The organism is Allobosea sp. 05T433 (assembly GCF_056396065.1).
The window spans coordinates 63,208-118,973 of the sequence record NZ_JBFTKS010000023.1 but is presented as its reverse complement, the minus strand read 5'-3'; the positions used below and the strand labels follow the sequence as shown (position 1 = coordinate 118,973).

Annotated in this window: 55 protein-coding genes and 1 riboswitch (2 of these 56 only partly in view); of the genes, 33 read left to right on the top strand and 22 right to left on the bottom strand. The window is 66.5% G+C overall.

The features are described 5' to 3' along the window. Positions 1-1,993: the 3' portion of a type I secretion system permease/ATPase gene (locus tag AC1DGP_RS26165; RefSeq protein WP_476832658.1), read on the top strand. The gene continues 77 nt to the left of window position 1, outside the view; 1,993 of the gene's 2,070 nt are visible here — the last part of the coding sequence; its start codon lies beyond the left edge, outside the window; it ends in the stop codon at positions 1,991-1,993. A 68-nt stretch (positions 1,994-2,061) separates the two neighbouring features. Then, a complete protein-coding gene (locus AC1DGP_RS26160; protein WP_441507531.1) occupies positions 2,062-3,402 on the top strand; it encodes an HlyD family type I secretion periplasmic adaptor subunit in 1,341 nt (446 codons plus the stop codon). A gap of 49 nt (positions 3,403-3,451) precedes the next feature. Here AC1DGP_RS26160 and cueR read toward each other — a convergent pair whose 3' ends face one another. Beyond that, complete coding sequence (cueR, locus tag AC1DGP_RS26155; protein WP_069877841.1) at positions 3,452-3,898, bottom strand: Cu(I)-responsive transcriptional regulator; 447 nt, start codon at positions 3,896-3,898, stop codon at positions 3,452-3,454. 22 nt (positions 3,899-3,920) lie between these two features. Then, the gene (locus AC1DGP_RS26150; RefSeq protein ID WP_441507540.1) at positions 3,921-6,446 is read right to left on the bottom strand and encodes a heavy metal translocating P-type ATPase; all 2,526 of its coding nucleotides are present in this window, start codon (positions 6,444-6,446) and stop codon (positions 3,921-3,923) included. A 201-nt stretch (positions 6,447-6,647) separates the two neighbouring features. Between AC1DGP_RS26150 and AC1DGP_RS26145 the strand changes: the two genes are divergently transcribed. Continuing rightward, on the top strand, positions 6,648-6,920 hold the full coding sequence (locus tag AC1DGP_RS26145) for a heavy-metal-associated domain-containing protein (RefSeq protein ID WP_441507530.1): 273 nt from the start codon (positions 6,648-6,650) through the stop codon (positions 6,918-6,920). Between the two features lie 19 nt (positions 6,921-6,939). Here the strand turns inward: AC1DGP_RS26145 and AC1DGP_RS26140 are convergent, their stop codons facing one another. Further along, positions 6,940-7,725 (bottom strand): IclR family transcriptional regulator, encoded by a 786-nt coding sequence (locus AC1DGP_RS26140; RefSeq protein WP_441507529.1) that lies wholly within the window; start codon positions 7,723-7,725, stop codon positions 6,940-6,942. Between the two features lie 153 nt (positions 7,726-7,878). Between AC1DGP_RS26140 and AC1DGP_RS26135 the strand changes: the two genes are divergently transcribed. The 5 genes from AC1DGP_RS26135 (at position 7,879) to AC1DGP_RS26115 (ending at position 11,883) form a co-directional block, all read left to right on the top strand. After that, positions 7,879-8,541 carry an amino acid ABC transporter permease gene (locus tag AC1DGP_RS26135; RefSeq protein ID WP_476832657.1) on the top strand — a complete coding sequence of 221 codons (663 nt, stop codon included), beginning with the start codon at positions 7,879-7,881 and terminating at the stop codon, positions 8,539-8,541. Continuing rightward, a complete protein-coding gene (locus AC1DGP_RS26130; RefSeq protein ID WP_069877846.1) occupies positions 8,538-9,188 on the top strand; it encodes an amino acid ABC transporter permease in 651 nt (216 codons plus the stop codon). The genes AC1DGP_RS26135 and AC1DGP_RS26130 overlap by 4 nt, the downstream gene beginning before the upstream one ends. After that, positions 9,175-9,906: an amino acid ABC transporter ATP-binding protein gene (locus AC1DGP_RS26125; protein WP_113519325.1), complete on the top strand. Its 732-nt coding sequence runs from the start codon at positions 9,175-9,177 to the stop codon at positions 9,904-9,906. The genes AC1DGP_RS26130 and AC1DGP_RS26125 overlap by 14 nt, the downstream gene beginning before the upstream one ends. A gap of 43 nt (positions 9,907-9,949) precedes the next feature. After that, positions 9,950-10,732, top strand: a complete 783-nt coding sequence (locus AC1DGP_RS26120) for a transporter substrate-binding domain-containing protein (protein ID WP_441507528.1) — start codon at positions 9,950-9,952, stop codon at positions 10,730-10,732. Positions 10,733-10,842: 110 nt separating this feature from the next. Next, on the top strand, positions 10,843-11,883 hold the full coding sequence (locus tag AC1DGP_RS26115; RefSeq protein WP_441507527.1) for a succinylglutamate desuccinylase/aspartoacylase family protein: 1,041 nt from the start codon (positions 10,843-10,845) through the stop codon (positions 11,881-11,883). Positions 11,884-11,892: 9 nt separating this feature from the next. Here AC1DGP_RS26115 and AC1DGP_RS26110 read toward each other — a convergent pair whose 3' ends face one another. The 10 genes from AC1DGP_RS26110 to AC1DGP_RS26065 all read right to left on the bottom strand — a co-directional run bounded on the left by AC1DGP_RS26110 (position 11,893) and on the right by AC1DGP_RS26065 (position 21,854). Continuing rightward, positions 11,893-12,357, bottom strand: coding sequence for an NUDIX hydrolase (locus AC1DGP_RS26110; protein WP_441507526.1), 465 nt, complete (start codon positions 12,355-12,357; stop codon positions 11,893-11,895). Continuing rightward, complete coding sequence (locus tag AC1DGP_RS26105; RefSeq protein ID WP_441507525.1) at positions 12,358-12,741, bottom strand: nuclear transport factor 2 family protein; 384 nt, start codon at positions 12,739-12,741, stop codon at positions 12,358-12,360. It lies immediately after the preceding gene. An 81-nt stretch (positions 12,742-12,822) separates the two neighbouring features. Next, positions 12,823-13,971, bottom strand: a complete 1,149-nt coding sequence (gene argE, locus AC1DGP_RS26100) for an acetylornithine deacetylase (RefSeq protein ID WP_476832656.1) — start codon at positions 13,969-13,971, stop codon at positions 12,823-12,825. A 224-nt stretch (positions 13,972-14,195) separates the two neighbouring features. Beyond that, positions 14,196-15,779: an ABC transporter substrate-binding protein gene (locus AC1DGP_RS26095; protein ID WP_476832655.1), complete on the bottom strand. Its 1,584-nt coding sequence runs from the start codon at positions 15,777-15,779 to the stop codon at positions 14,196-14,198. Further along, the gene (locus AC1DGP_RS26090; protein WP_441507522.1) at positions 15,776-17,308 is read right to left on the bottom strand and encodes a serine hydrolase domain-containing protein; all 1,533 of its coding nucleotides are present in this window, start codon (positions 17,306-17,308) and stop codon (positions 15,776-15,778) included. The genes AC1DGP_RS26095 and AC1DGP_RS26090 overlap by 4 nt, the downstream gene beginning before the upstream one ends. Positions 17,309-17,438: 130 nt before the next feature. Further along, complete coding sequence (locus tag AC1DGP_RS26085; protein WP_441507521.1) at positions 17,439-18,191, bottom strand: amino acid ABC transporter ATP-binding protein; 753 nt, start codon at positions 18,189-18,191, stop codon at positions 17,439-17,441. Positions 18,192-18,194: 3 nt separating this feature from the next. Beyond that, positions 18,195-19,049 (bottom strand): amino acid ABC transporter permease, encoded by an 855-nt coding sequence (locus AC1DGP_RS26080; RefSeq protein ID WP_441507520.1) that lies wholly within the window; start codon positions 19,047-19,049, stop codon positions 18,195-18,197. Beyond that, entirely contained in the window at positions 19,046-19,786 is a 741-nt protein-coding gene (locus tag AC1DGP_RS26075; RefSeq protein ID WP_441507519.1) for an amino acid ABC transporter permease, read from the bottom strand. The genes AC1DGP_RS26080 and AC1DGP_RS26075 overlap by 4 nt, the downstream gene beginning before the upstream one ends. Before the next feature lie 169 nt (positions 19,787-19,955). Then, positions 19,956-20,777, bottom strand: a complete 822-nt coding sequence (locus AC1DGP_RS26070) for a transporter substrate-binding domain-containing protein (protein ID WP_441490331.1) — start codon at positions 20,775-20,777, stop codon at positions 19,956-19,958. 93 nt (positions 20,778-20,870) lie between these two features. After that, positions 20,871-21,854: a GlxA family transcriptional regulator gene (locus tag AC1DGP_RS26065; protein WP_476832654.1), complete on the bottom strand. Its 984-nt coding sequence runs from the start codon at positions 21,852-21,854 to the stop codon at positions 20,871-20,873. A 103-nt stretch (positions 21,855-21,957) separates the two neighbouring features. Here AC1DGP_RS26065 and AC1DGP_RS26060 point away from each other — a divergent pair, with 103 nt between their 5' ends. The 6 genes from AC1DGP_RS26060 to AC1DGP_RS26035 all read left to right on the top strand — a co-directional run bounded on the left by AC1DGP_RS26060 (position 21,958) and on the right by AC1DGP_RS26035 (position 28,749). After that, a complete protein-coding gene (locus tag AC1DGP_RS26060) occupies positions 21,958-23,208 on the top strand; it encodes a sarcosine oxidase subunit beta family protein (protein WP_441507517.1) in 1,251 nt (416 codons plus the stop codon). Positions 23,209-23,230: 22 nt separating this feature from the next. Next, positions 23,231-23,506 (top strand): sarcosine oxidase subunit delta, encoded by a 276-nt coding sequence (locus AC1DGP_RS26055; protein WP_441507516.1) that lies wholly within the window; start codon positions 23,231-23,233, stop codon positions 23,504-23,506. After that, positions 23,503-26,490 carry a sarcosine oxidase subunit alpha family protein gene (locus tag AC1DGP_RS26050; protein WP_441507515.1) on the top strand — a complete coding sequence of 996 codons (2,988 nt, stop codon included), beginning with the start codon at positions 23,503-23,505 and terminating at the stop codon, positions 26,488-26,490. Before AC1DGP_RS26055 ends, AC1DGP_RS26050 begins: the two co-directional genes overlap by 4 nt. Further along, positions 26,483-27,115: a sarcosine oxidase subunit gamma gene (locus AC1DGP_RS26045; RefSeq protein WP_441507514.1), complete on the top strand. Its 633-nt coding sequence runs from the start codon at positions 26,483-26,485 to the stop codon at positions 27,113-27,115. Before AC1DGP_RS26050 ends, AC1DGP_RS26045 begins: the two co-directional genes overlap by 8 nt. An 83-nt stretch (positions 27,116-27,198) precedes the next feature. Next, entirely contained in the window at positions 27,199-28,062 is an 864-nt protein-coding gene (gene purU, locus AC1DGP_RS26040) for a formyltetrahydrofolate deformylase (protein WP_441507513.1), read from the top strand. Positions 28,063-28,230: 168 nt separating this feature from the next. Continuing rightward, complete coding sequence (locus AC1DGP_RS26035) at positions 28,231-28,749, top strand: hypothetical protein (protein ID WP_441507512.1); 519 nt, start codon at positions 28,231-28,233, stop codon at positions 28,747-28,749. A gap of 10 nt (positions 28,750-28,759) precedes the next feature. On the opposite strand, the gene AC1DGP_RS26030 is transcribed toward AC1DGP_RS26035, so the two are convergent. Then, a complete protein-coding gene (locus AC1DGP_RS26030) occupies positions 28,760-29,983 on the bottom strand; it encodes an MFS transporter (RefSeq protein WP_441507511.1) in 1,224 nt (407 codons plus the stop codon). Between the two features lie 376 nt (positions 29,984-30,359). Here AC1DGP_RS26030 and exbB point away from each other — a divergent pair, with 376 nt between their 5' ends. The 4 genes from exbB to AC1DGP_RS26010 all read left to right on the top strand — a co-directional run bounded on the left by exbB (position 30,360) and on the right by AC1DGP_RS26010 (position 34,632). After that, positions 30,360-31,403 carry a tonB-system energizer ExbB gene (gene exbB, locus AC1DGP_RS26025; protein WP_476776619.1) on the top strand — a complete coding sequence of 348 codons (1,044 nt, stop codon included), beginning with the start codon at positions 30,360-30,362 and terminating at the stop codon, positions 31,401-31,403. Between the two features lie 3 nt (positions 31,404-31,406). Beyond that, positions 31,407-31,862 (top strand): TonB system transport protein ExbD, encoded by a 456-nt coding sequence (exbD, locus tag AC1DGP_RS26020; protein ID WP_441490341.1) that lies wholly within the window; start codon positions 31,407-31,409, stop codon positions 31,860-31,862. Further along, positions 31,859-32,743 (top strand): energy transducer TonB family protein, encoded by an 885-nt coding sequence (locus AC1DGP_RS26015; protein WP_441507509.1) that lies wholly within the window; start codon positions 31,859-31,861, stop codon positions 32,741-32,743. The genes exbD and AC1DGP_RS26015 overlap by 4 nt, the downstream gene beginning before the upstream one ends. A gap of 185 nt (positions 32,744-32,928) precedes the next feature. Beyond that, on the top strand, positions 32,929-34,632 hold the full coding sequence (locus AC1DGP_RS26010; RefSeq protein ID WP_441507508.1) for an ABC transporter ATP-binding protein: 1,704 nt from the start codon (positions 32,929-32,931) through the stop codon (positions 34,630-34,632). A gap of 92 nt (positions 34,633-34,724) precedes the next feature. On the opposite strand, the gene AC1DGP_RS26005 is transcribed toward AC1DGP_RS26010, so the two are convergent. Further along, entirely contained in the window at positions 34,725-35,696 is a 972-nt protein-coding gene (locus AC1DGP_RS26005; protein ID WP_441507507.1) for a D-2-hydroxyacid dehydrogenase, read from the bottom strand. A 76-nt stretch (positions 35,697-35,772) separates the two neighbouring features. Next, the gene (cobD, locus tag AC1DGP_RS26000; RefSeq protein WP_441507506.1) at positions 35,773-36,789 is read right to left on the bottom strand and encodes a threonine-phosphate decarboxylase CobD; all 1,017 of its coding nucleotides are present in this window, start codon (positions 36,787-36,789) and stop codon (positions 35,773-35,775) included. An 11-nt stretch (positions 36,790-36,800) separates the two neighbouring features. Here cobD and cbiB point away from each other — a divergent pair, with 11 nt between their 5' ends. Continuing rightward, positions 36,801-37,781: an adenosylcobinamide-phosphate synthase CbiB gene (gene cbiB, locus AC1DGP_RS25995; RefSeq protein WP_476832653.1), complete on the top strand. Its 981-nt coding sequence runs from the start codon at positions 36,801-36,803 to the stop codon at positions 37,779-37,781. 103 nt (positions 37,782-37,884) lie between these two features. Here cbiB and cobO read toward each other — a convergent pair whose 3' ends face one another. Further along, positions 37,885-38,496, bottom strand: a complete 612-nt coding sequence (gene cobO / locus AC1DGP_RS25990; RefSeq protein WP_441507504.1) for a cob(I)yrinic acid a,c-diamide adenosyltransferase — start codon at positions 38,494-38,496, stop codon at positions 37,885-37,887. Between the two features lie 13 nt (positions 38,497-38,509). After that, complete coding sequence (gene cobU, locus AC1DGP_RS25985; protein WP_441507503.1) at positions 38,510-39,034, bottom strand: bifunctional adenosylcobinamide kinase/adenosylcobinamide-phosphate guanylyltransferase; 525 nt, start codon at positions 39,032-39,034, stop codon at positions 38,510-38,512. A gap of 140 nt (positions 39,035-39,174) precedes the next feature. Further along, a riboswitch (cobalamin riboswitch) is annotated at positions 39,175-39,357 on the top strand. Between cobU and AC1DGP_RS25980 the strand changes: the two genes are divergently transcribed. The 9 genes from AC1DGP_RS25980 (at position 39,345) to cobJ (ending at position 48,662) form a co-directional block, all read left to right on the top strand. Continuing rightward, a complete protein-coding gene (locus tag AC1DGP_RS25980) occupies positions 39,345-39,575 on the top strand; it encodes a CbtB domain-containing protein (protein ID WP_441507502.1) in 231 nt (76 codons plus the stop codon). It overlaps the preceding riboswitch by 13 nt. A gap of 12 nt (positions 39,576-39,587) precedes the next feature. Continuing rightward, entirely contained in the window at positions 39,588-40,328 is a 741-nt protein-coding gene (locus AC1DGP_RS25975; protein WP_441507501.1) for a CbtA family protein, read from the top strand. A gap of 49 nt (positions 40,329-40,377) precedes the next feature. Then, a complete protein-coding gene (locus AC1DGP_RS25970) occupies positions 40,378-40,767 on the top strand; it encodes a DUF1636 family protein (protein ID WP_441490350.1) in 390 nt (129 codons plus the stop codon). A gap of 4 nt (positions 40,768-40,771) precedes the next feature. Continuing rightward, a complete protein-coding gene (gene cobW, locus AC1DGP_RS25965) occupies positions 40,772-41,821 on the top strand; it encodes a cobalamin biosynthesis protein CobW (protein ID WP_441507500.1) in 1,050 nt (349 codons plus the stop codon). A 3-nt stretch (positions 41,822-41,824) separates the two neighbouring features. Then, entirely contained in the window at positions 41,825-45,187 is a 3,363-nt protein-coding gene (gene cobN, locus AC1DGP_RS25960) for a cobaltochelatase subunit CobN (RefSeq protein ID WP_476776621.1), read from the top strand. Beyond that, positions 45,184-46,482 carry a precorrin-3B synthase gene (cobG, locus tag AC1DGP_RS25955; RefSeq protein WP_441507498.1) on the top strand — a complete coding sequence of 433 codons (1,299 nt, stop codon included), beginning with the start codon at positions 45,184-45,186 and terminating at the stop codon, positions 46,480-46,482. Before cobN ends, cobG begins: the two co-directional genes overlap by 4 nt. Further along, positions 46,479-47,111, top strand: coding sequence for a precorrin-8X methylmutase (locus AC1DGP_RS25950; RefSeq protein ID WP_441507497.1), 633 nt, complete (start codon positions 46,479-46,481; stop codon positions 47,109-47,111). The genes cobG and AC1DGP_RS25950 overlap by 4 nt, the downstream gene beginning before the upstream one ends. Before the next feature lie 10 nt (positions 47,112-47,121). Further along, positions 47,122-47,874, top strand: coding sequence for a precorrin-2 C(20)-methyltransferase (locus AC1DGP_RS25945; protein WP_441507496.1), 753 nt, complete (start codon positions 47,122-47,124; stop codon positions 47,872-47,874). Continuing rightward, positions 47,871-48,662, top strand: coding sequence for a precorrin-3B C(17)-methyltransferase (cobJ, locus tag AC1DGP_RS25940; RefSeq protein WP_441507495.1), 792 nt, complete (start codon positions 47,871-47,873; stop codon positions 48,660-48,662). Before AC1DGP_RS25945 ends, cobJ begins: the two co-directional genes overlap by 4 nt. Here the strand turns inward: cobJ and AC1DGP_RS25935 are convergent. Next, positions 48,605-49,369, bottom strand: a complete 765-nt coding sequence (locus AC1DGP_RS25935) for a cobalt-precorrin-6A reductase (RefSeq protein ID WP_441490356.1) — start codon at positions 49,367-49,369, stop codon at positions 48,605-48,607. The genes cobJ and AC1DGP_RS25935 overlap by 58 nt on opposite strands. On the opposite strand from AC1DGP_RS25935, the gene cbiE reads away from it, so the two are divergent. Genes cbiE through cobM form a run of 3 tightly spaced genes read left to right on the top strand, consistent with a single transcriptional unit; the run spans position 49,368 to position 51,768 of the window. After that, positions 49,368-50,627, top strand: coding sequence for a precorrin-6y C5,15-methyltransferase (decarboxylating) subunit CbiE (gene cbiE, locus AC1DGP_RS25930; protein WP_441490357.1), 1,260 nt, complete (start codon positions 49,368-49,370; stop codon positions 50,625-50,627). The two genes, AC1DGP_RS25935 and cbiE, sit on opposite strands and share 2 nt — an antisense overlap. After that, a complete protein-coding gene (locus AC1DGP_RS25925) occupies positions 50,606-51,004 on the top strand; it encodes a cobalamin biosynthesis protein (RefSeq protein ID WP_441490358.1) in 399 nt (132 codons plus the stop codon). The genes cbiE and AC1DGP_RS25925 overlap by 22 nt, the downstream gene beginning before the upstream one ends. After that, complete coding sequence (gene cobM / locus AC1DGP_RS25920) at positions 51,001-51,768, top strand: precorrin-4 C(11)-methyltransferase (protein WP_441490359.1); 768 nt, start codon at positions 51,001-51,003, stop codon at positions 51,766-51,768. Before AC1DGP_RS25925 ends, cobM begins: the two co-directional genes overlap by 4 nt. A gap of 11 nt (positions 51,769-51,779) precedes the next feature. On the opposite strand, the gene AC1DGP_RS25915 is transcribed toward cobM, so the two are convergent. Then, positions 51,780-52,883 (bottom strand): cobalt-precorrin-5B (C(1))-methyltransferase, encoded by a 1,104-nt coding sequence (locus tag AC1DGP_RS25915; RefSeq protein ID WP_441490360.1) that lies wholly within the window; start codon positions 52,881-52,883, stop codon positions 51,780-51,782. Positions 52,884-52,939: 56 nt separating this feature from the next. Here AC1DGP_RS25915 and AC1DGP_RS25910 point away from each other — a divergent pair, with 56 nt between their 5' ends. Together AC1DGP_RS25910 and bluB are read left to right on the top strand one after the other, a co-directional pair. Beyond that, positions 52,940-54,268, top strand: a complete 1,329-nt coding sequence (locus AC1DGP_RS25910; protein ID WP_441507494.1) for a cobyrinic acid a,c-diamide synthase CobB — start codon at positions 52,940-52,942, stop codon at positions 54,266-54,268. Beyond that, a complete protein-coding gene (gene bluB, locus AC1DGP_RS25905) occupies positions 54,265-54,888 on the top strand; it encodes a 5,6-dimethylbenzimidazole synthase (protein ID WP_441507493.1) in 624 nt (207 codons plus the stop codon). The genes AC1DGP_RS25910 and bluB overlap by 4 nt, the downstream gene beginning before the upstream one ends. Positions 54,889-55,011: 123 nt before the next feature. Here the strand turns inward: bluB and AC1DGP_RS25900 are convergent, their stop codons facing one another. Further along, positions 55,012-55,668 (bottom strand): 3-oxoacid CoA-transferase subunit B, encoded by a 657-nt coding sequence (locus tag AC1DGP_RS25900; RefSeq protein WP_441507492.1) that lies wholly within the window; start codon positions 55,666-55,668, stop codon positions 55,012-55,014. A 13-nt stretch (positions 55,669-55,681) separates the two neighbouring features. Next, on the bottom strand, positions 55,682-55,766 hold the 3' portion of the coding sequence (locus AC1DGP_RS25895; RefSeq protein ID WP_441490364.1) for a CoA transferase subunit A. 623 nt of this gene lie beyond the right edge of the window; the window shows 85 of its 708 coding nt (coding positions 624-708); its start codon lies beyond the right edge, outside the window — the gene reads right to left on this strand; the stop codon is at positions 55,682-55,684.

Sequence of the window (55,766 nt, the reverse complement as noted above, 5' to 3'; positions counted from 1 at the left end):
GACAACCATTGGCAGGCCCCCGCCCCCGCTCACGCTGGTCGCCAATTCAAACGACCGCATGGCCGGCGAGGCCCGTCAGGCCTCACCAGGGCAAGCCCCGCTGCGCGCCGAGGCGAAGCATGGCGCTCCTCCCGCCGACAGCGTCCCCAATCTGCGACCGGTCGGAGGCGCCGGCAGCCCGCAAGGCACGACGACATCGAACGGTCCTGGGGGCGGCAAGGGCGGAACAGGTGGTGGCGGAGGGGGCGGTGGCAGCGGCGGCCGATCACCGCTCGAACAACGCCTCGGGGATCGCGATTTCCAGCAGGTCCTCGGCAAAGGGCTCGCGGAGGCGCGCCACAACCTGGTGATCGTCGCGATCTTTTCGATCGTCGTGAACACGCTGGTGCTGGCTGTCCCGATCTATCTGTTCCAGATGTCGGACAGGGTGCTGACCAGCCGCAGCCTCGACACGCTGATGATGCTCTCGATCATCGTGATGGTCGCGATCCTGGCCCATGTCCTGCTCGACATGATGCGCCGCTTCATCCTGATGCGGGTTGCCGTGGATGTCGAAAGCCGGCTCGGCGGCCCCGTTCTCAGCGCGGCAGCCAAGGCGGCCCAGAGCGGTTCGAATCGGGAGTTCCAGATACTCGCCGATCTTCAGCAGATCCGGAGCTTCCTGACCGGGCCGGTCATCCTGACGATGCTCGATGCACCGACCGCACCGATCTACCTGCTGGCAGTCTATCTGATTCATCCGCATCTCGGCTACATCGTCACGGTCGCCGCCATCGTCCTGTTCGTGGTCGCCTATTTCAACCAGAAGCTGACGGCCGTCCCCTTCGCAAGGTCGAGCGCGTTTGCGACGCGCGCCAATCTTCAATCGGAAGCGATGTCGCGCAACTCGCAGGTCATCAACGCCATGGGCATGATCCCGGAGGGCGTGCTGATCTGGGGCCGCGAGACCGCGGAATCCCTGAAGGCGCAGGTCAGCGCCCAGGACCGCAACATCATGATGACCGGGTTGTCGAAGTTCTTCCGGCTCGGCACGCAGATCGCCATGCTGGGCTGGGGTGCCTGGCTGTCCCTGGAAGGATCCCTCACCGGCGGCATGGTCATCGCGTCATCAGTGGTCGCGGGCCGCGCGCTGGCCCCGCTTGAAGGCACGATCGAAGGCTGGCGCAGCTTTATCCACGCGCGTGCCGCCTATTCCCGGGTTCAGGCCCTGTTGCAGGCCTCGCCGCTCAATCTCGATCGGCTGAAGCTGCCGAACCCCAAGGGCCGCCTCGATGTCGAGCGCATCCTCTATGTGCCGCCACCGAACAAGAAGGTCATCCTGAACGGCATCAGCTTCAGCCTCGAACCCGGCGACTCGCTTGCCATCGTCGGCGCCTCGGGCAGCGGCAAGTCGACGCTCGCGCGCATGCTGGTCGGCTCGATCACGCCAACGGCCGGCACGGTGCGGCTCGACCGGATGGAGCAGCGCAACTGGGACCCGCGGCAGTTCGGCGAGAATGTCGGCTATCTCCCCCAGGATACGCAACTCTTCCCAGCCTCGATCAAGGCCAATATCGCCAGGATGCGGGACGACGCGAGCGACGAGGATGTGTACGAGGCTGCCGAGATCGCCGACATCCACGAAATGGTCGCGCAGTTCGTACATGGCTACGAGACGCAGATCGGCATCGATGGCAGCCCGCTCTCCGGCGGCCAGAAGCAGCGGCTCGGGCTCGCCCGTGCCTTCTTCGGCAATCCGAGACTGGTCGTTCTCGACGAGCCCAACTCCAATCTCGACACGATCGGCGAGGCCGCGCTGGCGCGAGCCTTCGAGCGTGCCAAGGCGCGACGCATGACGGTCGTGGCGGTGACACAGCGACCGGCCCTGCTGCGCAGCGTCGACAAGATCATGATGATCAAGGATGGCGCGGTCCAGGCGATCGGCGCACGCGACGAGATCCTGCCCCTGATCGTCGGGCAGCGGAGCATCGACAACACGCCAAGGCCGAACTGAGATTCTGTGCCGCCACGCCCCTGCCGGGGCGGGCAGTCGGGCGTTTTGCAAGGGTGGAGAGACGCACGATGACCGCAATGATCGCAGCCCAGCCCTGGTATGGCGACGTCCCGCGCAACACCCGCTGGGCGAAACTCAGCGGCATCGGCATCATGCTGATGACGGTCATGGGCTTCGGCGTCTGGGGCAATACCGCACCGATCTCAGGCGCCGTGATCGCGCCGGGGGTCTTCGTGACCACGGGACAGAACAAGACGATCCAGCATCTCGAAGGCGGCGTGATCCGCGAGATCATGGTGCGAGAGGGCGACGTCGTCCTGCCCGGCCAGTTGCTCGTGCAGCTCGACGACACCTCTTCCCGGGCGGAACTCCGCCGGCACCTGCTCAAGCAGATGCGGCTGGAGGCGGTCGAAGCGCGGCTGAACACCGAGGCGGCCGGTCGGTCCCAACTGGTATTCCCCCCCCACCTGATCGCAAGCAGCACCGACCGCGACGTCGCCGCGATGCTCCAGGCGCAGACGGCCACTTTCATTGCCCGCCAGAACAACATCTCCAATGACATTTCGGCTCAGCAAAAGGGCATCGACGGGCTGGAGGAAAGAATCGCAGGCAGCAAGGCCCAACTTGCCGCCGTCGCCCAGCAGAGCGAACTCCTCAAGGAAGAGCTCGCTGGCAAACAGGCCCTGCTGGACCGTGGCTATATCCGCAAGCCCGACGTCCTCGCGCTTCAACGCAACGCCGCCAATCTACGCGGCGAGGCCGGCCGGATCACCGGGGACATCGGCGACGCGCGGGAGCGCATCGCTCGCGCAGTCGAGCAGATCGATGGTGTCAGAAAGAACGCGATCAAGGCCGCATCGGAGCAGTTGCAGGACGTCAGTGCCGATCTGAACGATGTCCGTGAACGCATACACACGGTAAAGGGGGTTCTCGACCGCGCCAGGATCGTCACTCCGGTCAAGGGAACCGTGGTCAAGCTGCGCTACCACTCAGCCGGCGGTGTCATCGAGGCGGGCAAGAGCATCATGGAGATCGTCTCGCTGCAGGAAGAGCTCGTCATAGAGACGCATGTCCGTCCTCAGGATATCGACAAGATCAAGCACAGTCAGGTCGCGACCATCCGCCTCAGCGCCCTCAATCAGCGCACGACGCCGATGATCAAGGGCAAGGTGATCTATATTTCGGCCGACGCCCTGCCGGATGAAAGGCAGCGCGGCTACCCCAATACGTCCGATCTCTATGTCGTACGGGTCCGCCTCGACAGCAACAGCGCCGCCGCGATCCACGATTTCCAGCCGACGGCCGGCATGCCGGCAGAGGTCTATATCCAGACGAAGGAACGCACGTTCTTCGAATATCTGATGCAGCCGCTGAAGGACAGCATGGCGCGCGCTTTCCGGGAAACCTAAGCCGTCGATGTGGGGCGGGCGCCTTGCGGGGCGCCCGCCCTGTCCGGCTTCAGGCGTGATGCCGTACCCTGCCGCGAGAGCCTGCCGGAACCGCGGCTTGCCGGACGGGAGCATCGGCGAGGTCCTCGAGAATCGGGCAATCGGGGCGACCGTCGCCGTGGCAATGATGCGCCAAATGGCCGAGCGTCTTCACCATCGCCTGAAGCTCGCCGATCCGCGCCTCGAGCTCGCCGATGTGGCGCAGGGCAAACGCCTTCACATCGGCACTGGCCCGGCTCTTGTCGCGCCAGAGCGCCAGGAGTTCACGCGTTTCCTCAATCGAGAAACCGAGATTCCGGGCGCGCTTGACGAAGCGCAACGTGTGGACGTCGTCACCGGCATAGACACGATAACCCGCCTCGGTGCGCACCGGAGCCTCGATCAGCCCGATGCTCTCGTAGTAGCGGATCATCTTTGCGCTGACGCCAGAGGCTGTTGCCGCTTGTCCGATGTTCATCTCTCATGCTCCTCCTACAGTCTCACCCCGCCAACGCGAGCCTGGCGGCGCGCTGGTCCTGCAACGGGGCCGGCGTGCGAGCGCGGAAGCGCTTCAGGCGCAGCGCATTGGTCAGGACGCTGACGCTCGACAGCGCCATGGCCAGTCCGGCGAACATCGGCGACATCAGGATGCCGAAGCTCGGATAGAGCGCGCCGGCAGCCACCGGGATCAGCAGGGCGTTGTAACCGAAGGCCCAGATCAGGTTCTGGCGGATATTGGCGATCGTCGCCTGTGACAGCGCAATGGCATTGGCGACACCATTCAGATCGCCCGACATCAGCACGACATCGGCGCTCTCGATGGCGATGTCCGTGCCGGTGCCGATGGCAATGCCGACATCAGCCTTGGCCAGGGCGGGCGCGTCGTTGATGCCATCCCCGACGAAGGCGACCTTGGCGCCACCGGCCTGGAGCCCGGCCACCACCTCGGCCTTGCCGGTCGGCAGAACCTCGGCCACGACCTCGTCGATGCCAAGCCTCGCGGCAATCGCCTCGGCCGTACGCCGGTTGTCGCCGGTAATCATCACGACGCGCAGGCCGAGCCGATGCAGCGATGCGATAGCCTCGGGGGTCGTGGCCTTGACCGGATCGGCAACCGCGATGATGGCCGCGAGCCTGCCGTCGATCGCCGCATAGAGCGGCGTCTTGCCGGCATCGCCCAGGCGGCCTGCCGCCTCCGTGAAGGGCGAGAGGTCGAGCCCGAGACGCCGCATCAGCCGGTCGGCACCGATCTCGATCGTCCGGCCTTCGACGACGGCCTTGACGCCGAAGCCGGGTTCACCCGCGAACTCCGACACCTCTGCGAGGGCGAGGCCGCGCTGGCGGGCAGCGACAACGATCGCTTCCGCAATCGGATGCTCCGAGCGAGCCTCGACCGAGGCGACCAGCCGCAGCACCTGGGCCTCCTCGAAGCCCTCGGCGGTGACGAGATCGGTCAGCTCCGGCTTGCCCTTGGTCAGGGTTCCGGTCTTGTCGAGCGCCACGATCTTCGCATCCTTCAGACCCTGGAGCGCATCGCCCTGGCGGAACAGGATGCCGAGCTCGGCGCCCTTGCCGGTGCCGACCATGATCGAAGTCGGAGTCGCCAATCCCATCGCGCAGGGGCAGGCGATGATCAGCACGGCGACCGCGTTGACGAGAGCATAGGACAAGGCGGGGCTGGGGCCGAAGGCGAACCAGGCCGCGAAGGTCACAAGCGCGAGCGCCATCACGGCCGGGACGAACCACATCGTCACCTTGTCGACCATGGCCTGGATCGGCAGCTTCGAGCCCTGCGCCGCCTCGACGGTGCGGACGATCTGCGAAAGCAGCGTATCGGCACCGACCTTGGTGGCGGTGAAACGGAAGGCACCCGTGCCGTTAATCGTGCCACCGGTCACAGCCGCCCCCGCTTCCTTGCGGGCGGGCACCGGCTCACCGGTGATCATCGCCTCGTCGACATAGGACACGCCGTCGAGAACCTCACCATCGACCGGGATGCGCTCCCCCGGACGCACAATGACGACATCGCCCGGAACAACGCTCTCGATCCCGACATCGGCCTCGACGCCGTCGCGTAGGACACGCGCCGACTTCGCCTGCAGCGACATCAGTCGCCGGATCGCTTCGCTGGTCCGGCCCTTGGCTCTGGCCTCGAACCAGCGTCCGGTCAGGACGAGCGTGACGATGACCGCACCGGCCTCGAAATAGGTGTAGTCCGTGCCGTCAGGCGGGAACTCCGGCGCGAAGGTCGCCACCGTCGAGTACAGATAGGCCGCGCTGGTACCGAGCATGACCAGCGAATTCATGTCCGGCGCGCCACGCAGCAAGGCCGGCCACCCCTTCTTCAGGAAGCGCAGGCCCGGCCCGAACTGGACGAATGTCGCGAGCAGGAAGGACAGGAGCTTGATGTTGAACTCGCCGACACGCCCGGCGAGAAAATGGTGCAGCGGCTCGTACATATGCGAGCCCATCTCGAAGACGAGCAGCGGGATTGTCGCGACTGCGGCGATGATGACCGCGCGCTTCAAACCCGCCTGCTCCGCCTCGCGCGCCTGCTGCTCGCGATCCGAGGCTCCGGCATCGATGCTCGCCGCTTCGGCGGAATAGCCCGCCCCTGCAACGGCCGCGACGAGCTGCTGCATCTGGCCCGCACCGCCGAGAGTCCGCACGGTGGCACGCTCGGTCGTGAGATTCACGGTCGCGTCGAGCACGCCCGGCACCGCCTTGAGCGCCCGCTCGACCCGGCCGACGCACGACGCGCAGGTCATGCCGGAGATCTTCAGCTCGACGGTGCGCTCGGTGGGCTCGTAGCCGGCGCCGCGGATCGCGTCCGCGATCGCGCCGGCATCGCTACCGCCGGAAGACAGGGTCACACGCGCTCGTTCGGCCGCGAGGTTGACCGCGACTGAGCCGACGCCGTCGACGGCCTTCACGGCGCGTTCGACGCGCCCGACACAGGAAGCACAAGTCATCCCGCCGATCTCGATCTCAAATTCTCTAACGGGGCTTCCCGCTGTCCGTGCCATCGCCATGGCTTGATCTCCGCATGTTGATGGCGAGGGGTATGATCCTTCCCATGATGGGAAGGTCAAGGCCAATTTTCAACACTCCGCGAGAGGGCCGGATCCTCCCCATGATGTGCGCCGGCATCCCGCAGAGGGCGCTTGACCTTCCCATCATGGGAAGCTTTAGGCTCCCTTCATACCCCTCAGAAAGGATGCAGAACGATGTGCGGATGCCAGAGTCATAGCGAGAAGACGACACCTGGGACTCAGGCACAGCCTCAGGGCGCGGGAACACTCAGCTTCCGCGTCGAGGACATGACCTGCGGGCATTGCGCCGGTACGATCATCAAGGCGATCGAAATTGGCCTTCCCGGAACCCGCGTCCAGGCCGACCCGGCCTCGAAACTGGTCAGCGTCCTGGGCACCAGTGACCGCGCCGCCATCGCGGCGATCGTCACGGCGGCCGGCTACACGCCGCAGCCCGTCACCGCCTGATCCAACATCCTGCGCCTGGTCAGCTATAGGCCAGGCGCAGCCCCGCCTCGTGGCAGCAGGCCTTCAGGCTGGTGAGGATCGCCTTCTCATTGGTCTGCACGCCATGGCGCTGCAGGCATGGCACCAGGATCGCCGCCTGCGCATAGCCCGCCGGTCCGATGACCGGGCAGGCGATATCGGTAACCGCCAGAATGTCGCGGCTTGGTGCGATCTGGTGTCCCTGCTCCCTGATCATCGCGAAGATGGCTGCAACGCCGGAGCTCTCTAGCCGCGTCCGCGCCTCATTATCGGCATCCTTCATCAGGGTCAGACGCCGTGCCCGTGTCTGGAACGCCAGGATGAGCAATCCGGAATTGGCCTCCAGCGCCGGCCTGCCATAGCCCGGCCGCACGGTAACCGTCGCGTCGAGATGTCCGGAGGTCGTCGCGAGCACCACGGTCTGCGCACGGCTCAGCACGACGAGATGAGCCGCCTGCCCGCTCTCCTCGCTGAAGCGCTCCATCAGAGGCAGTACGACCGAGGTCAACTGCCGCCCGCTGGGCGTCCTGATGCCGAGATCGAACAATCGTCGCGACAGTGCGAGCCTGTCCGTTCCCGCCTCCCGCACCAGATATCCGCGCTGCTGCAGCACGAAGACCATGCGGAAGATCTCGCTCTTCGAACGCTCCAGTCGCTCGGCAATGGTGCGGGTCGATAGCGGCTCGCCGACATCCGCCAGCAGCTCGAGAATATCCAACCCCTTCTCCAGAGCCGGAGCGGAATAGGAGGCCTTCTCGCCGTCATCTGTTTCCGGAAGGTCAGGCATGCTGCCTCGTTTCATATGTGAAGCTTGACATCAAATAAGAAGCCAACCTAGCCTCTTGTAAAGGGGAGGCTCAATGACACCATCGCTGATCACTCTGTCGGTTTGTTGTGGGCGTGCCGTCACGCCGCCTGCGGCCGTGGCGGTCTGAGCGCGATGAAATACGGCCTGCAGTTTCGGGATGTGTTTGCGGCGTGGGAGTCGATCCTCGACRGCGTCTGGATCACGCTGCTGCTCTCGGCCTGCGCGATGCTCGGCGGCCTCGTCATCGGCGTCGCCTGTGCTGCGGCGCGGGTCTATGGACCGGGCTGGCTGAAGCGGATCGTCGGTGGCTATGTCGAGGTGATCCGCAACACGCCACTGCTGGTCCAGCTCTTCCTGATCTTCTTCGGCCTGCCCAGCTTCGGCCTCCGGCTCGACGGCCTGACGGCGGCGATCATCGCGCTCGTCATCAATCTCGGCGCCTATACCACCGAGATCGTCCGGGCCGGGCTGGAAGCGGTGCCGAAGGCGCAGACCGAGGCCGGCCACTCGCTCGGCCTCTCCGGCCTGCAGGTCTTCCGCTACATCGTGATGTTCCCGGCGCTGAAATCGATGTTTCCCGCGCTCGCCAGCCAATTTGTGCTGCTGATGCTGGCGACGAGCGTGGTCTCGCAGATTTCGGTCGAGGACCTGTTCCACGCGGCCTCGATCGTGCAGTCGCGCACCTTCCGCGACTTCGAAGTCTACACCGTGATCGGCGTGCTCTATCTCGGCCTCGCGCTGGCCTTCCGCGGCCTCTTTGCCGGCATCTATTACTGGGCGTTCGTCAGGCGATGATCCGTTCCTTCGGCCTGATCGATGTGATGTACCTGGTCGCGGCGGCGCGCTGGACCGTGGCCTTGACCGTCACCGCCTTCACCGGAGCCGCCCTGCTCGGCCTGGTCATCGCCGTCGTCCGCATCCTGCCCTTCGCGCCGCTGCGCTGGCTGGCGGCCGGCTACACCCATATCGTCCAGGGCACGCCGCTGCTGGTCTGGCTGTTCCTGATCTTCTTCGGCCTGCCGCTGATCGGCATCTCGGTCAATCCGTGGTTCGCAGCCGCCGTCGCCTTCTCGGTCTATGGCAGCGCCTTCCTCGGCGAAATCTGGCGCGGCGCGCTGATCTCGATCGCCAAGACGCAATGGGAGGCCGGCGCCTCGCTCGGCCTGTCGCTCTGGGAGCAGTTGCGCCACATCATCGTGCCGCAGTCGATCCGCGTCGCAATCCCGCCCACCGTCGGCTTCCTCGTCCAGCTCATCAAGAACACCTCGCTCGCCGCGACGATCGGGCTCGTCGAATTGACCCGCGAGGGCCAGCTCACTGCCGCCGGCACCTACAAGCCTTTCGCCGTCTACATCACCGTCGCCTGCATCTACTTCCTGATGTGCTTCCCCCTCACGCAATGGAGCCGCTCGCTCGAGCGGAAGCTCGATGTCGCTCGTTGAAATCAAGGGGATCAGCAAGAGCTATGGCGCGGTCCAGGTTCTGAAGAACGTCTCGCTGGACGTCGCGAAGGGGGAGATCATCGCCGTGATCGGGCGCTCGGGCTCCGGCAAGAGCACCATGCTGCGCTGCATCAACGGCCTCGAGCCGATCCAGGGCGGTTCGATCCTCGTCGACGGCGTGCAGGTGAACGATCCCAGGACCAACCTGCGCAAGCTCCGGCAGGAGGTCGGCATCGTCTTCCAGAGCTTCAACCTGTTCCCGCATCTCTCGGTCTGCGACAACATCACACTCGCGCCGCGGGTGGTGAAGAAGCAGGCGCCAGACGCAGCCCGCGAGATCGCCCGCGACGTGCTGCGCCGCGTCGGGCTGGAGGACAAGCTCGACGCCTTCCCGTCCCAGCTTTCCGGCGGCCAGCAGCAGCGCGTCGCCATCGCCCGTTCGCTCGCGATGCAGCCCAAGCTGATGCTGTTCGACGAGGTCACCTCGGCGCTCGATCCCGAACTCACCGGCGAGGTGCTGAAGGTGCTCGAATCGGTGGCGCAGGACGGAATGACGATGATCCTCGTCACGCATGAGATGGGCTTTGCCCGCCGCTTCGGCTCGCGCGTGGTCTTCATGCACGAGGGCCGCATTCACGAAGAAGGCCAGGCCGCGGCGGTGCTCGCCGAGCCGAAGACGCCCGAACTACAGACCTTCCTCAGCGCGGTCCTGCACTGAGGAGGCCGATCGACACCAGTTGCACAACGAGGGGAGACGAAACATGCGTTCGCTATTTGCAGGTTTGGCTGCACTGACTGTTGCCGTCTTTGGCGGAGCCGAAGCCCGGGCCGACAAGCTCCAGGACATCCTGTCCAAGGGCGTGGTACGCATCGGCGTGCCGCTCGACGCCCCGCCCTTCGGCGCTCAGGACGAGAACCGCAAGCCGATCGGCTTCGACATCGAGATGGCCGAGATGGTCGCCAAGGGCCTCGGCGTGAAGCTCGAGATGCAGCAGATCACCGGCGCCAACCGGATTCCGTTCCTGCTCACCGACAAGGTCGATATCGTGATCTCGGTGATGGGGCTGACGCCGGAGCGCGCCAAGCAGATCCAGTTCACCGCGCCCTATGCCAATACCTTCCTGGCCGTCTATGGTGCCAAGGCCTCGCCGGTCAGCAGCCCCGAGACCATCGGCTCCGCCCGCGTCGCCGCCGCCAAGGGCACGACGCAGGAGCTCGCGATCTCGGCAACCGCCCCCAAGGCGAGCCTGATGCGCACCGAGGACGACGCCACGGCCGCGGCAGCCTATATCACCGGCCAGGCCGACCTGCTCGCCACCAACAGCATCGTCGCGCAGGCGTTGGCGAAGCAGAACCCGAACAAGGAATTCGAGCGCAAGTTCGTCATCCGCCGCAGCCCGGCCCATATGGGTGTGCAGATGGATCAGCATAATCTCGTGCGCTGGCTCGACGGCTTCATCTTCTTCAATGCGATGAACGGCGAGCTCGACCGGCTGCATCGCAAGTATTTGGACATGCCGATGGACCCGCTGCCGACGCTCTGAGCGACGCCAGACATCAGCCGGGCGCGGGCCGCGCCCGGCATTTTCCCTTCAGACTGCGCCACCGGGCCGGATTGCCGCCCCAAGAGCCTCGGCGCGCCCGCGAGCCAGCCATGACCAGCGTCAAGCAGAACCCCACGCCCCGTCCGTCCAGCGCCTTCCTGACAGTCGATCCCGCGCGCGACGGCAAGCAAGTCGGCTTCGTCATGATTCCGCATTCGCCGCATGACGACGCCTGGGGCGCGACGCGGATCCCGATCGCGATCATCAAGAACGGCTCCGGCCCGACGGCGATCCTCGAAGGCGGCAACCATGGCGATGAATACGAGGGGCCGATCACGATCTGCGACCTGATCCGCGATCTCGATCCCGGCCGCGTGCAAGGCCGGCTGATCCTGATGCCGGCGAACAATTCGCACGCCGTCATCGCCGGCCAGCGGACGTCGCCGGTCGATGGCCTGAATTTCAACCGGACCTTCCCAGGCGACCCGCGCGGCACCATCACCCAGCAGATCGCCGCCTTTGTCAGCGACCATATCCTGCCGCTCGGCGACGCCTTCCTCGACCTGCATTCAGGCGGCTCCTCGCTCGACATCATCCCGAGCGCGATCGTCGAGCCGACCGACGATCCGGCGCTGCACGCGCGCAATGTCGCCGCAGTGCAGGCGTTCGACGCGCCGATGACGGTGGTGATCAGCAATCTCGGCGAGCCGCGCACCGCAACAGCAACGGCCTGCCGCAACGGGCTCGTCACCGTCGGCACCGAGATGGCGGGCGGCGGCACGGTTTCGCTGGAGGCGCTCAAGGTCTGCCGGCGCGGCGTTGCCAATGTGCTCGACCATCTCGGCATCGTCGCGCGCGACACCCCGGAGCCGAAGCGCGGCGAAGGCCAGATCCTCGAGCTGCCCGGCACCTCGGCCTATGTCTATGCCACCGTCGACGGCGTCTTCGAACCCTTCCACGCCAATGGCGCCAAGGTCAGGGCCGGCCAGCCGGCCGGCCGCATCCATTGCACCTGGGACCCGACCCGCCCGCCCGAGACGCTGCACTATGCCGCCGACGGCATCCTCTACGGCCGCCGCCAGCCCGGCCGCGTCCGGCCCGGCAATTGCTGCCTGATCGTGGCTGCGCCCTATCGCGGCGTGCTGTCGTAGCGGGGCGCGTCAGCTCTCCCGCCAAAACTCGCAATAGCGAGTGCCGGACTGCCAATGGGCGATGGCCTCGCGAACATAGGCAATCGTGTTCTCCGGCAAGCCATCGATGGGGAACCAGGCCAGTTCGGCGCATTTCTCAGGCTCGGCATTGCGAAGCTCGCCCTGCCACCTGCGCGCCTCGAAGAAGAAATCCAGCCGCTCCTCGTCCTGCGATCGGTGGAGCACAGTTGCGAAGGTCAGGCTGGCCGGATCGATCTCGACGCCCGCCTCCTCCTTCGCTTCGCGCGCGGCCGCTGCTCGCAGCGGCTCGCTGCCGTCATGATGCCCGGAGACGAGACCGTAATTGCCGTCCTCGTAACCCGTGTTCGCGCGCCGCAGCAGCAGGAGTTCGCTCCCCCGCCCAAAGATCACATAGACTGACACGACCAGCTTGAACCGCTCCGGCTTGCCGGTGCTCTCTGCCCTGATGGACATCTAACGCACAGGCTCGACGACCTGCCAGGCCGATCCGGTATCGTAGAAGAAGCGCTCCTCGACGATGCGGTCGCCGCGCCAGCGCTGGATCGCGAGTTCTTCCAGCCGCCGCGTCACACCCTGCTTGTCGGTGGCATCGAAGATCCAGTGAATCACGACCCGGTCACCATCGACCAGCACGGCCCGGGCGGGATGTGTGTGCATCCGGTTGAGCCGGACGAGTGCCCTGGCCTCATGCGCCATCAATTCGTCGCGTCCGCGGCGCGGCTCGGCGCCGTTCTCCTGCATCGAAGCATCCTCGCAGTAGAAGTCGCGGATGGCGCCGACATGATCGCCACTCACGACGGCTGCGACAAAAGCCTCGACACGCTGGCGATCAGGCATGGTCAGTCTCCTCCGGATGATCCGTGCCGACATTCATGCACGGCCTCAGGCGATCAACCAGAACTGCGCTGACAGCCTGAGTCAGGAGGACAAACGATCGCCAATCCGCGCAATCATGGCCATCGCGCCGGCCAGTTCCGCATCGGTGATATACTCCTCGGGCTTATGCGCCCTGTTCACGTCACCCGGCCCGCAGACGATTGCAGGGATGCCCGCGGCCCGAAAGAGCCCGGCCTCGGTCCCGAAGCTGACGGCCTGCTGGCGCGGCTTCCCGCAGACGTCCTCGGTCAACCCGACCAACGGATCCTCATCGGGCAGATCGAGCGGCGGATAGTCGCTCATCGTCTCGAAGCCGAAGACGACATTGTGCCCATCCGCGACAGCAGCCGCATGGATCCGCTCCGCCTCGCGCGGCAGGAAGGCAAGCAGTCCGGCCGGCTCCTGTCCAGCGATGGCGCGAGCCTCGACCTCGAAGACGCATTGCGCCGGAACGATGTTGATGCCGGTTCCCCCCCGCACCGTGCCGACCTGGATCGTGGAATAGGGCGGGGCAAAGCTGTCGGCGAAGGGGCCCTCCACCGCATGCCGGCGCGCCTCGGCATGCACGGCAGCCATCAACTCCGCAGCGTAGTGAATGGCATTGTCGCCGAGATCGGTCCGCGACGAGTGCCCGGCCTTGCCCTCGACCGTGACGCGTTGAGCGATCTTGCCCTTGTGACGCAAGACGGGATGGAGATCGGTCGGCTCGCCGACGATGCAACCAGCCGGCCTGGGGCAAAGCTCCGGCAGCCGCGCGATCAGGTGACGAACGCCGACGCAGCCGACCTCCTCGTCATAGGAGAGCGCGATGTGGACCGGCCGCACCAGCCGGCGCGAGGTGAGATCCGGCACGCTCGCCAGCACGCTGGCCACAAACCCCTTCATGTCGACAGCGCCGCGCCCGATCAGGCGGTCGCCATTGCGGCGCAAGGCGAAGGGCTGTCCGACCCAGCCCTCGGGGGCAGCAGGCACGACGTCGAGATGGGCCGAGAGAATGATCCCGCCCGGCTCACGCGGTCCGATGGTGGCGAAGAGATTGGCGCGATCCCCTTCCGGCCCCGGGACGATGACGCTCTCGACACCATGGCTCGCGAGGTATCGGCGGACATGCTCGATGATCGCCGCGTTCGGCGTCCGGCAAACAGAGGGAAAGGCCACAAGATCGGCCAGAACCGTTTCGACAGTCGTCATGACAAGCCACGTGATTGAAGCGGCCGTCGATCGGACCGCACAGGAGGGATAAGCGCAAATCTAGCAGAGGGGCAGCTCGCAATCCGTGCCCGTCTGGCACCCGGAGGCGCCCCATCCTGCCGGGATTGGCCCTGCCGCCGGCAGAATGTTCCGATCTTGTGGTCCAGGGCGAGAGAAGCCTCGCCCCGGACCGCGCATCGACCGCAGCCGTCAGTGCTGGCTGCTTACTTCTTCTCGATGTTCCAGAACAGCATAACCGGTGCGGCGAGCACGCCTGAAATAGTGCTGCGGCGGGCGTAGGGCTGGTCGAACTGACCGAGCACACGGTACGGCTGCACTTCCGTGAGTCGGCGATGCAACGCTTCGATCGCGAGCTTGCCGCTTGCCTCGTCCGGAGCATCGACGACAGCGCCACGCAGCCGTTCGGCCTCGGCATCGCAGGGCCAGCCCGCCCACGCCTTCTCGCAGCCCATATTGGTGCCGATATTGGTCATCGGCGACTGCATGGTCGCGCCCGACGCATAGGTGACGAACAGGTTCCAGCCGCCCTGATCCACGGTGCCGCGATTCTGCTGGCGGGTGGTGACGGTGCCCCAATCGGCAAACTGGACATCGACATTGAAGCCGACCTCCTTGAGCGACTGCGCCGCGACCTCGGCCATGCGACCGATCGGGGCGATGTCGTTCGAAGTGCTCAGCACCAGCTTCTCGCCCTTGTAGCCGCTCTCGGCGAGCAGCTTCTTCGCGGTTGCAAGATCGGGCTTGGCATAGGCTTCGGAGCCGATTTCGGTTCCGTTTGGCCCACCACAGACGAAATAGGCATTGCAGCGCTTCCACCACTCCTCGTCCCCGAACCCGGCGGCGAGGAAATCGGCCTGGTCCGTGGCATAGGCCAGGGCGAGCCTGGCCTTGGGATTGTTGAACGGCGGATAGAGGTGGTTCGGCCGCAGCATCACCTGGTTGGCGAGGTTCGAGTAGCGTTCGACCCTGACGTCGCGGGTCTTGGCGATGGTCGAGATCAGGTCCTGGCTCGGCTGCTCCCAGATATCGATCTCGCCGGTCTGGATCGCAGCGGCCGCCGTCGCGGCGTCCGGCATGATGATCCATTCGACGCGGTCGAGCTTGACGACGCGGCCTCCCGCCAGACCGTCGGCCGGTTCCGAGCGCGGCACATAATCGGGGTTGCGATCGTAGACGACGCGCGCGCCGCTGCGCCATTCCGCCCGGTTGAAGCGGAAAGGGCCGCTGCCGATCGCTTCTGTGACCGGCTTCATCGGATCGCTCTTGGCATCGCTCTCGCGCATGATCACAGGGATCTGGCCGACCGCCGAGCCGAGTGCGAAAGGCACGAGTGCCATCGGCCGCTTCAGCTTTAGCGTGAAGGTCCGGTCGTCGACCGTCTCCAACCCTTCCGTATACTCGCCGAGCTTGCCGCCGATCGTGTCGCGCGCCATCCAGCGCTTAAGCGAAGCGATGACGTCGCGGGTCGTGACCGGCTGGCCGTCATGGAACTTGAGGCCGGGCCGCAGCGTGAAACTCCAGGACAGCTTGTCGGGAGCAGTCGAGAAGCTCTCGACCATTTGCGGGTGCGGCTGCAGCTTTGAATCCCAGGCGAACAGCGTCTCGTAGATCATCAGCCCATGCATGCGGGTGATGACGATCGAAGCGGCAACGGGATCGAGCGTCTTGAGATCCGCATGCGGCGCGACACGCAAGGTGCGGCTCGGAGCCGGCTGGGCCTGTGCCTCGAGACCGAGCGTCAGCGACGCGGCGCAAAGCAACAATCCGGCAAGGCGGGAACGGATCATCGGGTACCTCCAACGTCGTCGACACGATCGAATAGCAGGACACGCGCCCGATGGCTGTCGACGCGCAGGGAGCCGTCCGGCTGCAGCCACAAGCAAGGCCGGTGCCGCCAGGGACCATGAACAAGATCGGCGAGCGCGCGGCCTCCCGGCAAGGGGGTCAGCCGGGTGGTCATGCCGACCGGCTCGGCCCAGGGCCATTGGGCCGTGCCGTCCGCTTCAACCGTGATCTCGACGCCGAAGCTGCGCTCGCGCCACCGGCCGACAAGGCGCGGGTCGAGCGGCGTGGCGGCCGGAACGCGCAGAAGACGACGCTCGACACCGCCGATCCGCGCCCGAATCTCGTCTTCGCCGAGCGTGCGGAGCTCGATGTCGAGATAGGAAGGCAGGCTTCTCAACCTGCCGTTCTCGCCGACGACGAGACGCTCATGCCCGCCCATGACGCCGATCGAGTCTCCAGCGAGCTCGGCCCAGAAGGACCCTTCCTCTCCGACATAGAGGCCGGTCGGCCCAGCCTTCGGTGCCTCGGGCAGCGCTTCGCCCAGAAGTGCCGCAAGCACACGCAACGCCGGCCAGAGCGCCTCCTCCTCACGATTGCTCAGCACGACGACGCCGACACCATGCTCGGGCGCCATCAGGAAGTGGTTGCGGTAGCCCGTGAGTGATCCGCCATGGCCGATCACCGTGGTACCGAGAAGCGGAGTGCTGACCAGGCCGAGGCGGTAGCCGCTCTCGCGACCATCCGCGAACTGGCGCGGCGCGGTGAGTTTCTCGAACAGGCCGGCGAGCGGCCCGCGCCCGGCCATCAGATCGGACGCCCAGATCGCCAGCGCCGATGCGCTGCCGACAAGCCCGCCTGAGGCAGAGAACTGGAAGCCGTAGCGTCCACGCCGCCAGTTGACGCCATCATGCCAGTAGCCAGTTGCGAGATCCGGCACGATCTCGCTCTCATCCTCCGGGAAGACGAAGGGCAGGGCGAGAGGCCCGAACAGGCGCAGCCGCAGGGCTTCGCGATAGGTGATGCTGCGCTGGGCCGGCAGCACCGACTGCGCCAGGCGCCAGCCGGTATTGGAATAGGCCATCTCCTGGCCGGGCACGGCATTGATGCCCGGCAGGCGCTGAGCGAAACCGTGAATCTCAGGCGCGCTGAGGCTCGTGGTGTAGGGCACGCCGAGCTGCCACAGGGTCTCCATCATGTCCGGCAGGGCGCCGGTCATGTCAAGTGCGCGGCCGAGAGGCACGGCGGCTATGGCGGCAGGCAAACCATCCAGCAGGCTGCCGAGTGGTGCGTCGAGCGATATGCCTTCCAGCAGCAGCGTCGCCGCCATGAAATGCTTGCTGATCGAGGCCAGACGATTGGGCGTATCCGCCGTGAAGGGCGTCTGTTGTTCCAGATTGGCGAAACCGCCGGCACAGGCCTCAAGCCGTCGCTCCGCATCGAAGATGACGACCGCACCACCTGGCCCTGCCTGATCGGCCCAGCTCTTCGTGATAGCGGCTGCTTCCGCCTCGGCCCGTGTCCAGTCCAGCATGATTTCTCCCTCGCTTCCTCGCTAGTGTTAGAGAGGCATCCGCAGACGACATAGGCCCTGCCACTGCATGGCAGGCACGCGGAAACCGTCGGATCGAGACGCGGGGAAGAGCCGGACTGACGACGGCTTGCTACAATACCTTGTCCAGAAACCCCTTCGTGCGCTCTTCGCGTGGATTGCCGAACACATCCGCCGGCGAACCATGTTCCACGATCAGGCCGCCATCGGTGAAATAGATATGATCGGCCACCTCACGCGCGAAGCCCATTTCATGGGTGACGAGGATGCATGTCATCCCTTCTGCGGCGAGGTCCTGGATCGTCACCAGCACCTCCTTCTTGGTTTCGGGATCGAGCGCGGCGGTGACCTCGTCGAACAGCATCACCTTCGGGTTCATCGCCAGCGACCGCGCAATCGCGACCCGCTGCTGCTGACCGCCCGAAAGCTCGCCGGGATAGGTCGCGAGCTTCTGCGAAAGGCCGACCTTGGCGAGAAGCTTGCGCGCCCGCTCCTCGACTTCGACCTTGTCCTGCTTCAGCACATGGATCGGCGCCATCATCACGTTCTGAAGCGCGGTCTTGTGAGGAAAGAGGTTGTATTGCTGGAAGACAATGCCGACGTCGCGACGCAGCGCCAGCTTGTCGAGCTTCGCATCGTTCACCTCGCGACCGGCGAGCCTGATCGAGCCCTTGCTGATCGGCACCAGCCCATTGATACAGCGCAGCAGCGTCGACTTGCCTGAACCGGACGGGCCGATGATGCAGACGGTCTCGCCACGCCGGACAGTCAGGCTGACATCCCTGAGGACGGAAAAGCTGCCGAAGGATTTCTCGACCCCCTCGACTACGACGACGGGCTCGCCCAGTTGATGACGGCTCGCCATGGCTCAAGCTTTCACGTTGAAGCGCCGCTCCAGCGCCAGCGTCGCCCGCGCGATCGGGTAGCAATAGGCGAAGAACATCAGGAGCAGCAGCAGATACATCGGGATCATCAATTCCGGCCGGCTCTCGGCGATCAGCGCCGCGCGGGTGACGGAGAGCGCGTCCTGGATGCCGACCACCGAAATCAATGTCGTCGCCATGGTCAGGATCGCATAGAGGTTCATCCAGGGTGGGAGCATCCGCTTGAAGGCCTGCGGCAGGATGATCATCCACATCGTCTGCGCCCGCGTGAAGGCGAGCGCATCGGCGGATTCCCACTGGCCGGCGGGAATCGACTTGATACCGCCGCGCACGATCTCGGAGACATTGGCCGCGACCGGCAGCGCAAGTCCGATGACCGCCTTCACCCAGGCTGGGAAGGCGATCGTGATGCCGAACAGCTGAAATTCGAAGGGCAACAGGAACATCGCGTAGAACAGCAGCACCAGCCAGGGCGCGTTGCGGAAGAACTGCGTTACGCCCCAGGCGGTCTTGCGGACCGGCGCGACCAGCGAGACCTGCGCGATGCCGACGAGCACACCGACGACGGTGCCGAGCGCCATCGAGAGGAAGCTGATCAGGATATTGAACAGGAAACCCTGGAAGATAAGCGGCGCCCAGCGCAGCAGCACGGTGGCCGCACCTTCGCCAGCCGGACGCGCCGTGACCTGCGCAAGAGCCAGCGAAGCGCCGAACAGGATGACGAAGACAGTCAGCGTGCCGCCGCCCAACATCATCGGCGCGGCGAAACCCGAGGGGGCGATCGGCGCAGGGGCGCGGTACGGCTTGAGCACCGGCAGATCGGTTGAGCCGGACCTCATGTCGAATATCCCGGAATGCGCATCGACCGCTCCCAGCGGCCCATGATCCAGACCAGCACCGCCACCAGCACGACATAGGTGACGAGCAGAACGTTCATCATCTCCCGGACGTTGAACACCTCGGACCAGATCTGCGAGGCCGCATAGAGCAGCTCCGGCACGCCGATGGCATAGGCCAGCGTCGTGGTCTTCACGAGATTGATCAGGTTGTTGTTCAGCGCCGGCAGGCAAATGCGGAAGGCGAGCGGCAGCACGACATGGAGATAGAGCTGCAGACGGGTATAGCCGAGCGACTCGGCCGCTTCGACCGTCGTCGATGGCACGGCCTCGATGCCGGCGCGAAAGATCTCGACGTTGAAGGCGCCGGCGAAGAGCGAGAATGCGATGATCGCCCAGCCGGTCCCGGAGACCAGCGGCGACTGGCCGCCAAAACCATCGCTCACCGTCGGCAACAGGCTCGCCACGGCGAAGTAGAAGAAGGAGAGCTGCACCAGCGGCGGCGTATTGCGGAAGAACTGCACATAGACGCGCACCACGAGTCGACCGGAGCGCGAATTGCCGCCGGCGAGCCAGACACCGATCAGGCCTAGCGCCATCGATGCGATGATCGAGACCACGCAGATATAGGTCGTGGTCCACAACCCGGTCAGGAAGCGTGAACGGTCGAACGCATCGTAGAAGACCGAGAAATTCAGCCCCTGCGTATCGTTCAGCCACTGGAAGAAGGACGCGATCAAGAAAACCTGCTCATGCCGCAGCACCGTTTCAGCCGAAGGCCTATCGTCATCCGAGATGCCAGGACGCGGAATGCCGGGATCCCTCGCACCGCGCGGCGATGGATCCCGGGTCAAACCCGGGATGACGTGTCTGAGGCTGCATCAACGCAGCCGATCGAGCGCGACCGCGTTACGAAGCTGACTTCAGCTTCTTGTTGGTCTCGATCAGATAGGGGCTCTGCTTGATGCCCCATTTGGTCTCGAGTTCGAGCAGCTTGCCGCTCTTGTGCCAGTCGACCGACATATCCTTGACCAGCTTGCCGAAGGGACCGTCCATGTCCTCGAGGCGAATGCCGATCGCCCAGAGCTGCGGATCTTCCGAAGCCAGCGGCATTTCGTAATTCGCCCATTTCGGATCGCCCGCGGCCAACGTCGAGACGATCAGCGTGTCGTCGAACAGGAAGGCGACGCAGTTATTGCCCTGCAGAGCATTCAGCGCATCCGGCACCGAGGGGAAAACCACGAGTTCAGGCGCATAGAGCTGCGAGACGCGGCGGTTATAATAAGCTCCCTGGACGCCGCAGACCTTGCGCCCCTTCAGATCTTCCCATTTCTTCAGATTGGCGCTCTTGGGAGCCAGCACATTGGTGGCGCTGGCATAGTAATTCGGCTCGACCATGCCGACGACCTTGCGGCGCTCAGGCGTGTCGCCCATCGTCGCCAGGACCATGTCGATACGGCCCTGCTTGAGGAATTCCATGCGGTTGGCGGCGATGACCGGGAGCATTTCCAGCTTGACACCGATCTTGTCGGCGACCGCCTGTGCGAGATCGATCTCGAGCCCGACGATCTTGCCGGACGGCTCAAGGAAGCCCCATGGCTTGTAGTCGTTCTTCACGCCGACGGTGAGGACACCCTTTTCCTTGATCTTGGCGAGCGAGTCCTGCGCGAATGCCGGCATCGCGGCGAGCATCGCGGCGCAGGCGAGCGCGAGCGTGAAGGTACGTTTCATGGCAACCGGTCCCCGTTGTTCTGTTGGGGCCTAGAGTTTCGACCTATCCCCATTTCGAATTGTCGTCATGCGACGGTTTCTTGACGCTCAGCGTCAAACCGCCGTTCGGTAAGGGACACGTTCGCCGCGCGGCGGGTGATTGAAGCGGGCGCGATAGGCGCGAGAAAAATGGCTCGCGCTCGAAAAGCCGCAAGCGAGTGCGACCTCCAGCACCGACAGGCTGGTCTGGCGCAGGAGATGGCGGGCCCGCTCCAGCCTGAGGCCGAGATAGTGCTCTCCGAGCGAACGCCCGAGATGCAAGCGGAACAGCCGTTCCAACTGGCGCAGCGAGACGCCGGCCGTACGCGCGAGTTCGCCGCGCGAAAGCGGCGTTTCGAGATTCTGCTCCATGCGCCCGACAACCCGTAGAAGCGGCGCATGGCTGACGCCGAGCCGCTCGCGCAGCGGCATGCGCTGCGGCCCCTCGCCTTCGCGTACATGGGTCTGAAGGAACCACTCGCTGACGGCGAGAGCCAGTTCGCTGCCATGCTCGCGTGCGATGACGGCATGCATCATATCGAGCGGGGCTGTGCCGCCGCTCGATGTCAGGCGGTCACGGTCGATCTCGTAGAGCGAACGCCGCAGATCGAGCTCCGGATAGTCCTCGATGAAGGCTGGCGCATGTTCCCAGTGAATGGTGAAGCGGTAGCCCGTCAGCACATTGGCGCGCGCCAGGATATAGGGTCCGCCCGAGATACCTCCGAGCTTCACCCCGCGGCGCGCCAGCTGCCTGAGCCAGGCGAAGGTGGGCTGGTGCTGGAAGGCGGCAGGGTTTCCGCCAGCGCAGACGAAGACGTAGTCGAGACGGGCGTCATCGCCGACAGCGAAATCAGGCTGGATGCGGACGCCATTGGAGGCAGGCGCCGGTGATCCGTCGATCGAGACGTGGCTCCAACGATACAGGTCCCGCCCCGAGAGCCGGTTGGCGGCGCGCAGCGGCTCGATCGCCGTTGCATAGGCCAGCAGCGCAAAATCCGGAATCAGCAGGAAGCCGACATGGGTCGGCGCCTCTTCTTCACGCCTGTCGTTACTGGTCAAGATCGCGTCGCTGATAGTCATGTCCGTCAGACTATGTTCGTCAATCTCAGGATGACAAGCCCGGCGCGAATTCCTGTCCGGCATAGACGTCCCGGGTGCCCCGATGCGCTATTCGATTTTCTCCCTCGCCGCACAGACACTCAAGGGTCACCGTGGCTGGACCCCGGCCTGGCGCGATGCTGCGCCGAAGGCGGAATACGACGTCCTGGTCATCGGCGGCGGCGGCCATGGGCTGGCAACGGCCTATTACCTCGCGAGCCAGCACGGCATCACCAATGTCGCGGTGATCGAGAAGGGCTATATCGGCTCCGGCAATGTCGGGCGGAATACCACGATCATCCGCTCCAACTATCTGCTGCCCGGCAATACCCCGTTCTACGAATGGTCGCTGAAGCTCTGGGAGGGGCTGGAGCAGGACATCAACTACAACGCGATGGTCAGCCAGCGCGGCGTGCTGAACCTCTACCATTCCGACCCCCAGCGCGACGCCTATGCCAGGCGCGGCAATGCCATGCGGCTTGCCGGTGTCGATGCCGAGTTGCTCGACCGCGAGCAGGTCCGTGCCATGGCGCCCTTCCTGAACTACCGGGATGGCCGCTTCCCGATCCAGGGCGGTCTTCTGCAGCGCCGTGGCGGCTCCGTCCGGCATGATGCCGTCGCCTGGGGCTACGCCCGTGCCGCCGACCAGCGCGGTGTCGATATCGTGCAGAATTGCGAAGTCACCGGACTGACGATCGAAGGCGGCCGCATCACCGGCGTCGAGACGACGCGTGGCGCGATCAGGGCCAGGAAGGTCGCACTTGCGGTCGCCGGCAACTCCTCGCGGCTCGCCGGGATGGCCGGGATGCGGTTGCCAATCGAAAGCCACGTGCTGCAGGCCTTCGTCTCCGAGGGCGTGAAACCGCTGATCGACAACGTCGTCACCTATGGCGCCGGGCATTTCTACATCAGCCAATCAGACAAGGGCGGGCTCGTCTTCGGCGGCGATATCGATGGCTACAATTCCTACGCCCAGCGCGGCAACCTGCCGGTGATCGAGGACGTGATGGAATCGGCCATGGCCTTATGGCCGGGCCTTGGCCGCATCCGCATGCTGCGTCACTGGGGCGGCATCATGGACATGTCGATGGACGGCTCGCCGATCATCGACCACACCCCGGTCCAGGGCCTCTATCTCAATGCCGGCTGGTGCTATGGCGGGTTCAAGGCGACGCCGGCCTCCGGCTGGTGTTTCGCCCACCTGATCGCCCGCGACGAGCCCCATGAGGTCGCGACCGCCTATCGGCTCGACCGCTTCGCGACGGGCCGCCTCATCGACGAAAAGGGCGCTGGCGCCCAGCCGAACCTGCACTGAGCCGGCTCAGGAACCTTTCTCCATGCGCATTACCTGTCCCCATTGCGGCGCCCGCGACGTCCAGGAATTCACCTATCTCGGTGACGCCAATCCGCAGCGCCCCGAGGGAATGGCAACGACGGAAGCGGCGATGCACGATTATGTCTATCAGCGCGACAACCCGGCCGGGCGGCATCGCGAGCTCTGGTATCACGGCGCCGGCTGCCATGCCTGGCTGGTCGTGACGCGCGACACGAGGACCCACGCCATCGAGACCGTCGAGACGGCCAGGGCGCGCGCCACGGGAGATAGGGCATGAGCGCGAAGCAGCCCTTCCGCCGCGGCGATGGCGGCCTGATCGACAGGGCGAACGTCGTCAGCTTCCGCTTCGACGGCCGTTCCCATCAGGGCTATGCCGGCGACACCCTTGCTGCCGCCCTTCTGGCCAATGGCGTGCGCCTCGTCGGCCGATCCTTCAAGTACCACCGGCCCCGCGGCATCCTTTCGGCAGGTCCAGAGGAGCCGAATGCACTCGTCGAACTGCGCGCCGGCGCGCGCCGCGAGCCCAATACGCGAGCGACCGTGGCCGAGCTCTATGACGGGCTCGAGGCGCAGAGCCAGAACCGCTGGCCGTCGCTCGATTTCGACATCCTGTCGATCAACTCGCTGCTCGCGCCGGCGCTGACCGCGGGCTTCTACTACAAGACCTTCATGTGGCCGGCGGCCTTCTGGGAAAAACTCTACGAGCCGCTGATCCGCCGCGCCGCCGGCCTTGGCCGCGCCGCCATGGAGGACGATCCCGACCATTACGAGAAAGCGTTCGCCTTTTGCGACGTCCTCGTCATTGGCGGTGGGCCGGCCGGGATCTCTGCCGCGCTGGCGGCCGGCCGCAGCGGCGCCCGCGTCATCCTGTGCGATGAGGATTTTCGACCGGGCGGCCGGCTGATCGCCGACAAGCGCGAGATCGACGCCCGCGCCGGCTCCGAATGGGTCGCCGACGCGCTGGCGGAACTCGCCAGCCTTCCCGATGTCCGGATCATGACACGCACGACAGTGTTTGGCGTCTATGATCACGGCATCTACGGCGCTGTCGAACGCGTCTGCGACCATCTGCCGGTGCCAGCCGCGTATCAGCCACGTCAGCGCTCCTGGCGCATCAGCGCCAAACGCGCGGTGCTGGCGGCTGGCGCGATCGAACGGCCTGTCGTCTTTGCCGGCAACGACACCCCCGGCGTCATGCTGGCAGGTGCGGTGCGGATCTATCTCAATCGCTACGCCGTACTGCCCGGGCGCGAGGCGGTGGTCTTCACGGCCGGCGACGATGGCTGGGCCACGGCCCGTGATCTGGCCGCTGCCGGCGCGAAGGTCGTAGCGATCGTCGATCCGCGTCCGCAGGTGGATTCGGCATTGGTCGCACTCGGAAACGCGATCGGCGCGCGCGTCTTCGCCGGCAGCGCGGTCAGCCGCGCCTCCGGCGGCAAGGCCCTCAAGCAGGTCACGATCCGCGACGCGTCCGGCCGCGAGACAAGCCTTGCCTGCGATCTGCTTGCCGTCTCGAATGGCTGGAACCCGACGCTGCACCTGACCTCGCATCAGAACACGCGGCCGATCTGGGACGAGGCGATCCAAGCCTTCGTGCCGGGCACGATGCCGGCCGGGCTCAGCGCCGCCGGCAGCGCTGCCGGGCATTTCAGCCTGGCGCAGGCACTGGCGGACGGCGCCCGCCTCGGCAGCGAAGCTGCGGCCGATTGCGGTTTCGCGGCGAAGCCGCTGGCCTCCGCAGCGAAGACCGATCCTGAAGCGGTCTCGGTTTCTCCGCTCTGGCGGGTCAAGGGCGGCAAGGGTAAGGCTTTCGTCGATTTCCAGAACGACGTGACCGATACCGATGTCGAGCTGGCGGCGCGCGAGGGGTTCCGACCGGTCGAACACCTGAAGCGTTACACCACGCTCGGGATGGCGACCGACCAGGGCAAGACCTCGAATATCTCCGGCCTCGCGATCATGGCCGAGCAAACGGGCAAGACCATTCCCGAGACGGGGACGACGATCTTCCGGCCGCCCTATACGCCGGTCGCCATCGGTGCGCTTGCCGGACACCATCGCGGCCCGGATTTCCGGCCGATGCGGCTGGCGCCCACCCATCAATGGTCGAAGGACCAGGGCGCCGTCTTCGTCGAGACCGGGCTGTGGCTGCGCGGGCAGTATTATCCGAAAGCAGGTGAGGACCACTGGCTGACCACCGTCAATCGCGAGGTGCTCGCCGTGCGCAATGGCGTCGGCATCTGCGACGTCTCGACCCTCGGCAAGATCGACATCCAGGGCGATGATGCCGCCGAGTTCCTGGAGCGGGTCTATATCAATGGCTGGAAGGCCTTGCCCGTAGGCAAGGCGCGCTATGGACTGATGCTGCGCGAAGACGGTTTCGTCATGGATGACGGCACGACCTCGCGCTTGGCCGAGACGCATTTCCTGATGACGACCACCACGGCGAACGCCGCCAAGGTGATGCAGCATCTCGAATTCTGCCATCAGGTGCTCTGGCCGACGCTCGATGTCCGCATGGTCTCAGTCTCGGAGCAGTGGGCGCAGGCCGCGGTTGCGGGACCGAAGGCCCGCGATGTTCTGCGCGGCGTCGTCGATGCGCAACACGATCTCTCGAACGAAGCTTGCCCCTATCTCGCGGCGCGCAGCGTCACGGTCGGTGGCAGCATCCCGGCGCGGCTGTTCCGGATCTCCTTCTCGGGCGAGCTCGCCTATGAGCTCGCCGTCCCGGCCGATCATGGCGATGCAATGATGCGTGCCCTTATGTCGGCAGGGGCGCCGTACGGTATCACGCCCTATGGCACCGAGGCGCTCGGTGTGATGCGCATCGAGAAGGGCCATGTCGCAGGCAACGAGCTCAACGGCCAGACCACGGCCCGCGATCTTGGCCTGGGCCGGATGATGTCCGCCAAGAAGGACTTTGTCGGTCGCGTCATGGCAAGGCGCGAAGCCCTGATCGAACCGGATCGTCCCGCCCTGGTCGGCTTCAGGCCGGTGGAAATCGGGCAACGACTGCGAGCCGGCGCGCATTTCATCGGCCTCGGCAAGCCTGCGGCGATGGAGCATGACGAGGGCTACATGACCTCGGTCGCCTATTCCCCGGTGCTGAAGCACTGGATCGGCCTCGGCTTCTTGAAGAATGGCCCGAAACGCATCGGCGAACGCATCCGCGCCGTCGACCCGGTGCGCAACGGCGATATCGTCCTCGAAATCTGCAATCCGGTCTTCGTCGATCCCGAAGGAGCGCGCCTCCATGGCTGACGCCGTGACAACTGCCTGGACGCCACGCGGCTCCTGGGCCGGCATTCTGGCCTCGGGCGCCTTTGGTGCCGCCGGGCAGCCCGGCATCACGATCGAGGCGCGCGACGGCCTCGGCATCGCCAGCCTGATTGCTGGGGAGGGTCGGGATGAGGTGCTCACGCAGGCGCTCCAGCGCCGCACCGGGCTCGGCCTGCCGGTGACGCCGCGCATCGTCTCCAGCACGAGCCACAGTCTGGTCTGGGCCGGCCCGGATCAGTGGCATCTGATCGCGACGGATCGGAACGGTTTCGATGAGCTGCTGCGCGATCTCGCGCCGCTCGCGGCCGTCTCCGACCAGTCCGACGGGCGGGCTGCGCTGCGGCTTTCCGGACCGAAGCTGCGCGAGACGTTGGCGAAGGGCTGCATGCTCGATCTGCACCCTTCCGTCTTCCCCGCCGGTGCCGCCGCCTTGACAAGCATCGCTTATATGGGTGTGCATCTCTGGCGGATCACTGACGATCCGGAATCCGGTGACGCCGTTTTCGAGATCATGGTCGCACGCAGCATGGCAGGCAGTTTCTGGTCCTGGCTTTCCGCCTCCGCGGCGGAGTTCGGCTGCAGGGTGACGGCAACGGGACGAGGTTGAGCGCAGCGCGTCGCGCGCCCTCCAACCCGAAACCCGTCCCATTGTCCCAGCGAAGGGCCGCCCCTCGAAGGGCGGCATCAGCCATGTCCGACCGCATTTCGATCCTCACCCTTTCCTGCCCCGACCGTCCCGGCATCGTCGCCGCCGTCTCGACGCTGCTGTTCGAGGCCGGCTGCAACATCCGAGACGCACAGCAGTTCGACGACACCGAAACGGGCCGCTTCTTCATGCGCGTCGTCTTCGAGCGCCTCGCCGAGAGCAGGTCGCACGCCGAGATCACGGAAGCCTTCGGGAAACTGTCCCGGCGCTTCGCCATGGATTTCACGCTGCGCGAGCAGCATGTGCGGAAGCGCGTGATGCTGCTGGTCTCAAAATTCGACCACTGCCTCGCCGACCTGCTCTATCGCTGGCGCATCGGCGAGCTGCCGATGGAGATCGCCGGCATCATCTCTAACCACGGTCGCGACAGCATCGCCTCGACCGATATCGGTGACCTGCCCTTCCATCATTTGCCGATCACCCGACAGACCAAGATGGAGCAGGAGGCCCAGATCTGGCAGCTCGTACAGGAGGCCCGGACCGATCTCGTCGTGCTTGCGCGCTATATGCAGGTCCTGTCGGACGGGCTCTCGGCCAAGCTGCTTGGTCGCTGCATCAATATCCATCATTCCTTCCTGCCCGGTTTCAAGGGCGCCAAGCCCTACCATCAGGCGCATGAGCGCGGCGTGAAGCTGATCGGCGCGACCGCCCATTACGTGACGCCCGATCTCGATGAGGGTCCGATCATCGAGCAGGATGTCGAGCGCATCTCGCATCGCGATACGCCCGACGCGCTGGTGCGCAAGGGCCGCGATATCGAGCGGCGGGTGCTGGCGCGCGCCGTGCTGCATCATCTCGAGGACCGCGTCGTTCTGAACGGCAAGAAGACGGTCGTCTTCACCGACTGAGGTCGCCGCGATCGGGGCGATCAACGCCCGGGTCGTCTCAATCGTTGCGACATCCCTGGCGACGGAACCGACGCCAGGGATGATGACAGCGGGTTTCCAGCCATCCGCGGCTGGGAGGCGCGGCATTTCTGCTTGCTGTTGCATCACGCGGGCGGCACGGAAGGATCGATGGCATCGTCACCTCTCCATCGTCTGGCAGCCGCCATCGGCCGCGTTGCTGCGCTGCCGCTACGAGGCCTGATCTCGTTCCTGATCCTGTTCGACGAGCTCGCGCGCCCGCTCTACCGCCCGGCCATTCGCTGGCTGTCGGAACGGCGGTTCGTGGCACGCGCCGAGGCGGCGATCGCCCGCATGCCGCGCTTTGCGATCCTGGCGCTGCTGGCAGCGCCGTTCGCGGTCGTCGAGCCTCTCAAGCTCGTCAGCCTCATCGTGATCGCGCGCGGCCATGTGATCAGCGGCCTGATCATGCTCGGGCTGGCGTATCTGGCGAGCTTCGTGATCGTCGAGCGCATCTACAATGCCGGCCGAAAGAAGCTCCTCACCATCAGCTGGTTCGCGCGCGGAATGGCTGTCATCACCGATTTGCGTGCGCGCACGCTGGACTGGGTGAGGCGCAGTCCGATCCATGCCTTCATGCTGCGCACGCGCGACGCCGTCCGTTCATGGTGGCGCGCACGACGGATCTGATCCCTTCAGGTCAGGAGACCTTGCGCGCGAGCACGAACAAGGCCCCGGTGGCAAGCAAGGACAGCAACACCATGAGCCCCGCCGTTGGCATCAGGCCAGCCCGCTCGATCAAGACCGCACAGACAAGCGGCGCCGCCGCCTTGACCACCAGCCCCGGCGCCGAGAGCTTGCCAAGCATCGCGCCGTATCCCGCCGGGCCGAAAAGCTGGAGCGGCACGGTTCCACGCACGATCGAACTCAGTCCGACGCTGATCCCGTAGGCGATCGCAAAGAGACCGGCGAGCACTGCGGTCGTCTGGCCCGTCATCAGCAGGACGAAACCGAGCGGCATCATCGCCGCCGAAACCCATGCCGTGGTCATCGGCGAGAGAGAAGCGCCGAACAGCATCTCCGCCAGCCGCCCGGCGACCTGGGCAGGGCCGACCATGGCACCGATGCCGACCGCGACTGCAGCGCTCAGGCCTAGCCCCTGCAATATGCTCAGCAGATGCACCGACATGGCTGAAACGACGAAGCCCTGCAGCGAGAAGGCGAGAGCGAGCAGTACAAAGGCGAGCCGGCGCGCCTCGCCTTCGAGATAATCGGCATGGAGCAACGCCGGAACGCTCGCGGCATGCCCGCGCTCTGCGGCCCGTTTGACACGCCCTGGCAGCCCAAGGAGATGCAAGGGCACGCAGAGCCCCAGCTGTAGCAGGCCGTAGAACCGGTAGATCTCGCGCCAGTCGAACTGCGCGAGCAGCGCCGTCGTCAGGGGCCAGAAGATCGTCAAGGCAAAGCCACCGATCAGAGTGAGCTGGCTGATCGAGCGCCGCGCACCGGCACCGCGCGACTGCGTCAGTGCCGCAAAGGCGGCGTCGTAGAAGACCATGGTCGAAATCATGCCAAGGGCAATCATCGCCGCGAAATAGCTCGGGCCGCCGCGTGCCTCGGCGAGCGCCAGCAGTGCCAACCCGGCAAGGGCCGAACCGATCGTCATCACCAGCCGTGCTCCTCGACGGTCCACCTGCCGGCCGACGGCGGGAGCAACGACACCGCCGGCAAGAAGGCTCGCGGCGAACCCGGCATAGGTCCATTCAGGAGCCCATCCGAAGCTTGCGGTCATATTCCGGGCCAGCACCGCGAAGGTATAGTAGAGGCAGCCATAGCCGGCGACCTGTGTCACGCCGAGGGTGAGGATGAGGCCGAGTCCGCGCCCCGTCGAGGGCACCGGCAAGGGCGAAGGCAGGCTCGGCATCGAGATCAGGTCATCCGGCAGACGGCATCACGGGGTGCGACCGGATGACCATTCTTCGACTCGCGGCCGGAGACAACGCCATCCTGCGAATACCTGAGCAGACATCATCGGCATGGGCGAACGAACGACCGGTCGGCAGCGGCGACGCGATAAAGTGTTACGCCGGGCTGCGGCGCCCCTGACCGCGAACCGCCCAAACAATCGTTACAACTCGGCACAACCACAATCTTTATCTTTGACATTCGCGTTGTTAGTGGCCAGTAACGCGCCCATAGAAGTATTCATAGATTAGATTTTTTCTAAATTAATAGTACAACTATTGCCTACCCTCTTGAAATGAACCGCCCACCATTCTGACAGCAGAGAGCCAACCGGTATGAGTGCCCAGGACGAGCCCCGCCGCAGTACAGCCACGACCACCCTCGCTGGTCGGGCAAAACGCAGCGCAGCGGGCAGCCTGCTGTTGGCACTGTCCCTCACAATTGGCCCCGCAATCGGAACAAGCTTCGCGCAGGCGCCAGCAAGCGCGCCGACCACCCAGCAGCCGGCGCCCCCCCCAGCCGCGACGACCGCGCCTGCGACGCCGGCGCCGAACATGGCCGCAAGCCCGAGCGGCGCCCATGAACAGACGGCTGTTTCCCAGCAACTGCCGGCACCGCAAGCTCCCGCCCCGGTCGCCGCTGCTGCGCTTCCTCATGACCTTTCGCCCTGGGGCATGTTCATGGCGGCGGACATCGTCGTTAAGGCGGTGATGCTCGGGCTTGCCTTCGCATCGCTGGTGACCTGGACGATCTGGCTCGCCAAGAGCCTGGAGCTGATGGCTGCCAAGACCAGGGCGCGGCTGGCCGCACGCCGGCTGGACGAGGCGGACAGCCTCGAGATCGCCGCCGAGAGGATCTCTGCCGGCCATGCACGACGCAGCGTCGTCGCCGAGCTGGTTCAGGCCGCTCGCGATGAAGTCCGCCGTTCGGCTGATCTCTCGGATGACGGCATCAAGGAGCGCGTTGCGATCGCGTTGTCACGGCGCGAGGCGCGTGCCGGCCGGGATATGGCGAAGGGCACCGGCCTGCTCGCGACGATTGGTTCGACCGCCCCCTTTGTCGGCCTGTTCGGCACTGTCTGGGGCATCATGAACTCCTTCATCGGCATCTCGCAGTCGAAGACCACCAATCTCGCCGTGGTCGCGCCCGGCATCGCCGAAGCCCTGCTGGCGACTGCGATCGGCCTCGTCGCGGCGATCCCCGCAGTCATCATCTACAATGTCTTCTCGCGCTCGATCGCAGGCTACCGCGCCGTGCTGTCGGACGCCTCGGGCGACGTCCTGCGCCACCTCTCGCGCGACCTTGAGCGTGCGCGGCGTGCGGCGCAGCGTCCCGGCCGCTCGCTGCATGCGGTGCCGCCGCTGATGTCGGCGGAGTGAACGATGGCCGTTTCGCTCAAGGATCCGCAGGACGGCGATCTGGCTGAGGTCTCCGAGATCAACGTCACACCCTTCATCGACGTGATTCTCGTGCTGCTGATCATCTTCATGGTCGCAGCCCCGCTCTCCACCGTCGATGTCGCCGTCGATCTGCCCGTCTCCAACGCGCAGCCGCAGCCGCGGCCCGAGAAGCCCGTCTTCCTTACCGTGAAGGGCGATCTCTCGCTCGCGCTCGGCAACGACCCCGTCCCGCGCGAAGCGCTGCAGAGTGTCCTCGACCGGCAAACCAGCAGCGACCGTGAGCAGAGAGTCTTCCTGCGCGCCGACGGGACTGTCGCCTATCGCGAGCTGATGGATGTGATGAACCTCCTGCGCAATGCCGGCTATCTGAAGATCGCGCTGGTCGGGCTCGAGGATACGGGCCAGGCGGCCGCGCCGGTCGCGGGTGTGAAGCCATGAAGACCGGGTCTCTCGATGGCAGCGCATCACGACGCCTCTGGCCGGCGCTATTGCGCTGGAGTTCGGCTGGGCTCGTCGTGGTGGCGGCGCATGGCGGTATTGCCTGGCTGGCCTTGAGCTGGCGGCCGGGAGAGGCTGCGGCCGGCGCGCCCGAGCCTGCCGTGATGATCGAGCTTGCGGCGGTTTCCGTTGCGCCCGAGGCCCCCGCTGCCGACCTGCCCCTTGCCCCCCAGGCGACCGAGGCCGAGCCGCCCCCACCAACCCCGGAGCCTGTTCCCGAGCCGGTCAAGGAGCCAGAGCCGCCTCCGGAACCCGAGGTGATACCCGAGCCGGTCCATCTGCCCGAGCCTGAGATCAAGCTGCCCGAACTGCCGCAGCTGCCCGATGCTGCAGCCGTGCTCGCTCCCCCGCCTCCGCCTGCCCCCGAGAAGCCGAAGGTCGTCGAACGCAAGCCGACGCCGCCCAAGCCACGCATCGTGGAGCGCCGCAAGCCGGTCGAGCGCGAGAAGCCACGGGCCAAGGAAGCCGCCGCGCCCCCCGCCTCGGCCGCGCCCGCCGCTGCTCCTTCCTCCGCGCCAACCGGTTCCGCTGCATCGCCCTCCGCCTCGACGGCGTCATGGCGCGGCATGCTGATCGCCCATCTCAATCGCTACAAGCGCTTCCCGGGCGGCGCGCGTCCCGGCACGGTGCAGATTGCCTTCTCGATCGATCGGGGCGGGCGTGTCCTGTCCGCGCGACTCGCCGGTAGCTCCGGCGATGCCACGCTCGATGAGGAGGCCGTCAGCATGATCCGCAGGGCAAGCCCCGTCCCGGCGCCTCCTGCCGGCGTCGGCGGGGGCGGCACGATCTCGCTCGCGGTGCCGGTGCGTTACAATCGCTGACGTGGCCCATCTGGAGTGCGGCGGAGCTCCGGGCCCCGGCTTGGCGATGAGTGATCAGTGCCCGGCCATGCATCGCCGGCATTCCGCTCCGGCACGCCAGAGCCTATAGAAGGGGCCGGCCCCGTTCCGGCCTCTGGACCCGCGGATAATCGTGCGCGATCCGGATTTGAAAAGACATCGTCATCATGCTTCGCCGTTTCTTCGCCTATTACGCACCGCATCGCGGCCTCTTCCTGCTGGATTTTTCCTGCGCAGTGCTGTCGGGCCTGCTGGAGCTCGCCTTCCCGATCGCGGTGAAGTTCTTCATCGACTGGCTGCTGCCCGGCCAGAACTGGGGATTGATCCTCGCCTGCGCCGCCGCACTGCTGGTGATCTACCTGCTCAATAGCGGGCTGATGGCGATCGTGACCTATTGGGGCCACATGCTCGGCATCAATATCGAGACCGAGATGCGGCGGAAGGCGTTCGACCATCTGCAGAAGCTCTCCTTCAGCTTTTTCGACAACCAGAAGACCGGCCATCTCGTGGCCCGCCTCACCAAGGACCTCGAGGAGATCGGAGAGGTCGCGCATCACGGGCCCGAAGACCTGTTCATCGCGATGATGACCCTGTTCGGCGCCTTCGTGCTGATGTTCATGGTCAGCCCCGAGCTTGCGCTCGTCACTGCCGCGATCGTGCCGCTGACCGGCTGGCTGACCGGCCGCTATGGCGGGCGCATGACGCATAACTGGCAGCAGCTCTTCGGGCGGGTCGGCAGCTTCAACGCGCGAATCGAGGAGAATGTCGGCGGCATCCGCGTCGTCCAGGCCTTCGCCAACGAGGAGCACGAGCGGCGGCTCTTCGCCCGTGACAACCAGAACTACCGCCAGACCAAGCTCGATGCCTACCGCATCATGGCGGCTACCATCTCGCTGAGCTATCTCAGCATGCGGCTGACCCAGATGGTGGTGATGGTCGCCGGCAGCTATCTCGTCATCACCGGCAGCCTGAGCCAGGGCGGTTTCGTCGGATTCCTGCTGCTCATCGCCGTGTTCTTCCGACCGATCGAGAAGATCAATTCGGTGATCGAGACCTATCCGAAGGGCATTGCCGGCTTCCGGCGCTATACCGAGTTCCTCGACACCGAGCCTGATATCGCCGACCGACCGAATGCGGTGACTGCGCCGAGACTCTCGGGCGAAATCCGCTATGCGGGCGTTTCGTTCGCATATCAGACCGGCCGCCCCGTGCTCAGCGGCATCGACCTGCATATCAAGCCGGGCGAAACGATCGCGTTCGTCGGCCCGTCCGGGGCCGGCAAGACGACGATCTGCTCCCTGCTGCCGCGCTTCTACGAAGTCAGCGGCGGAAGCATCACCATCGACGGCATCGATATCCGCGACATGACGCTGGCCTCGCTGCGCGGGCAGATCGGCATCGTGCAGCAGGATGTCTTCCTCTTCGCCGGCACGATGCGCGAGAACATCGCCTATGGCCGGCTCGAGGCGAGCGAGGCCGAGATCGTCGAGGCCGCGCGGCGCGCGCGGCTCGACGAGGTCATCGCGGCGATGCCCGACGGGCTCGACACCATCATCGGCGAACGCGGGGTCAAGCTTTCGGGCGGGCAGAAGCAGCGCCTCGCCATCGCTCGCATCTTCCTGAGGAATCCGCCGATCCTGATCCTGGACGAGGCGACCTCGGCGCTGGACACGCAAACCGAGCGCGCCATTCAGCAATCGCTTGCGGATCTGTCGCAGGGCCGCACCACGCTGATGATCGCGCATCGTCTCGCGACCATCCGCGATGCCGACCGGATCGTGGTGGTGGATTCGACCGGGATCGCCGAGCAGGGCAGCCATGCCGACCTGGTCAAGGCCGACGGCATCTACCGCCGGCTGCACGAGGCGTAAGCGACCGCCCGGTCAGGTATCGGCCCGAAACCGGGAAGACCGATGCGATCACAGTCAGATCATGGGACCGGACTTCGTTCCGGTTCCATGATCTAAACGATCTGGTTGTGCAACTCCGCGTCGCCACGCGCCAGCCGGTCGAGATTGTCGAGGAGGATGTCGACGACGTTCGTCTCATAGGCGCGCGTCTCGCCGGCGCTGTGCGGGGTGACGATGACGTTCGGCTGCCCCCAGAAGGGCGAGGCCGGTGGGAGCGGCTCGTCATGGAAGCAGTCGAGTCCGGCGCCAGCCAGGCGCCCCGAACCCAGCGCCGCCAGCAGCGCCGCCTCGTCGACGACACGGCCACGCGCAACATTGATCAGGAGAGAGCCCGGACGCATGGCGGCCAGCGCCTCGCTGCCGATCAGTCCTTCGGTCTCGGGCGTCAGCGGGCAGGTCAACGCCACGATATCGGCCTCAGCCAGAACCGTGCCCAGCTTGTCCGTCGCCACAATCGCATCGATGCCTGATACGGGCCGCTCGCTGCGGCGCACACCAATGATGCGCAGACCGAAAGCCGCAGCCAACCTCGCCAAACGCAGGCCGATCCGTCCAAGGCCGACGATGACAAGCGTCTTGCCGCCGAGCTCGTCCTCGCGTCGGGCGCGATCACCGATCATCGGCCGCCAATGCTTTGCCATCTGGTTGTCGCGAGCGAGGTGGATCTGACGGGTAAGGCCCAGGATGAGCGCCATCGCGTGTTCGGCAACGGCGCGCTCATTGCCCCCCTGCGCACTGGTGAGGCGAATGCCGGCCGCGGCGAAGGCGGCCTTGTCGAACTGATCCGTGCCGGCGCTGATCGACTGGACGAAGCGCAGGCGCGGGCAGGCGGCGATCAGCTCGTTGCGCCAGAGTCCGGAGACGACGAGGACATCGGCTTCGGGCGCGCGCGCCTTGAGTTCATCGAGGCTGCGAACCTCAAAGCTCCTCGCGGCGCGCGCCCGCGCGGAGAACTCCGCTCCCAACTGGTAGGCGGCATGCGCGAAGCCGATCGTGAGTTCTCTTTCCTGCGGCCAAGGCTTCATTGCATTCCCCCGTGATGACAAAACCCAGCTTAATCATGCGAAACGGCTCCGTCCCGCCCTTCCATGCATGCGCCCCCTAGGCGGCATCAGGAGGCAGAAAGGATGCCAGAGCAGCGGCGAGCCTCTGCCAGGACGGCTCGTCGCCGGGCAAGCCAAGCCGTAGCCAGCTCGCATTGTTCTGAAAGCGGCGGACATAGATGCCGTCGCGGCCGAGATGGGCGAAGAGTGCCGGTGCGTCCGGCGTCGCCAACAGCCTGAACAGGGAGGTGCCGCCAACGATCACGCCTCGCGACGCCAGCAAGGCATCGAGGCGGGCGGCATCGCTGGCCCGGGCACCGGCGGCCGCCGCGAGCCAGTCCGTGTCACTGAGCGCCTGCGCCCCGATATGAAGCGCCGGCCCCGCGACGGCCCAGGGACCGAGCGCGGCACGCAAGGCCTCCGTCAGGCGCGCCTCGCCGATCGCGAAACCCAGACGCAAGCCGGCAAGCCCGTAAGTCTTGCCAAAGGAGCGCAGGATCAGCGTCGCCGGTGGCAGCTCGGGGATCAGGCTCGCCTCGGGCATGAAATCGATGAAGGCCTCGTCGATGACGAGCAACCCGCCTCGTCCGGCCAGGTCACGCGCAACCGCCGTGAGTTGCGCGCGCTCAATCACCCGCCCATCGGGATTGTTCGGGTTGACCAGCACGACCACGCCCGCATCGCCCGCCTCCGCGGGCGTTGCGCTCTCCCGCACGTCCATCCCCGCCTTGCGCCAGGCCACCGCATGTTCGGCATAGGTCGGGCCGATCACGACGACTGGCCCGGTGTTCGCAAGACACGGCAGCAGTTCGATCAGGATCTGAGTGCCGGGCGCCGCGACGATGCCGGCCGTCTCGGGCACCCGGTACGTCTCGCGTGCCGCAGCGAGCAATGCCGCCTCGTCCCGCACTCCCGGCAGGCGCTGCCAGAGGCTTAACGGCAGCGCAGGAACCGGATAGGGGATGGGATTGATCCCGGTCGAAAGATCGATCCATGGCTCGGGCGCCTCCGGGAACAGCGCCTTCGCCTGTGCCAGATCGCCGCCATGCCAGACCTTGCCTGCCGCCTCAGCCATTCCCGCCCCGCATGAGCCTGTCCGATTCCCTACCGCTCCTCGCCGCCGCCCTGATCATCGAGGCGGGATTCGGCTACCCCCAGGGCTTGTATGCGCTGATCGGCCATCCCGTCACCTGGATCGGTGCGCTGATCTCCCGGCTCGACCGGATGCTCAATCGCGAGCGCGCCTCCTTCATCGTGCGCAAGGCGGCCGGCGGCCTCGCCCTCGCGCTGCTGCTTGCCGCCACATTCGCCATCTCATGGGGGCTGACCCTGCTCTGCCGCGGCCTCGGCCCGCTGGGCTGGCTGCCCCTCGCGCTCGTCGCCTCCAGCCTCATCGCACAGCGCAGCCTGCACGAGCATGTCGCACGGGTCGCCGAAGGACTGGAGCGGGACGGGCTCAAAGGCGGACGCATCGCCGTTTCGATGATTGTCGGCCGCAACCCCGAAACCCTCGACGAAGCCGGAGTTTCCCGCGCCGCAATCGAAAGCCTTGCCGAGAATTTCTCGGACGGGATCGTCGCTCCGGCTTTCTGGCTCGGCGTCGGCGGCCTGCCGGGCGGCGCGCTCTACAAGGCGATCAATACCGCCGATTCGATGATCGGCCACAAGACACCGCGCCACCTCGCCTTCGGCTGGGCGGCGGCGCGTCTCGACGACCTCGTCAACCTTCCCGCCTCTCGCCTCACCGCGCTGCTGCTGACCGCAGCCGCCGCACTCGACAAAACGTCAGACCCCGCCAATGCGTGGCGAGCTGTCCGACGCGATGCCCGCCATCATCGTTCGCCCAATGCCGGTTGGCCGGAAGCCGCGATGGCAGGTGCGCTCGGCCTCCRGCTGGCGGGCCCGCGCGTCTATGGCGATGTCAGGGTCGACGACGGGTGGATGGGGGACGGCCGGGCCGAAGCGGAAGCGGCGGATATCCGGCGGGCGCTCGCTCTCTATCGGAGGGCGTGTCTGCTGCTGTGGGGGCTCGCCGTTGCGGGGGCCGTCACCGCGCTCGCCCTCTAGTTCATCGGACCGGGCATCGCATCGGGAACGACGATCTCACCTTCTGTGTTTGCTTCGACTTTCCCGAAAGCTGCGATCCACGTTTCGGGTCGATGCCCTGGCCTCAGAACTCGATCCCGGCCTGTGCCTTCACGCCCGCCGCGAAGTGATGCTTGACCACCGTCATCTCGGTGACGAGGTCTGCGACGGCGATCAACTCGGGCTTGGCATTGCGGCCGGTGACGACGATGTGCAGATCAGGGCGCCGGCTCGCCAATGTCTCGACCACCTCCGCCAGCGGCAGATAGTCGTAGCGCAGCGCGATATTGAGTTCGTCGAGCACGAGCAGGCGTATCTCCGGATCGTCCATCAACGCCTTGGCCTTGGCGAAGGCGCGCCCGGCGGCAGCGATGTCGCGGGCCTTGTCCTGCGTTTCCCAGGTGAAGCCTTCGCCCATCGTGTGCCAGACGATGCGATCGCCGAAGGCGTCGAGCGCCTTGCGTTCACCTGTCGCCCAGGCGCCCTTGATGAACTGCACCACCCCGACGCGCCAGTCATGGCCGAGAGCCCGCAGGATCAATCCGAAGGCGGCGGTCGACTTGCCCTTGCCTGGCCCCGTATTGACGATCAGGAGTCCCTTTTCGATCGTCTTGGCGGCGACCTCGGCATCCTGCACCGCCTTGCGCTTTTCCATCTTGGCCTTGTGGCGGGCGGCCTCGTCAGCATCGATCGTCATCGGAACCTCCTGCTCATTTCACCTGCATCGGCAGACCGGCGACCATGAAGATCACCCGGTCGGCCCGCGCCGCAAGCATCTGGTGCAACCGCCCCGCCTCGTCGCGGAACCGTCGGGCGAGCGCATTCTCGGGCACGATACCGAGCCCGACCTCGTTGGAAACCAGGACCACCGGGCCACGTGCCGAAACGCAGGCCTCGACCAGTTCCCGGCTTGCAGCCGCCACATCCTGCTCTGCCAGTATCACGTTGGTCAGCCAGAGCGTCAGGCAGTCCACCAGGGCAGGTTGCCCCGCGGGAACCGCGCGGATCGCCTGCGCCAGGGCCAGCGGCGCATCGATGGTCATCCAATCCTGCGACCGGCGGGCGCGGTGCTCGGCAATCCGGGCGCGCATCTCATCGTCATAGGCCTGCGCCGTGGCGAGATAGATCCAGGGCGCCGGCACCATCTCGATCAGGGCCTCGGCATGGCGGCTCTTGCCGGAGCGGGCGCCGCCCAGAACGAGGGTAAGAGGGGAAAGGATCGCTGCCACTGCCAAAATCTCAACCCAGGGAAGATCAGCCTAAGGAACGGACCTGGCGAGCGAAGCGAAACAAGCCGGGACAGGCCATCAGAGATCACATCGCTTCACTGCGCTCGCAATCACGATCGCTGCATTGCACAGCACCGTGCAGATGGCTAATGATCATCCCCGACGGTGCCTCTGCAAGGAGGTGAAAAGGGAACGCGGTGCGATACCGCGGCTGCCCCCGCAACTGTAAGCGGCGAGTTTCGCGCCATCGGCCACTGGGATTGTCCCGGGAAGGCGGCGAGAGATCCGGACCCGCGAGCCAGGAGACCTGCCGTCGATGAGTGATGCAATCCAGCGGGCTGCCGGCGGGGTGGCCAAGGAGACCGAGATGACGACGAATACGGCTTCGATCACCACCCAGGCCAGCGCATCCGAGCGCGTCAAGGCTGTCGCAGCTGCCCTGGCACTCGGCGCAGCCCTGATCTTCACCGTCGGCTTCGCCCATTCGACCAGCGTTCACAACGCAGCCCACGACACGCGCCACACCCTCGCCTTTCCCTGCCACTGAGGGAAAGGCAACATGGTCAATCGTGTTCTCACGGTCAGTCTTCTGGCCGGGCTTCTTGCTGGGCTCCTGGTCGCAGCACTCCAGCATGTCACCACCACGCCGCTGATCCTCAAGGCGGAAACCTTTGAGACGGCGTTGCGCGCAGCCGAGCTTCAGCACGCCAGCTTCACCGGCGATGCCAGGATCGTCCTTGCCCATGGCGGCGCCGACGCAGCCGACCACGCCGAGTGGAAGCCACAGGACGGCTTGCAGCGCACGGCCTTCACCACCATCGTCACCATTGCGACCGCGATCGGCTTTGCCGCCCTGCTGCTCGGCGGCATGATCGCAGCGGGCGATGCCATCACTGAACGGACCGCACTGATCTGGGCGGCTTGCGGCTTCCTGGCCTTCGGCCTCGTGCCGGCGACCGGGCTCGCACCGGAATTGCCCGGCAGCGCGTCAGCCGAACTGCTCCACCGCCAGACCTGGTGGATCGCCACCGCGCTCGTCACCGCCGGCGGCCTCTGGGTCTTCCTGCGGACGGAGGCGAGCTGGCTGCGGGCACTTGCCGTGCTTGCCATGCTCGTCCCGCATCTGATCGGCGCACCACATCCCGCCGCCCCGGAGAGCAAGGTCCCGGCCGAAATCGCAGCGCATTTCGCCGCGCTCTCGCTCGCGCTCCAGGCTGCCCTCTGGCTCGCTACCGGCTTTGCCGTCGGCGTGCTCTGGCCCTGGGCGACGCGCCGTGCCGCAGCCCCGGCCAAGGCCTGACGCTGAGCGCGATCCCCCGGGATCGCGCCGGAAGCAAAGGAACCGGCCTATGCCCGAAGGCGATGTCACCATTTTCGTCTGCGTCGCCTGCCGGCGCGCGCGGGCGGACCTGCCGGAGGGTTACGACCAGCCCGGACTGGGTTTTGCCGAGGCGCTGCGCGAACGCATCGCGCGCGACGGCGGGACGCTTCCGGTCGAACCCGTCGACTGCCTCGCGGTCTGCAATCGCCCCTGCACCGTCGCCTTGGCGGCCGACGGCAAATGGACCTATCTGATCGGCGATCTCGACGCAGACACCCATATCGCCGAAATCGTTGACGCAGCTGCAAGCTTTGCAGCCAGCGCAAACGGTATCGTTCCCTGGAAAGAAAGACCCGCTTCGTTCCGCAAGGGCGTGGTCGCGCGCGTACCGCCTCTCCCGGCGCGCCAACAAGGATGAGATCATGAACGCTCCCCAAGCCCGCTCGCTGGGCAAGATCCCCTGCACGATCATCACCGGCTTCCTCGGGGCCGGAAAGACCACACTGGTGCGGCACCTGCTGGAGAATGCAGGGGGCAAGCGCATCGCCGTGCTGGTCAATGAGTTCGGCGATCTCGGCTTCGACGGTTCCTTCATCGACGGCTGCGGCATTTCCGGCTGCACCGCGGAGGACATCGTCGAGCTGCCGAATGGCTGCATCTGCTGCACCGTCGCCGACGACTTCGTGCCAGCGCTGGAAAAGCTGCTCGACCGGCCGAACCCGCCGGAACACATCCTGATCGAGACCTCGGGGCTTGCCCTGCCGAAGCCGCTGGTCAACGCGTTCAATTGGCCGGCCATTCGGTCACGTGTCACGGTCGATGGTGTCATCGCCGTGGTCGATGGTCCGGCCGTGGCGGATGGCCAGTTCGCGGATGATCCCGCCGCTCTCGCTGCGCAGGCGGCGCAGGATGCCGCGGTCGGGCACGACAACCCGCTCGAAGAAGTGTTCGAGGACCAGATCCTCTGCGCCGACCTGATCCTGCTCAACAAGAGCGACCTCGTCGATGCGGCCGGCCGCGAACGCGTCAAGGCCGAGATCGCCGCGCATCTGCCGAAGGCGATCAAGATCGTCGAGACGGCCCATGGCAAGGTCGAGCCCGCCCTGATTATTGGCCTCAACGCGGCTGCCGAGGCCGATCTCGCTGGACGCCCCTCGCACCATGAGAGCGCCGAGGACCACGACCACGACGATTTCGAAAGCCTCGATTTCGCTCTCGCCGCGGCGACATCGCCCGAGGAGCTGGCGGCCCGCGTTGCCAGGGCCGCGGAGGCCGAGGGCGTGCTGCGCCTGAAGGGTTTTTCGGCGATTCCCGGTAAGCCGATGCGGCTCGTCGTCCAGGGTGTCGGGCGTCGGGTCAGCCATCATTACGACCGCGCCTGGGCGGCCGGCGAAGCCAAGGATGGTCGCCTCGTGGTGATTGGCCTGAAGGGCTTTGATCGCAAGTCCGTGGAGGCCGCCCTCGCGGGCTGAGCCATGCACCTCCTCCCCTCAAGCGAGATCAGGCTTGACGACGGCGAAGACGCCGTCGATCTCGCCCTGCCGCCAGGGGATGTGCTGGTGCTCTCCTTCGCCGACAGCGACCTTTCGGCGCTGACGGCCGCGGCCGGCGCAAGCGAGCTCGCCGTCAGGCTCGCCTCGCTGCGCCGGCTGAAACACCCGCTCTCCGTCGATTTTCTCGTCGAGAAGACGGTGGCGCATTCGCGCTTCGTGCTGATCCGCTGTCTCGGCGGGCTGGACTACTGGCGTTACGGCATCGAGCAGCTTGCGGAAATCTGCCGACGGGGCGGGATACCGCTCGTCGTGCTGCCCGGCGACGACCGGCCTGATGAGCGGCTGGCCGAGTACGGCACCGTCGAACCGCATTTCGCGGCGGAGCTTCTCGCCTATTTCCGCGCCGGCGGCGGTGCGGAGAATATGCACCGGCTGCTTGGACGGGTGGATGCGTTCCTTCGCCGCGAAAGCGATGCTTCGGACCTCGCGCCCACTCCCTTGCCCGCGCTCTTCGCCCTTGGTGCGGGCGGTGCTCCGCTCGCATGGCGTGAAGCGCTCTCACAGCGCCCCGTCGCGAACGCGCTAGTCCCGATCCTGGTCTATCGCTCCAGCGTCGCCGCCGGAGACACCGCCATGGCGGAGGCGATCGCAGAGGCGCTGAGTGCGCGCGGCCATGCCCCGTTGATTCTGGCCCTTACGAGCTTGAAGGACCCGGCCGTCACCGGCGAACTTGCGGCCCTGATCGCCGCGCGCAAGCCCGCCGCCATCATCACCACCACCGCGTTCTCGGCCCGCAACAGCGCCGATTTCGTGCTGGACACCGCCGATTGCCCGATCCTGCAGGCCGTGCCGGTCGGCAGCCCGCGCGACGCCTGGGAGGCCTCGCCGCGCGGGCTTTCCGGGGCCGACCTCGCCATGCAGGTGGCGCTGCCTGAATTCGACGGACGGTTGGGGGCGCTGCCCGTCGCCTTCAAGGCCGAGATGACGGACAGCAGGACCGGCCTGACGAGCCGCCGGTTGGTTCCTGATCGCGATGGTGTCGCCGCCCTTGCCGATCTCGCCTCAGGCTGGATCGCGCTGGCCGGCAAGCCGGCTGCCGAGCGCAACCTCGCCCTGGTCATGTCCGACTACCCGGCGCGCGGAGGACGGGCCGGCTTTGCAGTCGGGCTCGATACCCCAGCCAGCGTCGGGGCCATTTGCGAACTGCTGGCGCAGACCGGATACGATGTCGGCCCCTCCGCGCAGAGTGTCATCCCGGACGAGCCAAGGCAGAGCCGGGACGGTCACCTTGCTCATGGTGACGACACGCGTTTGATGCAGGCGCTGACTGAAGGGCCAGCAGAGTTTGCAGTCCCGCTCGCCGATTATCACGCCTGGCTCGGCGCCATTCCCGGCGCGGCAGGCGCGGCACTCATCGCGGCCCATGGCGAACCTGAGGCGGATCGTGACTGCGATGGCTCGGCCTTCCGTTTCCGTGTGGTCCGCAATGGCCGTCTCACCATCGCGCTGCAGCCCGCTCGCGACACGACGCCCGACCGCAAGCTGCGCTATCACGATCCCGATGCGCCGCCGGGCCATGCCTATCTCGCCTTCTATCTCGGCCTCCGGCGGATTGCCGATGCCGACGCACTGATCCATCTCGGTACGCATGGCACGACCGAGTGGCTGCCGGGCAAGGCGGTGGCTCTTTCAGCGAGCTGCTGGCCTCGGCTTGCGGTTGGCGGCCTGCCGGTGATCTACCCCTATGTCGTCGATGACCCCGGTGAGGCGGCCCCTGCCAAGCGCCGGCTTTCGGCCGTGACGCTCGGCCATCTCCCACCCGAACTGGTGCATGTGGATGCAGCCGGCGAAGTGGCTCTGCTGCGTGATCTCGTCGAGGAGTTTTCGCAAGCGCAGGTCCTCGATCCGCGCCGCGCCGAGATCGTCGCCCGTGAAATCCGCGGGCGAGCCGAAGCAAGCGGGCTGGCGGAAGCCTGCGGTGTCACGCCCGATCTCGACATGGCGAGCGCACTGAGCCAGCTCGACGCGCATCTCTGCGACATCGCCGAACTGCCCTTCCGGGATGGGCTGCATGTCTTCGGGCGGGCTGCGCACGATCCCGCGTCATCCCGCAACGAGCGCGACAACTTGCTGCGCGCTCTGGCCGGGCGGTTCGTTCCGCCCGGCCCTGCCGGCTCGCCGCATCGCGGGCAAAGCGATGTGCTGCCGACCGGCCGCAACCTCTCGACGCTCGATCCGCGCGCGATCCCGACCCGGGCCGCCGCGCGCCTCGGCTCGCGCGCCGCGGCGTCGCTGATCGCACGCCATCTCCAGGACCACGGCGATTATCCACGCCGGATCGTGATGGATCTCTGGGCCTCGCCCACTCTGCGTTCCGGTGGCGAGGACATCGCACATGCGCTTGCCCTGATGGGCGTCGCGCCGCTCTGGGATCACGCCTCGACGCGAGTGACCGGATTTTCCGTCATTCCCCTGGCCAAGCTCGATCACCCGCGCATCGACGTCACCATCCGTATCTCCGGCGCCTTCCGCGACACATTCCCAGGTCAGATCGCACTGCTCGACGCCGCTGCGCGCGCCGTAGCAGTGCTGGACGAAGCCGATGAATGGAACGAGCCTGCTGCAGCCCGCCGGCGCGGCGAAGACGCCGCACGCATCTTCGGCCCGGCACCCGGCCGCTTCGGCGCGGCCATGGCCGACCGCGCGCTCGACGGGCAATGGGAGAGCCGCGGCGAGCTTGGCGCCGCCTATCTCGCGGCCAGCGATCATGCCTTCGGTGGTACGGAGGGCCTTGCCAGCGCCGATCCCGGCTTCGCGCGTCGCGTCGCCTCGGCAAGCGCCTTCGTTCATGTCAGCGACACGGCGGGGCGCGACATTCTCGAAGCGACCAGCGCGGCCGATGTGATCGGCGGTTTTGCCGCGGCAGCGCAGGCGCTCGGCAGCGAGGCCGCACTCTACAGTCTCGACAGCTCCAACCCGGAAGCGCCGAAAACGCGCACCCTGGCCGAGGACATTGCGCGCATCGTCCATGGCCGGCTCTGCCACCCGCGCTGGATTGCGGGCCAGCTTGCCCATGGCTGGCGCGGCGCGGCCGAACTTGCCGAGACCGTCGACACACTCTTCGTCTATGCGGCCAGCACAGACGCGGCCTCGGACGGACTGTTCGACGCCGTATTCCAGGCCTATTGCGCGGATCCGGCCATCTGGAGCGCGCTGGAACAGGCCAATGCGCCCGCGGCTGCCTCGATCCGCGCGCGGCTGACGGAAGCCGAGCGGCGCGGCCTCTGGCAGACCCGGCGCAATTCCGTGGCCGCCTTCCTCGCCAGCAAGGACGCGGCGGAATGACCGCCCCGACGCAAGAAGCGCTCCGGCGCGGCTGGTGCCCGAGCACGCTCCGGCCGATGGAAACCGGGGACGGCTGGCTCGTGCGGCTGCACCCGCCGGGCGGGCAGATGCAGCCCGCACAATTGCGACGCGTGGCGGATCTGGCCGAAGAGACGGGCAATGGCCTCGTCGAGATTTCCAGCCGCGGCAATCTCCAGATCAGGGGTGTGCGGCAGGAGGCCCATCCCGCCCTTGTCGAGGCCTTGCTCGCGGAGCGGCTCGTCGACGAAGCCGGCGGGCCCGGGCCGCAGCGCCTGGTGCTCACCTCACCGCTCGCCGGGCAGGATCCGAGCGACCTGATCGATGCCGCCATTCTGGCCGCATCCCTGGAACGTCAGGGGCGCGCCATCTCAGGGTTGCCGCCCAAGACCAGCGTCATCGTCGATGGCGGCGGCGAGCTCGCACTCGATGGCTTTGCCGGCGATCTGCGCGTGGTTGCGATTGACCAGGGTTCCGTCGTGATCGGCCTGCCGCAAGGCGGCTGGTTTGGCCCGGTCGCATCCGGTGATGCAGGCGCCGTGACGGCAGGGCTGTTGCAGGGCTTTGCGGCATACCGGCGGGCCGAGGCTGACAGGATCCATCGCCTGCGTGATCTCGACCACGACCAGATTAGCGCGCTGACCGAGGCCCGCTCGATAGCGCCGGCCGGTGCGCCGGCGGCTCGCTCCGCGCCGAGGCGGGTCGGGCTCTTCGCGTTGCGCGCCTCCCGTTTTGCCCTGATCGCTGGGCTGCCGTTCGGCCGCTCGGACACTCGGACATTGTCGCGGCTATGCGAGGCCGCCGGCGCGCATGGCGTCAGCGAAATCCGCTTTTCGCCCTGGCGCGGGCTGGCTTTCCTGGGCCTCGAGCACGATGCCGCCGCGAGCCTCGCCGCACGATGCGAGGCACTGGGGCTGATCACCCGCGACGCCGATCCACGGCTTGCAGTGCAGGCATGCTCCGGCAAGCCGGCCTGCCTGCGCGGCGAGACGCAGACGATGGGCGATGCCGCAGTCCTGGCCGAAGCGGCAGCCTCGCTCCTTGCTGCTGGCCTCAGCCTGCATCTATCGGCCTGCGTCAAATCCTGCGCGCAATCAGGCCCCGCCGACCTCACGCTGGTCGGGCATGACGGCCGCTATGACGTCGTCATCGGCGGAACGACGCGGGACAAGCCGATGGCGAGGCTTGACCTTTCGCAGATTGTGCAGCGTCTGCAGCCGGGACAGGACATTCACACCCGCCTGACCGCAGGCCGGTTTTCAGGACCACAGGTTTGAACACGCGCTACGACTATATCCGCGAGGGTGATGCGATCTATGAGCGCTCCTTCGCCATCATCCGGGCCGAGGCCGACCTCTCCCGCTTCTCAGGCGCGGCCGCCCGCGTGGTGGTACGCATGATCCATGCCTGCGGCATGACCGACCTGCCGCGCGATGTCGAGATGTCAGCCGATTTCACGGATGCGGCGGAGGCTGCGCTGCGCGCCGGCGCTCCGATCCTGTGCGACGCCAAGATGGTCGCGAACGGCGTGACCCGCGCCCGTTTGCAGGCCAGCAACGCAGTGATTTGCACGCTGGACCAGGCTGAGGTGCCGGCACTGGCCAAACAGGCCGGCACAACGCGCTCGGCCGCGGCCATGGAGCTGTGGCGGCCGCATCTCGCGGGAGCCTTGGTCGTCGTCGGCAATGCCCCGACCTCGCTTTTCCGGCTGCTCGAAATGTTCGATGCCGGTGCGCCAAAACCGGCAGCCGTGATCGGCATCCCGGTCGGTTTCGTCGGTGCAGCCGAATCCAAGCAGGCGCTGGCACAGGACGGCCGCGTGCCCTTCCTTGTCGTGCATGGGCGCCGCGGCGGCTCTGCGATGGCGGCCGCTGCCGTCAACGCCCTGGCGCAAGAGAAGGAGTGAGCCGGTGAGCATGGACCGGTCCTTGCCCCAGAACGCAGGCACCCTGCTCTTCGGCGTCGGCCTGGGGCCCGGCGACCCCGACTACATGACGGTCCGGGCCCGCGACATCATCACGACCGCCGACCGGCTGGTGCATTTCTGCAAGAAGGGCAGCCGTGGCAATGCCCGCGTGACAGCCGACGCGGTGATCCCGCCGGATCCAGCGCGCGAGATCGTGCTCGCCTTTCCGGTGACGACCGAGGTTCCTGTCAGCGAGGACGGCTATACCGGGCCGATCGCCACCTTCTACGATGAATCCGCCGAATTGCTCGCAGCCGAGATGGCGGCGGGCCGGACCGTCGCGGTGCTCTGCGACGGCGATCCGTTCTTCTACGGTTCCTTCATGCATCTATGGCGGCGCCTCGCCCACCGTTTCCCGACCGAGGTTGTACCGGGCGTCACCGGCATGGCCGGCGCCTGGGTTCGTGCAGGTGCCCCGATCACCTGGGGTGACGACGTCATGACCGTGCTGCCCGGCACCTTGCCCGAGGCGGAACTGCGTCGTCGCCTGGTCGACACCGATGCGGCCGTGATCATGAAGCTTGGTCGCAACCTGCCGAAAGTACGCCGCGCGCTGAAGGCAGCCGGGCTGATCCATCGCGCGATCTATGTCGAGCGGGCAACGATGGCGGGGCAGGTCGTGACCCGGCTCGATGAGAAGACCGATGACGTTGCCCCCTATTTCTCGATGATCCTCGTTCCAGGCGAGGGCCGGCGGCTATGAGCGGCTCGCTCACCATCGTCGGCCTCGGCCCTGGAGAGCCGCACTGGCTGACGCCGGCTGCACAAGCCGCGCTCGAAGCGGCTACCGACCTCGTCGGGTATGGTCCCTATCTGGACCGACTGGCGGTGCGCGGGGGGCAGACGAAGCACGCATCCGACAACCGGGTCGAGATCGCACGCGCTCGCTATGCGTTGCAGCTTGCAGCCGAGGGTCGCGCAGTCGCGGTGGTATCAGGCGGCGATCCCGGCGTCTTCGCGATGGCAGCGGCGGTGTTCGAGGCACTCGAGGCCGGCGAAACCGGCTGGCTTGCGCTGCCGATCAGCGTCGAGCCCGGGATTACCGCGATGCTCGCCGCAGCGGCGCGGGCCGGCGCGCCGCTTGGCGGCGATTTCTGCGCAATCTCGCTCTCTGACAACCTCAAGCCCTGGGACGTGATCACCGCGCGGCTGGAAGCGGCGCTGAGCGCCGATTTCGTGATCTCGCTCTATAACCCGATCTCGAAGGCTCGGCCCTGGCAGCTCGGCGAGGCCCTAACGCTGGCTGCCCGGCATCGCGCGCCTGAAACACCCGTGATCTTCGCGCGCGCTGTCGGACGACCGGACGAAGTCCTGCGCGTATTGCCGATGAGCGAGGCTGTGGGGGCGGCAGGCTCGGCCGACATGGCAACGCTCGTGATGATCGGTGCCTCGAGCACGCGATCGATCGCCCGCCCGGGCCAGGCGCCGATCGTCTATACGCCGCGTTCGGTGACGAAGATCCCCTGCGCCACCAGCCAGGGCAGGACCTGATCGATATGGTCGACGGTTGCGACATCGGGTTTGGGCGGCCGCTCGACCATGATCACGGGAAGGCCGAGCCGGCGCGCCGCCGTCAGCTTGCCGACTGTCGCCGGACCGCCGGAATTCTTCGAGACGAGAATCTCGATGCCCTCCCGGCGCATCAGATCCTCCTCTTCATCGGCCTCGAACGGGCCGCGCTGCTGGATGACCTTGATGCCGTTGAGCGGCAGCCGGTCGCCGATCGGCTCGATCACCCTGACGAGATAATGGTGCTGCGGCGCGTCGGCGAAGGCCGGCAGCTCGAGCCGTCCGACCGTCAGGAAGACGCGACGCGGCTGCGTGCCCAGCGTCTCGACTGCAGCTTGAATGTCCGGCACCGAGCGCCAGCGATCACCCGGCCGCGGCTTCCAGGATTCACGGCGGATCGCGATGATCGGCACGTTCTCGGCCTTGCAGGCCGCCTCCGCATGGAACGGCATGATAGCTGCGAAGGGATGCGTGGCATCGACCACGGCAACGACCCGGTTTTCTATGAGATAATGCCGCAGGCCTTCGATGCCGCCGAAACCACCGACACGCACCGGCAGATTGAGGGGTTTGGGATCGGAGGTATGTCCGGCCAGCGAGACAACCGCGCGGATTTCCGGCGCCTGGTCAGCAAGAAGCTGATCAAGCGCGACAGCTTCGCTGGTGCCGCCGAGGATCAGGACCGTCATGACATTGTTTTCGCCTGAATCCGACGAACTGTCGAGGGCATCCGCCTCGGCCACCGAGCCTTGGCTCTCCCTCGTCGGGCTTGGAGAAGACGGCCGCGCCGGGCTTTCGCCGGACGCGCTTGCCGCGCTTGAAGGCGCCGAGCTCGTCTATGGCGGCGCCCGGCATATCGCCCTGATCGGGCCGGTTGCGGGCGAGGCTGCGCCCTGGCCGCAGCCCTTCCGCAATGCGCTGCCGCTGATCCTCTCGCAGAGAGGCCGCAAGGTCTGCGTGCTCGCCACGGGCGACCCGTTCCATTACGGAATCGGTGCCGGCCTGGCGAAGGCACTCGGCCCGGACGAGATGCGGATCTATCCGCAGCTCTCTTCCTTTGCGCTCGCCTGCAACCGGCTGCGCTGGCCGCAAGAGGAATGCGGCCGCGTCTCGCTGCATGGTCGTGCGCTGGAACGCATCATCCCCTTTCTGCAGCCGGGCCGGCGCGTGCTCGCTCTGTCCTGGGATGGTTCGACCCCGGGAAAGCTGGCTGAATTGATGAGCGCACGCGGCTTTGGTGCCTCGCGCCTCGTGGTGATGGAGGCGCTCGGCGGTCCACGCGAACGTATCCGCGAGTGCAAGGCGCAGGCCTTCGATCTCGGCACAGTCGACCCGCTCAACCTGATCGCGCTGGATCTGGTCGCAGAGCGTGAAGCGCGTATCCTCCCACTCGCCTCCGGACTGGATGACGACTGGTTCGAGCATGACGGCCAGATCACCAAGGCCGATATCCGTGCGATCACGTTGTCCGCCCTGCGACCCCGTGCTGGAGAACTGCTCTGGGATGTCGGCGCCGGTTCGGGCTCGATCGGGCTCGAATGGTGCCTGCGCAATCCCGGCAACCAGACCATCGCCTTCGAGGCCAGGCCCGAGCGGGCTGCGCGGATCACCCGCAACGGCTCAGCCCTCGGTGCGCTCCGAATCGAGGTCGCCATCGGCGCGGCACCTGCGAGCTTTCCCGGCCGCCCGGTCCCGGATGCGGTCTTCATCGGCGGCGGCATGACCGAGCCCGGAGTTTTCGAGGCTGCATGGGGTGCGCTGAAGTCGGGCGGTCGCCTCGTCGCCAATGTGGTGACGCTGGAGGGCGAGGCACGGCTTGCGGCGCTTTACGCCGCGCATGGCGGCACCTTGCGCCGGATCGGCGTCAGCCATCTCGACGCGGTCGGCAGCATGCATGGCTGGCGCGCCGCGATGCCGGTGACACAATGGCGGGTGGTGAAGCCGTGATCGTGGCGGGGATCGGATTACGCCCGGGCACCAGCGAGGTGGATATCCTCGCCTGCCTCGACCAGGCGCTCAGGCAAGCCGGCGTGGCGCCGACCGCGTTGCGCCTCGCCACCATCTCCAGCCGTTCGCGCGAGGCGGGTCTCCTTGCCACGGCGCGGAGCCGCAACGCCGAACTCGTCGCGATTCCAGACGAAGCGCTCAAGGGCTACGAGGCCGCCTGCGCAACCCGCTCGACCCGCATCGCCTCTCTCTATGGCGTCGGCTCCGTCGCGGAGGCGGCTGCGCTTGCGGCCGCCGGCCCGGGATCGGTGCTGATCCAGCCACGGATCGCCACTGCCCGCGTCACCTGCGCGCTGGCGCGGAGCGCCACGTCATGACCATCCATTTCATTGGCGCCGGCCCAGGTGCCGCCGATCTCATCACCCTTCGCGGGCGCGACCTGATCGCCGCCTGCCCGGTCTGCCTTTATGCCGGCTCGCTGATCCCGCGCACGATGCTCGACTGGTGTCCACCGGGCGCGCGCATCGTCGACACCGCCCCGCTCGATCTCGATGCGCTCATTGGCGAGATGCAGACCGCCCATGAAGCGGGGCAGGACGTGGCTCGACTGCATTCGGGCGATCTCTCGATCTGGAGCGCCTGCGGCGAACAGATGCGTCGGCTCGATGCGCTCGGCATCCCCTTTACGGTCACGCCCGGCGTGCCGGCCTTCGCCGCGGCGGCAGCGACGCTGAAGCGCGAATTGACGCTGCCCGGCGTCGCGCAATCGCTGGTCCTGACACGCACCTCGGGCCGCGCCTCGGCTATGCCCGAGCGCGAAAAGCTCGCGACCTTCGCGGCCTCGGGCACGACGCTCGCCATCCATCTCTCGATCCACGTGATCGGACAGGTCGCCGCCGAGCTGACACCGTTCTACGGAGCAGATTGCCCCGTCGCCGTCGTCTTCCGGGCGTCCTGGCCAGATGAGCGCGTGCTGTGCGGAACGCTGAGCACGATCGTGGCCGAGGTCCAGGCCTCGGGGTTGGAACGGACCGCGCTGATCCTCGTCGGCCCCGCGCTCGGCTCGCAGGATTTTGGCGAGAGCGCCTTGTATTCCACAGGCTACGACCGGCGTTTCCGGCCGAGCGGTGGTGGCGTGTGACACGCTCGGGCTCACCCCACCTTGCGGAATGGCGTACGCGCCAGAAGGCCACCGGTGCGATCGAAAATCGCGATCTCCAGCTCACTGTCCGGCACGCCGAGGGAATGCGCGGCGTTCACCCAGGCATGCCGGCCGACGGTTTCGGCCAATGGCAACCCCTCGGCCTGGGCACGTTGCAACACCTCGAGCGCCGTATTGGCCCCGGGCACCCAGGCAGCCAGGTGCTCACTGCCGCCCGCCTCCAGAATCCGCGCCGCCAGCCAGGCGAAATCGACCGGACCCGCGCGCGAGTGCAGGTCGAGCATGCCCTGCCCGAGCTTGACCATCTTTGCGAAGCCGCCGGCGACCGTGACGCGGTGGACCGGGTGGCGCCGCAGATATTTCAGCATGCCACCGGCGAAATCCCCCATGTCGATCAGAGCCTGCTCCGACAGGCCATGGAGACGCCGGATAGCGGCTTCGGAGGTCGAGCCGGTGGCGCCTGCGACATGGGTGAGACCAGTCGCGCGCGCGACATCGATGCCGCGATGGATCGAGTGAATCCAGGCCGCGCACGAAAAGGGTATGACGATTCCGGTCGTACCGAGAATCGAGAGCCCACCGACGATGCCGAGGCGCGGATTCATGGTCTTTCCGGCGAGGGCCTCCCCACCGGGGATCGCGATGGTGACGGAGACGTCGCGCGGACCGCCCGTCGCCGCAATGACCTCCGTCAAAGCCTGCCGGATCATCTCGCGCGGCATCGGGTTGATGGCGGGTTCGCCGACCGGCAATGGCAAGCCGGGCAAGGTGACTGTGCCGACACCCTCGCCGGCGCGAAAAACAATGCCTGCGCCAGGCGCGGCCGGGCCGACCCGCGCAACCACCAGCGCGCCATGCGTAACGTCGGGATCGTCGCCCGCATCCTTGATGATGCCGGCCTCGGCGCCCTCCGCAAGCGCGGACTGCCGGGCCAGGGCAAAGGCCGGCCGCTGGCCGCCCGGCAGCGTGATCTCGACGGGATCGAGAAACGAGCCGGCCGCCCAGCCGCAATAGGCGGACTTGGCGGCGGCGGCAGCGCAAGCGCCCGTCGTCCAGCCGCGTCGCAATTCGCCTTGGGGCGGCAAGTCTTCCATGAGCGCCTGCATAGCGCAGCAAGAGGGCTCCGTCAGGAGCCCGCGGAGATCATCGCATGAGCGGAAAAGGCCTCCTCATCGCCGCGCCGCGCTCCGGCTCGGGCAAGACGACGATCACGCTCGGTTTGCAACGGGCGCTGGTGAAGCGAGGGCTGACCGTACGCGGGCTGAAATGCGGGCCGGACTATATCGACCCGGCATTCCACGCGGCCGCAACCGGCGCACCGAGCGCCAATCTCGACAGTTTTGCGATGCCGGACACCTTGCTCGGCCAGATCGCAGGCGAGGCTGCAGAGGCGGCCGATATCGTCGTCGCAGAGGGCTCGATGGGCCTGTTCGACGGCGTGCCGGGCGAGATGGGGCATACGGGCGCGAGCGCCGATATCGCGGCCTTCTGCGGCTGGCCGGTCGTGCTGGTCGTCGATGTCTCCGGTCAGGCGCAGTCGGCCGGCGCGGTGGCTCTCGGCTGCGTGCGTTATGACGAGCGCATCCGTGTCGTGGGCGTGATCCTCAACAAGGTGGCAAGCGAACGCCATCGCCGGCTTGCCTGCGCCGGCATGGAGCGGATCGGCTTGCCCGTGCTCGGAGCCCTGTCGCGCGAGGCAAGCCTGATCCTGCCCGAGCGCCATCTCGGCCTTGTGCAAGCCGGCGAGACAGAGGATCTGCATGGCCGGCTCGATGCGCTCGCAGACGCGATCTCTGCCGCGGTCGACCTCGATGCGATCCTTGCCGTGGCCGAACCGACGGACCTCCCGGTAACCCGGCATGGCGCTCCCGCCCTGCCCGCCCCGGGACGCTGCATCGCCATTGCCCGCGATGCCGCCTTCAGCTTCGTCTATCCGCATGTCGAAACCGGCTGGCGTGCGACCGGCGCAACGCTCCTTCCCTTTTCGCCGCTCGCCGACGAATCGCCGCCGGAGACTTGCGACAGCTGCTGGCTGCCGGGCGGCTACCCGGAGCTTCATGCCGGCCGGATCGCCGGCGCCAGCCGCTTCCTGGCCGGCTTGCGCCGCTTCGCGGAGACCCGGCCAGTCCATGGCGAGTGCGGCGGCTACATGGTGCTTGGCCGAACGCTGATCGATGCCGACGGCACCGCCCATGCCATGGCGAACCTGCTCTCGGTCGAGACCAGCTTCGCGAAGCGCAAGATGAATCTGGGTTACCGCCGCGCCGTGCTCCAGGCGAATGGTCCGCTGGGTTCGGCCGGGCAGGCACTGACCGGGCATGAATTCCACTACGCGACGATCATTTCGGTTGGCGATGACGCGCCCTTCGCGATGGTGACCGATCCGCATGGCTCGGCTCCGGTTCCCGCCGGCGGCCGGCGGGCGCTGGTAACCGGCTCCTTCTTCCACGCTATCGCCCGCTTCACCGGGCAGCCATGAGCGGGCCTCCGGTCTTCGACGAGGCCTTTGCGGCGCAATTCGAGACGCTGCTCGCCTGGCGGCGCGATGTGCGCCGCTTCCGGTCGGAGCCGGTGCCCGAAGCGTTATTGGCGCATCTCTTGAAGCTGACCGAACTCTCTCCCTCGGTCGGCCATTCGCAGCCCTGGCGCTGGTTGCGCGTCACGGACGCAGAGCAGCGTGCGGCGGCGCAGACCAGTTTTACGCATTGCAACGCCGAGGCGCTCGGTGACTACGCCGGCGAGCGAGCCCGGCTCTATGCCAACCTGAAGCTCGAAGGCCTGCGCGAAGCCCCCGAGCAGTTTGCGGTGTTCTGCGACCACGGCACGGAGCAAGGTCATGGGCTCGGCCGGCGCACCATGCCGGAGATGCTCGATTATTCCGTGGTCGCCGCGATCACTCAGTTCTGGCTGGCAGCGCGCATGCACGGCATCGGCGTCGGCTGGGTCTCCATCCTCGAACCCGAGGCGATCGCGGCTGCGCTTGGCGTGCCGCCGCAATGGAAGCTGATCGCCTGGCTCTGCGTCGGCTATCCGCAGGAGGAGCATGCCGATCCGGAGCTGATCCGGCATGGCTGGGAGATCGGGACAGGCCGCGACTGAGATCTCATCGCGCGTGTTCAGCGCGGCGATCCCGGGGCCGCATGCGCCGCCCCGGGATGATCTAGCCCTTTGTGTTTGCATCGGCTTTCCCGAAAACCGCAATCCACTCTTCGGGCCGATACTTTAGACCGCGACCTTGAACTTGGCCTGGGTCTTGGCCTTGATCTCATCCAGCGAAACGCCGTCCGCCAGCTCGATCAGGGTCATGCCGCCGCCATTCGCCTTGTCCACGGCGAAGACACCGAGATCGGTGATCACCATGTCGACGACGCCGGCGCCTGTTAGCGGCAGGTCGCAGGCCTCGAGCAGCTTTGCCGATTCGGAGCCGTCCTTGTTCTTGGCGACATGCTCCATCACCACGACGACCTTCTTGACACCGGCAACGAGATCCATCGCGCCGCCCATGCCCTTCACCATCTTGCCGGGGATCATCCAATTGGCGAGATCGCCGTTCTCGGCCACCTGCATCGCGCCGAGGATCGACAGATCGATATGACCGCCACGGATCATGCCGAAGGAATCCGCCGAGGAGAAATAGCTCGTCGTCGGCAGTTCGGTGATGGTCTGCTTTCCCGCATTGATCAGGTCGGGATCTTCTTCGCCCTCAAAGGGGAACGGCCCCATGCCGAGCATGCCGTTCTCCGACTGGAGCTGCACGCTCATGCCGGCGGGAATGTAGTTCGAGACCAGCGTCGGGATGCCGATACCGAGATTGACGTAGAAACCGTCCTGCAGCTCCCTGGCGGCGCGGGCGGCCATCTGCTCACGTGTCCAAGCCATGGTCCTTGTCTCCTCAAGCCGTCGGACGGGGACGGGTGGTGCGCTGTTCGATGCGCTTGACCGGGTTCGGCACATGCACGATGCGCTTCACGAAAATG

Coding starts and splice junctions, on each gene's coding strand:
- AC1DGP_RS26160 (WP_441507531.1), top strand. CDS start 2,062: ATGACCGCAATGATCGCAGCCCAGCCCTGGTATGGCGACGTCCCGCGC.
- cueR (WP_069877841.1), bottom strand. CDS start 3,898: ATGAACATCGGACAAGCGGCAACAGCCTCTGGCGTCAGCGCAAAGATG.
- AC1DGP_RS26150 (WP_441507540.1), bottom strand. CDS start 6,446: ATGGCACGGACAGCGGGAAGCCCCGTTAGAGAATTTGAGATCGAGATC.
- AC1DGP_RS26145 (WP_441507530.1), top strand. CDS start 6,648: ATGTGCGGATGCCAGAGTCATAGCGAGAAGACGACACCTGGGACTCAG.
- AC1DGP_RS26140 (WP_441507529.1), bottom strand. CDS start 7,725: ATGCCTGACCTTCCGGAAACAGATGACGGCGAGAAGGCCTCCTATTCC.
- AC1DGP_RS26130 (WP_069877846.1), top strand. CDS start 8,538: ATGATCCGTTCCTTCGGCCTGATCGATGTGATGTACCTGGTCGCGGCG.
- AC1DGP_RS26125 (WP_113519325.1), top strand. CDS start 9,175: ATGTCGCTCGTTGAAATCAAGGGGATCAGCAAGAGCTATGGCGCGGTC.
- AC1DGP_RS26120 (WP_441507528.1), top strand. CDS start 9,950: ATGCGTTCGCTATTTGCAGGTTTGGCTGCACTGACTGTTGCCGTCTTT.
- AC1DGP_RS26115 (WP_441507527.1), top strand. CDS start 10,843: ATGACCAGCGTCAAGCAGAACCCCACGCCCCGTCCGTCCAGCGCCTTC.
- AC1DGP_RS26110 (WP_441507526.1), bottom strand. CDS start 12,357: ATGTCCATCAGGGCAGAGAGCACCGGCAAGCCGGAGCGGTTCAAGCTG.
- AC1DGP_RS26105 (WP_441507525.1), bottom strand. CDS start 12,741: ATGCCTGATCGCCAGCGTGTCGAGGCTTTTGTCGCAGCCGTCGTGAGT.
- argE (WP_476832656.1), bottom strand. CDS start 13,971: ATGACGACTGTCGAAACGGTTCTGGCCGATCTTGTGGCCTTTCCCTCT.
- AC1DGP_RS26095 (WP_476832655.1), bottom strand. CDS start 15,779: ATGATCCGTTCCCGCCTTGCCGGATTGTTGCTTTGCGCCGCGTCGCTG.
- AC1DGP_RS26090 (WP_441507522.1), bottom strand. CDS start 17,308: ATGCTGGACTGGACACGGGCCGAGGCGGAAGCAGCCGCTATCACGAAG.
- AC1DGP_RS26085 (WP_441507521.1), bottom strand. CDS start 18,191: ATGGCGAGCCGTCATCAACTGGGCGAGCCCGTCGTCGTAGTCGAGGGG.
- AC1DGP_RS26080 (WP_441507520.1), bottom strand. CDS start 19,049: ATGAGGTCCGGCTCAACCGATCTGCCGGTGCTCAAGCCGTACCGCGCC.
- AC1DGP_RS26070 (WP_441490331.1), bottom strand. CDS start 20,777: ATGAAACGTACCTTCACGCTCGCGCTCGCCTGCGCCGCGATGCTCGCC.
- AC1DGP_RS26060 (WP_441507517.1), top strand. CDS start 21,958: ATGCGCTATTCGATTTTCTCCCTCGCCGCACAGACACTCAAGGGTCAC.
- AC1DGP_RS26055 (WP_441507516.1), top strand. CDS start 23,231: ATGCGCATTACCTGTCCCCATTGCGGCGCCCGCGACGTCCAGGAATTC.
- AC1DGP_RS26050 (WP_441507515.1), top strand. CDS start 23,503: ATGAGCGCGAAGCAGCCCTTCCGCCGCGGCGATGGCGGCCTGATCGAC.
- AC1DGP_RS26045 (WP_441507514.1), top strand. CDS start 26,483: ATGGCTGACGCCGTGACAACTGCCTGGACGCCACGCGGCTCCTGGGCC.
- purU (WP_441507513.1), top strand. CDS start 27,199: ATGTCCGACCGCATTTCGATCCTCACCCTTTCCTGCCCCGACCGTCCC.
- AC1DGP_RS26035 (WP_441507512.1), top strand. CDS start 28,231: ATGGCATCGTCACCTCTCCATCGTCTGGCAGCCGCCATCGGCCGCGTT.
- AC1DGP_RS26030 (WP_441507511.1), bottom strand. CDS start 29,983: ATGCCGAGCCTGCCTTCGCCCTTGCCGGTGCCCTCGACGGGGCGCGGA.
- exbB (WP_476776619.1), top strand. CDS start 30,360: ATGAGTGCCCAGGACGAGCCCCGCCGCAGTACAGCCACGACCACCCTC.
- exbD (WP_441490341.1), top strand. CDS start 31,407: ATGGCCGTTTCGCTCAAGGATCCGCAGGACGGCGATCTGGCTGAGGTC.
- AC1DGP_RS26015 (WP_441507509.1), top strand. CDS start 31,859: ATGAAGACCGGGTCTCTCGATGGCAGCGCATCACGACGCCTCTGGCCG.
- AC1DGP_RS26010 (WP_441507508.1), top strand. CDS start 32,929: ATGCTTCGCCGTTTCTTCGCCTATTACGCACCGCATCGCGGCCTCTTC.
- AC1DGP_RS26005 (WP_441507507.1), bottom strand. CDS start 35,696: ATGAAGCCTTGGCCGCAGGAAAGAGAACTCACGATCGGCTTCGCGCAT.
- cobD (WP_441507506.1), bottom strand. CDS start 36,789: ATGGCTGAGGCGGCAGGCAAGGTCTGGCATGGCGGCGATCTGGCACAG.
- cobO (WP_441507504.1), bottom strand. CDS start 38,496: ATGACGATCGATGCTGACGAGGCCGCCCGCCACAAGGCCAAGATGGAA.
- AC1DGP_RS25980 (WP_441507502.1), top strand. CDS start 39,345: ATGAGTGATGCAATCCAGCGGGCTGCCGGCGGGGTGGCCAAGGAGACC.
- AC1DGP_RS25975 (WP_441507501.1), top strand. CDS start 39,588: ATGGTCAATCGTGTTCTCACGGTCAGTCTTCTGGCCGGGCTTCTTGCT.
- AC1DGP_RS25970 (WP_441490350.1), top strand. CDS start 40,378: ATGCCCGAAGGCGATGTCACCATTTTCGTCTGCGTCGCCTGCCGGCGC.
- cobW (WP_441507500.1), top strand. CDS start 40,772: ATGAACGCTCCCCAAGCCCGCTCGCTGGGCAAGATCCCCTGCACGATC.
- cobN (WP_476776621.1), top strand. CDS start 41,825: ATGCACCTCCTCCCCTCAAGCGAGATCAGGCTTGACGACGGCGAAGAC.
- cobG (WP_441507498.1), top strand. CDS start 45,184: ATGACCGCCCCGACGCAAGAAGCGCTCCGGCGCGGCTGGTGCCCGAGC.
- AC1DGP_RS25945 (WP_441507496.1), top strand. CDS start 47,122: ATGGACCGGTCCTTGCCCCAGAACGCAGGCACCCTGCTCTTCGGCGTC.
- cobJ (WP_441507495.1), top strand. CDS start 47,871: ATGAGCGGCTCGCTCACCATCGTCGGCCTCGGCCCTGGAGAGCCGCAC.
- cbiE (WP_441490357.1), top strand. CDS start 49,368: ATGACATTGTTTTCGCCTGAATCCGACGAACTGTCGAGGGCATCCGCC.
- AC1DGP_RS25935 (WP_441490356.1), bottom strand. CDS start 49,369: ATGACGGTCCTGATCCTCGGCGGCACCAGCGAAGCTGTCGCGCTTGAT.
- AC1DGP_RS25925 (WP_441490358.1), top strand. CDS start 50,606: ATGGCGGGTGGTGAAGCCGTGATCGTGGCGGGGATCGGATTACGCCCG.
- cobM (WP_441490359.1), top strand. CDS start 51,001: ATGACCATCCATTTCATTGGCGCCGGCCCAGGTGCCGCCGATCTCATC.
- AC1DGP_RS25915 (WP_441490360.1), bottom strand. CDS start 52,883: ATGGAAGACTTGCCGCCCCAAGGCGAATTGCGACGCGGCTGGACGACG.
- AC1DGP_RS25910 (WP_441507494.1), top strand. CDS start 52,940: ATGAGCGGAAAAGGCCTCCTCATCGCCGCGCCGCGCTCCGGCTCGGGC.
- bluB (WP_441507493.1), top strand. CDS start 54,265: ATGAGCGGGCCTCCGGTCTTCGACGAGGCCTTTGCGGCGCAATTCGAG.
- AC1DGP_RS25900 (WP_441507492.1), bottom strand. CDS start 55,668: ATGGCTTGGACACGTGAGCAGATGGCCGCCCGCGCCGCCAGGGAGCTG.